This is a genomic window from Marinobacter sp. (assembly GCF_041690615.1).
Taxonomy (GTDB): domain Bacteria; phylum Pseudomonadota; class Gammaproteobacteria; order Pseudomonadales; family Oleiphilaceae; genus Marinobacter.
In genome coordinates this window covers 2475-59324 of record NZ_JAWLGY010000012.1, presented here as the reverse complement: position 1 = coordinate 59324, position 56850 = coordinate 2475, and the positions used below count along the sequence as shown (strand labels likewise).

At 60.4% G+C, this 56850-nt stretch carries 48 protein-coding genes; 23 read left to right on the top strand and 25 right to left on the bottom strand.

The window, feature by feature from the left end; all coding sequences use genetic code 11:
- From ACESMZ_RS10175 to ACESMZ_RS10155, 5 genes are all read right to left on the bottom strand, one after another.
- Nucleotides 1-1799: methyl-accepting chemotaxis protein (locus tag ACESMZ_RS10175; RefSeq protein WP_372972566.1), on the bottom strand; the 1799-nt coding region annotated here is incomplete at its 3' end.
- A gap of 277 nt (nt 1800-2076) precedes the next feature.
- On the bottom strand, nt 2077-3387 hold the full coding sequence (locus tag ACESMZ_RS10170; protein ID WP_372957670.1) for a TRAP transporter large permease subunit: 1311 nt from the start codon (nt 3385-3387) through the stop codon (nt 2077-2079).
- Nucleotides 3384-3938 carry a TRAP transporter small permease subunit gene (locus ACESMZ_RS10165; RefSeq protein WP_372957671.1) on the bottom strand — a complete coding sequence of 185 codons (555 nt, stop codon included), beginning with the start codon at nt 3936-3938 and terminating at the stop codon, nt 3384-3386. Before ACESMZ_RS10165 ends, ACESMZ_RS10170 begins: the two co-directional genes overlap by 4 nt.
- A 102-nt stretch (nt 3939-4040) precedes the next feature.
- Complete coding sequence (dctP, locus tag ACESMZ_RS10160) at nt 4041-5081, bottom strand: TRAP transporter substrate-binding protein DctP (RefSeq protein ID WP_372957672.1); 1041 nt, start codon at nt 5079-5081, stop codon at nt 4041-4043.
- A gap of 260 nt (nt 5082-5341) precedes the next feature.
- Entirely contained in the window at nt 5342-6796 is a 1455-nt protein-coding gene (locus ACESMZ_RS10155) for an amidase family protein (RefSeq protein ID WP_372957673.1), read from the bottom strand.
- A 103-nt stretch (nt 6797-6899) separates the two neighbouring features.
- Between ACESMZ_RS10155 and ACESMZ_RS10150 the strand changes: the two genes are divergently transcribed.
- A complete protein-coding gene (locus ACESMZ_RS10150) occupies nt 6900-7640 on the top strand; it encodes an enoyl-CoA hydratase-related protein (protein WP_372957674.1) in 741 nt (246 codons plus the stop codon).
- Between the two features lie 56 nt (nt 7641-7696).
- Here ACESMZ_RS10150 and ACESMZ_RS10145 read toward each other — a convergent pair whose 3' ends face one another.
- The 5 genes from ACESMZ_RS10145 to ACESMZ_RS10125 form a co-directional block, all read right to left on the bottom strand.
- Complete coding sequence (locus ACESMZ_RS10145) at nt 7697-8464, bottom strand: class II aldolase/adducin family protein (protein WP_372972565.1); 768 nt, start codon at nt 8462-8464, stop codon at nt 7697-7699.
- A gap of 208 nt (nt 8465-8672) precedes the next feature.
- Nucleotides 8673-9815: an acyl-CoA dehydrogenase family protein gene (locus ACESMZ_RS10140; RefSeq protein ID WP_372972564.1), complete on the bottom strand. Its 1143-nt coding sequence runs from the start codon at nt 9813-9815 to the stop codon at nt 8673-8675.
- Between the two features lie 10 nt (nt 9816-9825).
- Nucleotides 9826-11022, bottom strand: a complete 1197-nt coding sequence (locus ACESMZ_RS10135) for an acyl-CoA dehydrogenase family protein (protein WP_372972563.1) — start codon at nt 11020-11022, stop codon at nt 9826-9828.
- Between the two features lie 415 nt (nt 11023-11437).
- Entirely contained in the window at nt 11438-12607 is a 1170-nt protein-coding gene (locus tag ACESMZ_RS10130; protein ID WP_372972562.1) for an acyl-CoA dehydrogenase, read from the bottom strand.
- Nucleotides 12608-12715: 108 nt separating this feature from the next.
- Nucleotides 12716-13921, bottom strand: coding sequence for a 3-oxoadipyl-CoA thiolase (locus ACESMZ_RS10125; protein WP_372958829.1), 1206 nt, complete (start codon nt 13919-13921; stop codon nt 12716-12718).
- Between the two features lie 255 nt (nt 13922-14176).
- Between ACESMZ_RS10125 and ACESMZ_RS10120 the strand changes: the two genes are divergently transcribed.
- Nucleotides 14177-15508: a hypothetical protein gene (locus ACESMZ_RS10120; protein ID WP_372958828.1), complete on the top strand. Its 1332-nt coding sequence runs from the start codon at nt 14177-14179 to the stop codon at nt 15506-15508.
- Between the two features lie 6 nt (nt 15509-15514).
- On the opposite strand, the gene ACESMZ_RS10115 is transcribed toward ACESMZ_RS10120, so the two are convergent.
- Nucleotides 15515-16837 carry a lipopolysaccharide biosynthesis protein gene (locus ACESMZ_RS10115; RefSeq protein WP_372972561.1) on the bottom strand — a complete coding sequence of 441 codons (1323 nt, stop codon included), beginning with the start codon at nt 16835-16837 and terminating at the stop codon, nt 15515-15517.
- A 348-nt stretch (nt 16838-17185) separates the two neighbouring features.
- Between ACESMZ_RS10115 and ACESMZ_RS10110 the strand changes: the two genes are divergently transcribed.
- Together ACESMZ_RS10110 and ACESMZ_RS10105 are read left to right on the top strand one after the other, a co-directional pair.
- A complete protein-coding gene (locus ACESMZ_RS10110; RefSeq protein WP_372972560.1) occupies nt 17186-17689 on the top strand; it encodes a DUF6795 domain-containing protein in 504 nt (167 codons plus the stop codon).
- Nucleotides 17690-17719: 30 nt separating this feature from the next.
- On the top strand, nt 17720-18886 hold the full coding sequence (locus ACESMZ_RS10105) for a lipase family protein (protein ID WP_372972559.1): 1167 nt from the start codon (nt 17720-17722) through the stop codon (nt 18884-18886).
- A 42-nt stretch (nt 18887-18928) separates the two neighbouring features.
- Here ACESMZ_RS10105 and ACESMZ_RS10100 read toward each other — a convergent pair whose 3' ends face one another.
- Nucleotides 18929-19840: a LysR family transcriptional regulator gene (locus ACESMZ_RS10100; protein ID WP_372972558.1), complete on the bottom strand. Its 912-nt coding sequence runs from the start codon at nt 19838-19840 to the stop codon at nt 18929-18931.
- Between the two features lie 156 nt (nt 19841-19996).
- Between ACESMZ_RS10100 and ACESMZ_RS10095 the strand changes: the two genes are divergently transcribed.
- From ACESMZ_RS10095 to ACESMZ_RS10050, 10 genes are all read left to right on the top strand, one after another.
- Nucleotides 19997-21502: a CoA-acylating methylmalonate-semialdehyde dehydrogenase gene (locus tag ACESMZ_RS10095; RefSeq protein ID WP_372972557.1), complete on the top strand. Its 1506-nt coding sequence runs from the start codon at nt 19997-19999 to the stop codon at nt 21500-21502.
- 15 nt (nt 21503-21517) lie between these two features.
- Nucleotides 21518-22291 (top strand): enoyl-CoA hydratase, encoded by a 774-nt coding sequence (locus tag ACESMZ_RS10090; protein WP_372972556.1) that lies wholly within the window; start codon nt 21518-21520, stop codon nt 22289-22291.
- Between the two features lie 41 nt (nt 22292-22332).
- Nucleotides 22333-23226 carry a 3-hydroxyisobutyrate dehydrogenase gene (mmsB, locus tag ACESMZ_RS10085; protein WP_372972555.1) on the top strand — a complete coding sequence of 298 codons (894 nt, stop codon included), beginning with the start codon at nt 22333-22335 and terminating at the stop codon, nt 23224-23226.
- A complete protein-coding gene (locus ACESMZ_RS10080; RefSeq protein WP_372972554.1) occupies nt 23223-24275 on the top strand; it encodes an enoyl-CoA hydratase/isomerase family protein in 1053 nt (350 codons plus the stop codon). Before mmsB ends, ACESMZ_RS10080 begins: the two co-directional genes overlap by 4 nt.
- 60 nt (nt 24276-24335) lie before the next feature.
- Nucleotides 24336-25484, top strand: a complete 1149-nt coding sequence (locus ACESMZ_RS10075; protein ID WP_372972553.1) for an acyl-CoA dehydrogenase — start codon at nt 24336-24338, stop codon at nt 25482-25484.
- A 176-nt stretch (nt 25485-25660) separates the two neighbouring features.
- The gene (locus ACESMZ_RS10070; RefSeq protein WP_372972552.1) at nt 25661-26476 is read left to right on the top strand and encodes an enoyl-CoA hydratase/isomerase family protein; all 816 of its coding nucleotides are present in this window, start codon (nt 25661-25663) and stop codon (nt 26474-26476) included.
- The gene (locus ACESMZ_RS10065; RefSeq protein WP_372972551.1) at nt 26473-27360 is read left to right on the top strand and encodes an SDR family oxidoreductase; all 888 of its coding nucleotides are present in this window, start codon (nt 26473-26475) and stop codon (nt 27358-27360) included. Before ACESMZ_RS10070 ends, ACESMZ_RS10065 begins: the two co-directional genes overlap by 4 nt.
- A gap of 29 nt (nt 27361-27389) precedes the next feature.
- A complete protein-coding gene (locus ACESMZ_RS10060) occupies nt 27390-28214 on the top strand; it encodes a crotonase/enoyl-CoA hydratase family protein (protein WP_372972550.1) in 825 nt (274 codons plus the stop codon).
- Between the two features lie 182 nt (nt 28215-28396).
- Nucleotides 28397-29656, top strand: coding sequence for a polymorphic toxin type 30 domain-containing protein (locus tag ACESMZ_RS10055; RefSeq protein WP_372972549.1), 1260 nt, complete (start codon nt 28397-28399; stop codon nt 29654-29656).
- A gap of 1 nt (nt 29657) precedes the next feature.
- Nucleotides 29658-30059 carry a hypothetical protein gene (locus tag ACESMZ_RS10050; protein WP_372958499.1) on the top strand — a complete coding sequence of 134 codons (402 nt, stop codon included), beginning with the start codon at nt 29658-29660 and terminating at the stop codon, nt 30057-30059.
- Between the two features lie 207 nt (nt 30060-30266).
- Here ACESMZ_RS10050 and ACESMZ_RS10045 read toward each other — a convergent pair whose 3' ends face one another.
- From ACESMZ_RS10045 to ACESMZ_RS10025, 5 genes are all read right to left on the bottom strand, one after another.
- Entirely contained in the window at nt 30267-31445 is a 1179-nt protein-coding gene (locus ACESMZ_RS10045; RefSeq protein WP_372972590.1) for an acetyl-CoA C-acyltransferase, read from the bottom strand.
- A complete protein-coding gene (locus tag ACESMZ_RS10040; RefSeq protein ID WP_372958498.1) occupies nt 31436-31969 on the bottom strand; it encodes a TRAP transporter small permease in 534 nt (177 codons plus the stop codon). Before ACESMZ_RS10040 ends, ACESMZ_RS10045 begins: the two co-directional genes overlap by 10 nt.
- Before the next feature lie 9 nt (nt 31970-31978).
- Entirely contained in the window at nt 31979-33292 is a 1314-nt protein-coding gene (locus ACESMZ_RS10035; RefSeq protein WP_372958497.1) for a TRAP transporter large permease subunit, read from the bottom strand.
- Between the two features lie 73 nt (nt 33293-33365).
- Entirely contained in the window at nt 33366-34463 is a 1098-nt protein-coding gene (locus ACESMZ_RS10030) for a hypothetical protein (RefSeq protein ID WP_372972548.1), read from the bottom strand.
- Nucleotides 34464-34590: 127 nt separating this feature from the next.
- Nucleotides 34591-35709, bottom strand: a complete 1119-nt coding sequence (locus ACESMZ_RS10025; protein WP_372972547.1) for a phosphotransferase family protein — start codon at nt 35707-35709, stop codon at nt 34591-34593.
- 313 nt (nt 35710-36022) lie between these two features.
- Between ACESMZ_RS10025 and ACESMZ_RS10020 the strand changes: the two genes are divergently transcribed.
- From ACESMZ_RS10020 to ACESMZ_RS09995, 6 genes are all read left to right on the top strand, one after another.
- Nucleotides 36023-36835 carry an ABC transporter ATP-binding protein gene (locus ACESMZ_RS10020; RefSeq protein WP_372972589.1) on the top strand — a complete coding sequence of 271 codons (813 nt, stop codon included), beginning with the start codon at nt 36023-36025 and terminating at the stop codon, nt 36833-36835.
- Nucleotides 36835-37713 (top strand): branched-chain amino acid ABC transporter permease, encoded by an 879-nt coding sequence (locus ACESMZ_RS10015; RefSeq protein WP_372958493.1) that lies wholly within the window; start codon nt 36835-36837, stop codon nt 37711-37713. Before ACESMZ_RS10020 ends, ACESMZ_RS10015 begins: the two co-directional genes overlap by 1 nt.
- A gap of 1 nt (nt 37714) precedes the next feature.
- Entirely contained in the window at nt 37715-38758 is a 1044-nt protein-coding gene (locus ACESMZ_RS10010; RefSeq protein WP_372972546.1) for a branched-chain amino acid ABC transporter permease, read from the top strand.
- Between the two features lie 61 nt (nt 38759-38819).
- Entirely contained in the window at nt 38820-40028 is a 1209-nt protein-coding gene (locus ACESMZ_RS10005) for an ABC transporter substrate-binding protein (RefSeq protein ID WP_372972545.1), read from the top strand.
- A 7-nt stretch (nt 40029-40035) separates the two neighbouring features.
- A complete protein-coding gene (locus ACESMZ_RS10000; RefSeq protein ID WP_372972544.1) occupies nt 40036-40845 on the top strand; it encodes an ABC transporter ATP-binding protein in 810 nt (269 codons plus the stop codon).
- Nucleotides 40842-42650, top strand: a complete 1809-nt coding sequence (locus ACESMZ_RS09995; RefSeq protein WP_372972543.1) for an AMP-dependent synthetase/ligase — start codon at nt 40842-40844, stop codon at nt 42648-42650. The genes ACESMZ_RS10000 and ACESMZ_RS09995 overlap by 4 nt, the downstream gene beginning before the upstream one ends.
- A gap of 229 nt (nt 42651-42879) precedes the next feature.
- On the opposite strand, the gene ACESMZ_RS09990 is transcribed toward ACESMZ_RS09995, so the two are convergent.
- From ACESMZ_RS09990 to ACESMZ_RS09975, 4 genes are all read right to left on the bottom strand, one after another.
- A complete protein-coding gene (locus tag ACESMZ_RS09990; protein ID WP_372972542.1) occupies nt 42880-44475 on the bottom strand; it encodes a class I adenylate-forming enzyme family protein in 1596 nt (531 codons plus the stop codon).
- Nucleotides 44476-44519: 44 nt separating this feature from the next.
- Nucleotides 44520-44945 (bottom strand): MaoC family dehydratase, encoded by a 426-nt coding sequence (locus ACESMZ_RS09985; RefSeq protein WP_372958487.1) that lies wholly within the window; start codon nt 44943-44945, stop codon nt 44520-44522.
- Between the two features lie 5 nt (nt 44946-44950).
- Entirely contained in the window at nt 44951-45406 is a 456-nt protein-coding gene (locus ACESMZ_RS09980; RefSeq protein WP_372958486.1) for a MaoC family dehydratase N-terminal domain-containing protein, read from the bottom strand.
- 90 nt (nt 45407-45496) lie between these two features.
- The gene (locus tag ACESMZ_RS09975; protein WP_372958485.1) at nt 45497-47134 is read right to left on the bottom strand and encodes a long-chain-fatty-acid--CoA ligase; all 1638 of its coding nucleotides are present in this window, start codon (nt 47132-47134) and stop codon (nt 45497-45499) included.
- Nucleotides 47135-47380: 246 nt separating this feature from the next.
- On the opposite strand from ACESMZ_RS09975, the gene ACESMZ_RS09970 reads away from it, so the two are divergent.
- The gene (locus ACESMZ_RS09970; protein ID WP_372972541.1) at nt 47381-48541 is read left to right on the top strand and encodes a C4-dicarboxylate TRAP transporter substrate-binding protein; all 1161 of its coding nucleotides are present in this window, start codon (nt 47381-47383) and stop codon (nt 48539-48541) included.
- 78 nt (nt 48542-48619) lie between these two features.
- Complete coding sequence (locus ACESMZ_RS09965) at nt 48620-50239, top strand: class I adenylate-forming enzyme family protein (RefSeq protein WP_372972540.1); 1620 nt, start codon at nt 48620-48622, stop codon at nt 50237-50239.
- Nucleotides 50240-50298: 59 nt separating this feature from the next.
- Here the strand turns inward: ACESMZ_RS09965 and ACESMZ_RS09960 are convergent, their stop codons facing one another.
- From ACESMZ_RS09960 to ACESMZ_RS09945, 4 genes are all read right to left on the bottom strand, one after another.
- Nucleotides 50299-51456, bottom strand: a complete 1158-nt coding sequence (locus ACESMZ_RS09960; RefSeq protein ID WP_372972539.1) for a C4-dicarboxylate TRAP transporter substrate-binding protein — start codon at nt 51454-51456, stop codon at nt 50299-50301.
- Between the two features lie 39 nt (nt 51457-51495).
- Nucleotides 51496-53052, bottom strand: coding sequence for a long-chain-fatty-acid--CoA ligase (locus ACESMZ_RS09955; RefSeq protein WP_372972538.1), 1557 nt, complete (start codon nt 53050-53052; stop codon nt 51496-51498).
- 38 nt (nt 53053-53090) lie between these two features.
- Nucleotides 53091-54242 (bottom strand): C4-dicarboxylate TRAP transporter substrate-binding protein, encoded by a 1152-nt coding sequence (locus ACESMZ_RS09950; protein WP_372972537.1) that lies wholly within the window; start codon nt 54240-54242, stop codon nt 53091-53093.
- A 291-nt stretch (nt 54243-54533) separates the two neighbouring features.
- Nucleotides 54534-55472, bottom strand: coding sequence for an NAD(P)H-dependent flavin oxidoreductase (locus ACESMZ_RS09945; protein WP_372972588.1), 939 nt, complete (start codon nt 55470-55472; stop codon nt 54534-54536).
- Between the two features lie 169 nt (nt 55473-55641).
- Between ACESMZ_RS09945 and ACESMZ_RS09940 the strand changes: the two genes are divergently transcribed.
- The gene (locus tag ACESMZ_RS09940) at nt 55642-56682 is read left to right on the top strand and encodes a phosphotransferase family protein (protein ID WP_372972536.1); all 1041 of its coding nucleotides are present in this window, start codon (nt 55642-55644) and stop codon (nt 56680-56682) included.
- The last annotated feature ends 168 nt before the right edge of the window (nt 56683-56850 follow it).

Sequence of the window (56850 nt, the reverse complement as noted above, 5' to 3'; positions counted from 1 at the left end):
CTGGAACTGGAAATCTGCTCGGCCGCCGTGGCGGACTGATCACTCACATCGCGAATCTGGGTAACGTTCTGGTTGATGTCTTCCGCCACCGAGGTCTGTTGCTCTGCCGCCGTGGCGATCTGGCTGTTGTACTGGCTGATATTGCCCACCGCTGCCGCAATCTCCCGAATGGTCTCACCCGTGGTACGGGCGCTGTCCAGGGTCTGGCCGGCCAGTGTGGTGCCCCGCTCCATGGTGGTTACCGAATCCTCGGTGCTGTTCACCAGGTTGGAAATCAGCGTTTCAATCTCGGAAGCTGAACTCTGGGTACGCTGGGCCAGGGAACGGACCTCGTCGGCGACGACTGCGAAACCACGCCCCTGCTCACCGGCCCGGGCCGCCTCAATGGCGGCGTTCAGCGCCAGCAGGTTGGTCTGTTCGGCGACAGACTTGATCACATCCAGCACCGTGCCGATGTTCTCGCTGTCTTTCTGAAGCCCCCGCAAGCGTTCCGCCACCTGCTCCACCTGGGTATTCAGCTCGCTGACGTAGGACAGGGTTTCCTCAACGGCGGACTCACCGGCCGTGGCCTTCTCATTGGCCGTATTGGCCGCACTGAAGGCTTCCTCGGCACTGCGGGCCACGTCGTTCACGGTGGCCACCATTTCATTCATTGCCGTGGCCACCTGGTCGGTCTGATCCCGTTGCTGGACAACGCCCTGGCTGGTCTCGGCGGTGACCGTGGAAAGCTCTTCGGCGGACGATGCAATATTGGTTGCGCCTGCGTTGATGTGACGCACCAGCTCCCGCAGGCTTGTGACCATGGCTCCCAGGGCTGTGAGCAGCTGCCCCAGCTCGTCACCCCGATTGCTGGTGACGACTTCCTGCAGGTCACCGTCTGCCACGCGGGTTGCCAGGGCGACCGCCTGGTGGATCGGGCGGGTGATGCTGCGGGTCAGTAGCCACGAGATGGCGGCGCCAAGTACAACGATAACCAGAACTACGGCGATAATGACCATGGAGGCGAAGGCCCGCTCATCCTCCATTTTTCGCTGCTGTGCTTCCTGCAACCCGACGGCGGCTGAGAGTGTGTCCCGGGCGGTACCGACCATCCGCTCCTGGAGCTCATTGGTTTCGTTTTCTGCCTCAACCACCTTGTTGAACACCTCAACGTAGCGAACCAAAAGGTCCTTCAGGGCGGCCTTGACATTTTTATCGAGAAACGAGGAGTCAACAGTACGTATGGCCCGTTCACCGGAAGACCGGAAACGGTCTACCGCCTCTGGATCGCCTTCCACCAGGAAGTTACCCTCGTTACGACGCATCTGCTGGATAGCCGCGTTTGTGGCATAAAGGCTGTCCTCCGAGGCAAAGCCGCCGGTCACGCCCCGAACTGCCAGTTCCAGTTCTTCCAGTCGCTGGTTGCGAAGCGCCCTGACGTCCACGAGTTCTTTCAGTTGCTCGTCGTACTCGCGGATACCTTGCTGAATTTCAGCAACGCGGGCACGGTCTTCCGGCTCTGCCAGCTGATTCTCCAGTTTGCCGGCGCGTTCGGATGCCTGCCTGGTCTGGCGAATGGCTTCGTCCACATAGTCCTGTTCGCTGCGAATCAGGAAGTTCTTTTCGTTCTGTCTCGCCTGCAGCAGGTCAGCCTCAATGGCGGCCGTGTCGGCGACAATGCCTGCCCGGTTGCCGAACTGATCCAGGGCGATATAGCCGGTGGCGCCCACCAGAATGGTCAGCAGGATCAGTAGGGCAAATCCCGAGGCCATTTTCATGCCCAGGGAGAGATTGAGAGTGGAGAGTTTCTGCAGACGCATGTGCGGCTCCGGCAAGAGTTCTTATTGGTGAATCGGATGATGTAGGGGTTATCGGCCGCCCGGGCAATTTTTTTAGGGTCAGGGCAGTCGGGAAGCCCGCGAATCCGGGCAAGCAGCGGCTTCAGTCAGGTCAGGGCCAGCCCGGAAGCCAGTTAAGGTCAGGCAGGGCTGCAGCTCAAGACAGTTTCGGTAGGGTTTTGGTAACGATTTGCTAACCATCGGGAACAAAAAAACGCCGGTCCCTTGCGGGTACCGGCGTTTTCGGACGTTGCTGCCGTCAGAAGAACAGGTCGGGCAGATAGGTGGCGATTTCCGGGAAGATCATGATCAGTATCAGGCCGATGATTTCCACGACGACAAAAGGAATCACCGAGCTGTAAATATCCTTCATGGTGATGCCCTTTGGCACTATTCCCTTCAGGTAGAAGAGGTTGAAACCAAAGGGTGGCGTCATGTAGCCGATCTCCATGTTGATCACAAACAGGATACCGAACCAGATCGGGTCAAATCCGAGCGCCTGCACGATGGGGATGAATACCGGCAGGGTGATCAGCATGATACCCACCGGGTCCAGCACCATGGCCAGGAAGAAGGTGATGATCATCATGGTGATGATGACCGCCCATGGCCCGCCCGGAATATCCAGCATGAAGCCCTGGATCATGCTCTGGGCACCCATGCTCTGATAGGCGGAGCTGAATGCGTGAGCCGCGAACAGAATCCACATGATCATGCCGGTGAGCTTGAATGTGCGGATCGAAGCGTCCTTGATCAGCTCGAAATTCAGTGCACGGTACACAGCAGCACAGATCAGCGATCCCAGAACACCCATGGCGGCCGCTTCGGTGGGCGTGGTGATGCCGCCAATGATGGAGCCGAGCACCATGAATACCACCAGGATCGGGAGCAGAACGGCCCGCAGTGCGCGGAGCTTCTCGGGCCATGTGCCCCGCTCCTCCTTGGGAACATCCGGTGCCAGGTGCGGCTGCAGGTAGCACCGGCCGATGATGTAAATAGCGGTCAGCACCATCAGCAGGACGCCCGGCAGGATACCGGCGGCAAACATCTTGCCGACAGAGACACCCGTAATCAGGGCGTACAGGATCATCAGGATGGAGGGGGGGATCAGGATGCCCCAGCCACCACCTGTATTGATAACTCCCAAGGCCATTTTCTTGTCATAGCCATGGGCCAGCATGGAAGGCAGTGCGATGGTGCCCATGGCGACAACCGCGGCACCACTGATGCCCACCATGGCGGCAAATATGGCGCAGATCAGCAGCGTGCCGATGGCCAGGCCGCCCTTCAGTCCGCCTACCCATAGTGACATCATCCGGTAGAGGTCCCGGGCGACGCCGGTTCGCTCAAGGATCATGGCCATGAATACGAACAGCGGAATGGCCACCAGGGTAAAGCTGCCCATGGTGCTCCAGATCTGGGAAGCGACCATGTAGAAAGAGTCGAAGCCCCAGGTGAAGTACAGGAATACGACGGAAACACCGCCCAGCACAAAGGCCAGGGGCAGGCCCAGCATCAGGAAGAACAGCAGGGCGCCGAAGAACAGCAGGGTCAGGATTTCGGTACTCATGCATCAGCCTCCGTGTGGTGGGGCTCGTCTTCCGCAGGGGGCTGGTAATAGCTCAGGTTGAAAGCGATGGCAATGTCCTGCAGGAGCTTCACGATACCCTGAAGCAGCACCAGGAATGCCGCGATGGGCATGAACAGCTTGACCGGCCAGATGGGGGGATTCCAGCTGGAATTGGAGGTCTGCCACATGCCGATGGACTCCTGGGCCATGTCGTAGGCGAAGTAGAGCAGGGCCAGGATAAAGATAAAGAAGATGATGGATGTGAACAGGTCAATGAAAGCCCGCCCACGTACGCTGAACTTGTTGTAGAACAGGTCCACGTTCACATGGCCGTTGTGTGCCAGCAGATAGCCACCGGCCATGATGGAATAGATACCGAAAAGGTATTGCGTCATTTCGCTGGTCCAGGCCAGAGGGGATCCCAGCACATACCGGAACCCGACCTCCATCAGGAGGAACAGGAACATAAAGATTACCAGGAAGGAAAAACAGCGACCGATCACATCGTTCAGTCGGGTGATTCCGGTCATGAATGCACTGATGGCACGCATGGTGTTGCCTCCGGCGCAAGACGAACTTGCGGTTTCAGGTTATGTTCACTAAAAAAACGGGCCTTCCCTGGGGAAGGCCCGGTTTCTTGCCTGCGGGCCTTGTTACAGACGACCCAGTTGACGCAGGTAGTCCTTCACCATTTCTACTGCCTTGGCAGAGTTGTCGCTACGCTCGGCTTCCTCGTCCCAGATAACCTGGGCGGCTTCGGTCATGTGGTCGATAACATCCTGGGGCAGGTTGTTGATTTCCACACCCTCTTCGGCAACGGCTTTTTGCAGGGTGACCTTTTCCTTGTGCTCGTACTCGTTGGTGCGCACCCAGAACTGTTCCTTCAGGGCTTCCTTGACGATTTCCTGCATTTCAGCAGGCAGCTTGTCCAGGGCTTTCTGGCTGACGATGATCACGTCTGTACCAGCCACGTTCAGGGAAGGCTTCACGTGGTACTTGGCTACCTCATAGAGGCTCATGCTGTAGGCGCCCTGGGCGGCGCCCCAGTGGGCCCCGTCAACGATGCCGGAGTCCAGTGCAGAGTACAGCTCAGCGCCTGAGATGTAGGAGGTGGCAGCACCGGCTTCATCGAGGAACTTTTCCAGTGCGCCGGAAGAGCGGATCTTCAGGGATTGCAGATCTTCAACGCTCTCGATGGGGTTCTTGACGACCATCTCGGTCTGATAGACCTTGTCGGTTGCCCAGTAGACGCCGTGCTCAGCGGCTTCTTCCCGGAGCATTTCCTCAAAGCCCATGTTCATATGGAAATAGGCGGCTTCGGCCGGGGTCTGGAAAGCCAGGGGCAGACCGGATGCTACGCCGGCCAGGCTGATCTTGTCCTGGGCGTAGGCCGGAGAAATGGTACCCATCTCCAGAATGCCGCGGCTGACGGCGTTAAAAGTTTCAGTCGGCTTGAACAGAGAACCGGACTCGTAGAGCTCCAGCTCCAGTTTGCCGTCGGTACGTTCAGCGAGCACGTCCTTCAGACGGCCAAGGCTGTCCTTGAACGAGCTGGAGGCACCGGGCCAGTGAGACTGGACCTTCCAGGTGATGGTGTCCTGTGCGGCAGCGGGAGCGGCGGCCAGGGCGGCGGAGACACCGAGGGTGAGCGCTGAGGCAAATACGGTAAGTTTCTTGCGTGCGTTAGTAAGCATCACTACTAGACCTCTTTGTTGTTTTCCTGTGGGGAGCGGCTATCGCTATTTCATCAGGCGAAACTTGTGACTGCAGAACGGATCCGCGTTTCCCAAATTTATCGCATTCGAGCGAGCGTTTGCAACACCAGTCGTCTGGCGATTGGTAGTAATCCGGCCAGTCGCCGCAAGGTCCGGTGGCGGAACAACGACCACCGGGCCCAGCTGAAAAGATAGCTTATGCAAGGGATTTTGTCTTGCAGGACAGAAGAATCCGCCGTTCAGCCCTTATCCAGCTTCGGCCAGGGCAGGCCCTGGGGGAACAGCCGGGCCTGGACCTGTCGTGCCACGTCGATCAGGGTTTTCTCGCTCCAGGCGGGACCGATAATCTGGACCGCCCGGGGCAGGCCGTCGTCACCGAAGCCTACGGGGAAGCTGATGGCGGGCAGTCCCACCACCATGGCTACGCCGGCCCAGACGGTCACATCCAGGTACGGCTCCTCCTTGCCATTTATGGTCAGGGTACGGGCCATGGCTGAGGTTTCCTGATCATGAGGAAACGGCAGGGTGTTGGTCACCGGGCAAATTAGCAAGTCCTGCTCTTCGAAGAAACGGGCCCAGGTGCGCTGGAGCTTTGCCCGTTCCTCGTCCTTCTGCAGCCATTCGCCGTGACTTTGCAACGCACCGCGGGCAAAGCGGTGGGGATAATCGTCACCTTCTTCGCTCGCCAGTTTTGCCAGGCGGTCCCGAACCTTCTGCGGCAGACCCTGACTCATGACGCCACCGAGCAAGTGGTAATAGAGGCGGTGGTTCTTCTCCAGGGTCAGGCCGTCCGGCTGGGCGTCTGCCAGGTGGGCGCCAAGGGATTTCAGTCCGTCACAGAAACTCACCAGCCCGCTCAGTACTTCGTTGTCTACCGGCGCCCAGTCGTCATTGAGCCAGGTGGCGAAGCGGTATTCCTCCAGGGATTTCCCGCTGGCCGGGGGCAGGTTCACCTGCCAGGGGGCCATGTCATCATCGGGGCCGGCCAGCAGGTCCAGTTCTGCCTCCAGGTCATCCAGGTGCCGGGCGAGCGGGCCGCCCACACCCATATCCCGCTTGGCTACACTGCCGGGCGCGCCCGGTACATGGCCCCGCATGGGGACAAGCCCGGAAGTGGTCTTCAGGCCATAGATGCCGCAGAAGGCGGCCGGGGTGCGAATGGAGCCGCCGATATCACTGCCCAGTTCCAGCGGTGTCAGGCCTGCGGCCAGGGCTGCCGCAGCGCCACCGGATGACCCGCCCGGGGTGAGGCTGGTGTTCCACGGATTGTTGGTGGTGCCGTAGATCTCATTAAAAGACTGCAGGTCACCGGCAAATTCCGGCACATTGGTCTTGCCGAAGACAATGGCGCCGGCATCCAGCAGCCGCTGCACCGCGACGGCGGTGCGGGGAGAGATGTGGTCCTGGTAGCCCCTGTGACCTGCCGTGGTGGGCCAGCCCTCGATTTCGAAGGTTTCCTTGATGGTCATGGGTACGCCATGGAGCGGGCCCAGGTCACGGCCCTCTGCGGCGGCGGTGTCTGCAGCCTGCGCCTGCTCCCTCGCCTGCGCTTCCTTTAATACGACGACGGCGTTCAGGGCCGGGTTATAGCGACGGGTACGCTCCAGGAAGTGGTCCAGCACCTGTTCACTGGTGTATTCGCGGGCCTTGATGCCCCGGGCCAGCTCAAAGGCTGGTAGCTTGTGGAAGTCCATGGTTTCTCCATTGTGGTTGTTTTCGTGTGGGAGTCACGAACATAGAATATCCGGTCGTTTTGTGAAACAGTATTTCGAAATTTTGATACCGCCTGGAGGCTCCATGATCAAGACTGAAAAAAAGAATGGCTTTGTTCACCTGTTGATTTCCCGTCCCGAGAAGAAAAATGCCCTGACCCGGGATATGTATACGGCGCTGGCTGAAGGGGTGGAACAGGCGGCGGCGGATGAATCCGTCAATGCCATTGTGATCAGTGGTGACGGCGGTGTGTTTACCGCCGGCAATGACCTGGATGACTTTCGGGCCCGCGCTACAGATACCAATCCCAAGCCGTCCGCCGGTCTGGCTTTCATTGAAACCCTGATGAACTGTGACACGCCGGTACTGATTGCAGCGGAGGGTCTGGCCATCGGCATCGGAACCACCATGCTGCTGCATGTAGACGGGGTCTATGCTGGTGAGTCTACCCGCTTCAAGACCGCGTTTGTGGACCTGGGTCTGGTACCGGAAGCGGCCTCCACCGTGACCATGCCGCTCCATCTGGGCGCCCGCAAGGCGGCGGACCTGTTGTTGATGGGAGATGTGCTGAGCGCTGCCGAAGCGGCGGAAATCGGCCTTATCAGCCGCACAGTGGCTGACGGTAAAGCCCTGGATGAAGCCTTTGCAGCGGCGGAAAAGCTCGCCGGCAAGCCCCGTGAAGCCCTCAGGGCCAGCAAGCGGTTGATGAAGGCCCCGTGGAAGGCCATGACCAAGGATGCCCTGGAGCGGGAGCGTGAGGTGTTCTCGGAGCGGCTGCGCTCTGAGGACTGCCACGCTGCCCTGGCGCGTATGGGCAAGAAGTAGCTATAAAAGAAGTGACAAGGGGCAGCGTAAGGCTGCCCCTTTCATTTCACTGCCGGTCAGACCGCGTAGCCCGGGTTCTTGCTGTCCAGCAGGCGGATCAGCGCCGGCCAGGTCAGGGCCGCAGCCTTGCCCAGTGACTGGGACTGCTCCCGGGTGGTCTCGATGGCTTCCTGTGAGGGCAGGCAATAGGGTGCCGGTGTGCGCACCTGGATCTCGCAGGCCTTCATCAGGAAGTAAAGATAGGTAAAGCACTCCGGTACTGAGCCACCGGCGGTCAGGATGCCGTGGTTGCGCAGCATCAGCATGTTCTTGTCGCCGATATCCCGGATCAGTCGCTCCCGCTCGTCCAGGTTCAGCGCAACGCCTTCATAGTCGTGGTAAGCCAGGTGATCCAGGCAGAGCATGGCGGTCTGGCTCAGGGGCAGCAGGCCTTCCTTGTGGGCGGATACGGCAACACTGTCGGCGGCATGCACGTGCATGACCGCGTGGGCATCTTCGCGGCCCATGTGTACGGCGCTGTGGATGGTGAAGCCCGCCGGGTTGACCCGGTCGATACCGCCTGCTTCCACCACCTGGCCTTCCTTGTCCACTTTAACCAGCGAGGATGCGGTGATCTCGTGGAACAGCAGGCCGTAGGGATTGATCAGGAAGTGATGGTCCGGACCCGGTACCCGCGCAGACAGATGGGTAAACACCAGGTCTTCCCAGCCATACAGGGCGACCAGTCGATAGGCGGCAGCCAGCTCGGTACGGACCTTCCACTCGGCCTTCTTCAGTTCGTCGGTATCCATGGTATTGGTGCCGGTGATGTTGGATGCATTCATACTGCGTGATCCTCTTGTTGTTGGATATCGGGACGCTCTCGGGCTCCCTGTTATTCGGGGGTGGATGACAGTGTAGCCTGTAAAAGTGATGCCAGGAAATCTCGTCAGGCGGGCTCCCAAAAAAAGGGGCGGCCTTTGTGGGGCCGCCCCGAACGCTCTCCAACTGGAGGAGAGACCCGACAGGTTCTTTTCTACCGGTTTTACCGGCTTAGCTGGCCTGCAGCAGAGACGCGTAACGTTCCAGATGGAAGTCGTCGTCGCCCAGCTGGTGGCCGATCATGACCAGGCGCTTGGCGTAGTGGGCGAAGCTGTATTCCCAGGTCATGCCGATACCGCCGTGGGACTGGATGCCCTTCTCGGAGATAAACTGGCCGGCACGGTTGATCACATTCTTGGCCGCGGCCAGGGTGCGACGACGCTCGTCGCTCTGCTCGGCATCGGCATAGCTGGCAGCCAGGATGGCCATGGAACGGGCCTGCTCAAGCTCGGACATCATGTCGACCATGCGGTGCTGCAGCACCTGGAACTTGCCGATGGGTACACCGAACTGCTTGCGCTGCTTCAGGTACTCCAGGGTCAGTTCGTTGGCTTCTTCCATGCAGCCCACGGCTTCGGCGCACAGGGCAGCGATGGCGCGGCCGGTCTGGTATTCGATAACGTCAGCGGCCTTGCCTTCCTCGCCCAGCAGGGCGTCGACGCCTACCTTGACGTTGTTCAGGAAGACATCGCAGCCCTTGGCACCATCGACGGTGGGGTAGGTGCGACGCTCAACGCCCTCGGCGTTCGGATCGATGGCGAACAGGCTGATGCCATCGGCATCGTTCACATCACCGGACGTGCGGGCAGACACAATGATCAGGTCGGCACAGTGACCGCCGATCACAACCGCCTTGCGGCCGCTGATGGTGTAGCCGTCGCCGGACTTCTCCGCCTTGGTGGCAACTTCGTTCTGGTTGTAGAACGCCTGCGGCTCCTGCAGGCCAACCGCCACTTTCAGTTCACCGGCGGCTACGCCAGCCAGGTACTTTTCTTTCTGCTCGTCGTTGCCGGCCTGGCCAAGAATGCCGCCGCCCAGCACTACGGACTGCAGGTAGGGTTCGAGGCACAGGCCACGGCCCAGTTCTGTCATGACGGACTGGATTTCAACACCGCCGCCGCCAAAGCCGCCCAGTTCCTCGGGGAAGGGGACAGCAGTCAGGCCCAGCTCGCCGAGCTGTTTCCAGAAATCCTCGCTGAAGCCCAGCTCGGTCTCGCTGAACTCCAGGCGCTTTTCAAAGCTGTACTCACCGCGGACCAGACGCGCCACGGTGTCCTGCAACATCTGCTGCTCTTCGCTCAGAGTGAAGTCCATGGTCGCCTCCTTATAGTCCCAGAATCATTTTGGATACGATGTTCTTCTGGATCTCGTTGGATCCGCCGAAAATCGACAGTTTGCGGTTGTTGAAGTACTGAGCGGACAGCGGGGCGGCGTTCTCGTCAGACAGGAACTCGCCGTCGTAGTCGTAGCTCATTTCTTCCTCAACAAACGGAATCGCGTAGGGACCAATGGCGCGACGGGCCAGGTCATTGATGGCCTGGCGAATCTCGGTGCCCTTGACCTTCAGCATGGAGCTTTCGGCACCCGGTACACCACCGCCTTCCACGGCCGCGATGATACGCAGGTTGCTGATCGAAGCGGCCATCAGGTCGATTTCAACCTGGGCAATGCGCTGGCTGAAGGTGGGGTCCTCCAGCAGTGGTTTGCCGTTCTTCAGGCGGCGGCTGGCCAGCTGCTTGAGGTGGGACAGGGCCGCCTTGGAGAGGCCGATGCCGGCCAGGCCGGTACGCTCGTAGGTGAGCAGGTACTTGGCGTAGGTCCAGCCCTTGTCTTCCTCGCCGACGAGGTTCTCGACGGGCACCTTGACGTCCTGGAAGAACACTTCGTTGACTTCGTGCTCGCCGTCCAGGGTGATGATCGGACGTACGGTGATGCCCGGGGTGTTCATGTCGATCAGCAGGAAGGAGATGCCTTCCTGGGCCTTCACCTCGGTGTTGGTGCGCACCAGGCAGAAGATCATGTTGGCGTGCTGGCCCAGGGTGGTCCAGGTCTTCTGGCCGTTGACGATGTAGTGGTCACCGTCACGTACCGCCCGCGTCTTCAGGGAGGCCAGGTCAGAACCGGCGCCCGGCTCGGAATAGCCCTGACACCACCAGTCTTCACCGGACAGGATGCGGGGCAGGTACTGCTGCTTCTGCTCGTCGTTACCGAACTTGATGATAACCGGGGCTACCATGTTCACGCCGAACGGAATGGAGCGGGGTACGCCGTAGGCGCAGGACTCTTCGTCCCAGATGTGCTTCTGAACCGGGGTCCACTTCACACCGCCGTATTCTTCCGGCCAGTGGGTAGCGTACCAGCCCTGTGCACTGAGGATCTTTTGCCAGCGCTGGTGGTCTTCCTTGGTCAGGCGACGGAAGCCCTTGACCTTGGCAGCGATATCAGCCGGCAGTTTTTCGTCCAGAAAAGCGCGTACTTCGTCGCGGAAGGCGAGCTCTTCAGCCGTGTAGTTCATGTTCATGAATCAACCTCTCGGTTCGTTCTAGCGAAAACATATACCGCATAGCAGAATATACATATGATGGAGGAACGCCTTTTTCGTGTCAATTCCCCGGGCCCCGAGCAGGGCCGGCAGGTGCGTTACTCCAGTGTGCCTGTGAGGCCTGGTGAGGGTGAGTCCGGCTTGTCGGGCCGGCAGGCCAGGGTCGTTTTTGTAGGATTGGGTCCGCCTGGTGAAACAGGTTGATCAAAATCGATCAGAAAGAGGTGCGGCAAGATTGATGCCGGCAGGCGGAGGCCATTGGAACAGGCGGTATCATTCTAGTGGATCGGGGCACATTTTGCTCGTCCGGTGCCCCAACCACCTTATGCCACACCGCCAAAACAAAAAAACAGGACCCGAAGGCCCTGTTTTCTCAACGGTACTGCGTCTGGTGTTACTTGAACGCCTGCAGTCCGGTCTGGCCACGGCCCAGGATCAGGGCGTGAACGTCGTGGGTGCCTTCGTAGGTGTTGACGGCTTCCAGGTTCATGACGTGGCGGATGACGTGGTATTCGTCGGAGATGCCGTTACCGCCGTGCATGTCACGGGATACCCGGGCGATGTCCAGGGCCTTGCCGCAGTTGTTTCGCTTGAGCAGGGACACCGCATCCGGCGTTGCTTCACCAGCGTCCATCATGCGCCCCAGCTGCAGTACAGCCTGCAGGCCCAGGGTAATCTCGGTCTGCATGTCTACCAGCTTCTTCTGGATCAGCTGGTTGGCAGCCAGGGGCTTGCCGAACTGCTGGCGCTCCAGGGTGTAGGTGCGGGCGGCGTGCCAGCAGAACTCGGCGGCGCCCAGGGAGCCCCAGCTGATGCCGTAGCGGGCCTTGGTCAGGCAGCTCAGAGGGCCTTTCAGGCCTTCCACGTCCAGCTTGTTCTCTTCTGGTACGAAGACCTCGTCCATGAAGATGGAGCCGGTTTCGGAAGCCCGCAGAGAGAACTTGCCTTCGATCTTCGGAGTGTCCAGGCCCTTGGCGCCTTCACGCTCGATGATAAAGCCGGTGACCTTGCCATCCAGCTTGCCCCAGACCACGCACACGTCCGCAATCGGCGCGTTGGTGATCCAGGTCTTGGAGCCGCTCAGCAGGTAGCCGCCGTCGACCTTCTTGGCGCGGGTTTCCATGCCGCCCGGATCGGAGCCGTGGTTGGGCTCGGTCAGGCCGAAGCAGCCAACCCACTCGCCGGAGGCCAGCTTGGGCAGGATGCGCTTCTTGGTCTCTTCACGGGCGTAGGAGAAGATCGGGTACATAACCAGGGAAGACTGCACACTCAGCGCTGAGCGATAGGCGGAGTCCACACGCTCCACTTCGCGGGCGATGAGGCCGTAGCAGACGTGGTTCAGGCCCGGGCCGCCGTATTCTTCCGGCAGGGTGGCGCCGAGCATGCCCAGCTCGCCCATCTCGTTGAAGATGCTGCGGTCGAATTTCTCGTGACGGTTGGCCTCGGTGATGCCGGGCATCAGGCGCTGGTCACAGAAGCTGCGAATGCTGTCGCGAACCTGGCGTTCGGTTTCGTCAAGCTGCTTGTCAAACTGAAGCAGGTCGTCCCAGGGAGCGGAAGCCATAGTGTGTCTCCTGAAGTGCTGGCGGGCGGTGTCGGCACTCGGCGCCGCCCTGTTGGGGGTTTGGTGCGGGCGGCAGGGCCGGAGCCCGGCCGCCCTTATGGTTAGGGATCAGTCCTGATACCGCTCGATAACGGCGGCAATCCCCTGGCCGACGCCAATGCACATGCTGATCAGGGCGTAGCGGCCTTCCATGCGTTCCAGCTGACGGGTGGCCGTCAGCGCGATCCGGGCACCGGAAGCACCCAGCGGGTGGCCTACGGCAATGGCGCCACCGTTGGGGTTCAGGCGCGGGTCGGTCTGGTCGATGCCCAGTTTGGTGGTGCAGCCGAGCACCTGGGCAGCGAATGCCTCGTTGATTTCGATCACGTCCATATCCTTGATGGACAGGCCGGCGCGGGCCAGGGCTTTCTCGCTGGCCGGTACCGGACCGTAACCCATCACCCGGGGCTCAACGCCGGCAATGGCAGCGGAGACGATACGGGCGCGGGGCTTGATGCCGGCCTTCTCGCCGGCTTCCAGGGAGCCGATGATCAGCGCCGCGGCGCCGTCGTTGACGCCGGAGGCGTTGCCGGCGGTTACCACACCACCTTCAAACAGCGGGCGCAGGTTGGACAGGGCGGCCAGGTCAGACTGCGGACGCGGGTGCTCGTCCTGGTCCACGGTAACCGGGGGCTTCTTACGGCCCTGGGGTACTTCGATGCCGAGGATTTCCTCGTCATAGAAGCCCAGCTTGCGGGCGGCTTCATAGCGGGCCTGGCTCTGGGCAGCGAACTCGTCGACCTTGTCGCGGGTCAGCCCCAGGTCTTTGGCAATGTTGTCAGCGGTCTGCGGCATGGTGTCGTTGCCGAACTCCGCTTCCACGCGCGGGTTGGGGAAGCGGGCGCCAATGGTGCTGTCGAACATACGGAAGTCGCGGGAGTAGGGCGCTTCGCTCTTGGCCATAACGAAGGGCGCGCGGCTCATGCTCTCGGAGCCGCCGGCGATAAACAGCTCGCCTTCGCCACAGCGTACGGCACGGGCGGCATCAATGATGGCGGCAAGGCCGGAGCCGCACAGGCGGTTGACGGTCAGGCCACCGGCCTCCACCGGCAGGCCGGCCATGAGGCCTGCGTGGCGGGCAATATTACGGGCGTCTTCGCCAGCCTGGTTGGTGCAACCGGCAATCACGTCTTCGTAAGCGCTGCGCTCGAAACCGTTGCGCTCGATAACGGCCTTGATAACACTGGCCAGCAGGTCGTCCGGGCGTACCTTGGCCAGGGCGCCGGCGTGGCGTCCGAAGGGGGTTCTCAAGCCGTCGTAGATATAGGCGCTCATGTTCTCTCCTGTGCTGATAATCCGCCGGGGAAGTCACCCTTCCGGGCGGTGAATAAAAAATCCAGTTTGTGCCGCCCTATGATAACGGAAAATGCCGGGCGCTTGTCTTGGCAAAAATGATGATGTAGTTTCATCAAGCGAAACTGAATTTTATCCAAACTTCAGGGTGGCTAAAGATTAATCCGGCCGATGGGCAATTGCAAGCTGTCGGGGCCGCACACATCGCCACCCGGTATCCGGGGAAGTCCGCCTTCTATGAGCCGTTACCTGCTGTCGCTGGCCGTTGTCATTGAACTGCTGGCGCTGATGACGTCCGCACGTGCCCTGAGTATAGCTGCCGGCTGCCTGTTTATCGGCTATTTCACCCTGTTTATGGGGCGCATTACCCTGTACTCCCGCTCGCTCCTGCTGATAACCCTGGCGATTGTCGGTGCGTTGGCGGCCACCGGCGAACTGACCAGTGCCGGTTTGCTGGATGCGGCGGCTTCCGCCGGGTTCTACGGGGCCTTTCTGGGCAGCCTGGGGATGATGCAGTGCCTGGTGCGGCGTTTCGAGGTGCTCCGGCGTATTCACGATGTCCTGCTGGGCGGTCCGCCTTTCCTGCTGTATCCCAAATACGCGGTGACCACCCTGAGCATTGCCTCGGTGCTCAATTTCGGGGTGATGAATCTGCTGTGCGGAACGCTCACCTCGACCCTCGATGAGCGCAATATCCAGGGTCAGTCCCGCCTGAACTGGATTCGCAGCGTACTGATCAGCGCCCTGCGGGGCTTCTCCCTGGTACCGTTGGTGGCTCCGACCAGCGTGGCAGTCGCCATTATCACCCGGGAGGTACCGGACATTTCCTGGTCCGGCCTGCTGCCCTATGGCATAGCCGCAGCGGCATTGCTGATCGGCGTCGGCTGGGTACTGGAACAGGGCCGGTTCCGCAAGATCAGTGAAGAGCGGGTAAAGCTGGAGGGATGGCCCCAGGGTACCCGGACACTGGTCGTGGTCGTGTCGCTGATCCTCGGCTGCATGGCCTTGCTGGTGTACACCGCCGGCTTCAATGTTTCCCGGGCGGCAATGATTGCGGTGCCGTCAGTGACCATCCTTTATATGCTCTGGAAGGAACGTGACCCGCTGTCGGTATTCCGGGAGGCCACCCAGAACGTGGCGGGCATGAGTAACGAGATGGCGATATTCGCCTCCTCCGCCTGCCTGGGCGTAGCCCTGATGACCCTGGTGCCCGATGACCTCATCTCCGGCGTTGCGGCCCGGGAGGCCGGTGTCTACCTGGTGGCGGTGGCGGGCATGTTGCTGTTGCCGCTGCTGTCGGCCGTCGGCGTGATCCCCATAACCTCATTGAGCATTGTCGGCGGTTTGCTGCCCCAGCTGGAGGCCGCCGGTATGGCCATCATGCCCATCGCGGTGGCGCTGATCATTGGCTTCTCCCTGGCCATGATGTTGTCCCCCATGGGACCGGCGGTCAGCCTGCTGGCCCGTTTCGGCCGGGTTTCCCAGCTGAAGGTGGCCTTTGGCTGGAACGGGCTGTTCGTGGCTGCTGCCTTGCCCCTTCTGTTGTTGTTCCTGGCGCTGCTGGTCTGAGGAGAGTCAGGCGTTGGCTGGGAGATTTTCCTGCTTGCGGATCTCACTGTTCAGTGCCCGGAATACGAATACCACCGTCAGCACCCGGTGCACGGATAACAGAATGCTGTAGGCCCAGAGCGTCGCCTCAATGGGCCAGCCCAGCAGCCAGCCCGGCGCGAAGGCCAGCAGGATGAACAGTGCCCGCTGGATGTTGATAAACAGGAATACCCGCTCCCGTCCCATCACCGAGAACACCCGCACCACCGGCGAGGTGGCAAACTGGCTCAGCAGGAACAACGAGAGAATCGCTGCGTACCGCCCGGCGGCCCCCCATTGCTCGCCGAACACCAGGGTGAACAGTGGCTCGCCGAACAACGCCAGTACGGCCACTGGTGGAATGGAAAGTACAGTTAGCGTTCGAATCACCGACCAGGTGATGCTGCGGATCTTCTGCGGGTGTTTCTTGCCGATGGCGGACATTTCCGCGTAGTAGGCCTTGCTCATGTTATCGCCAATCAGCGCCATGGGCAGTGAGATCGCCATAATGGCCAGGCCCAGCTGACCGGTGGTGCCAGCGTCGTAGATCAGTGCGGTGAGCAACACCGGCGCCTGTATCGAAAAGGCCAGCAGCACCTGGGACGGCATTCGCCAGGTGGGGAATCGGCGGTACAGGGAGGCCGTTTTTTTCAGGCGGGACCAGCTGACGTAACGCCAGTTCTCCCTGAGGTCGTTGCGAAAACGCCCGAACAATGAGCCAGTGCCGGCGCTCTGCGTGACTACCTGACCCACCAGAAGCCCCACCGAGGTAAACCCGGCCAGCCCCAGCCCTAGCTTGGCCAGTGCGCCACCAATACTCTGGGTGATCTGCGAACGGGCTATGGGCTTGTAGGCGCGCCGGCGCGATGCCCACAGCGTGGCCGTCTCGTAGCCGGCCGTGCCCAGCAGTCCCAGTCCCAGCAGCCACCACCAGGGCACCAGCGCTTCCATGGAAAAGGGTGCGAGCAGCGTCTCGCCAAACAGGCCGAGTGCCAGTGTCACCAGACTGGTGGTGGCCACCATCAGCAGGCCGGACAACACCAGCAGGTTCATCGCCAGGCCATCCCGTCGCGGCAGGGGAATGGCCATCACATAGCGAAAGGTAAGAAACGGTACCAGCAGGAAAATCAGTGAAGTGAAGACCGAGAGTACGCCATAGTCGTCCGGCGTGTAGATGCGGGTCAGCAGCGGTACCACCAGCAAGGCGATGGCCTTGGCCGCGCCACTGCCCAGTGCCATGGTCACCATGCCCCGGAAAACCTGTCCTGCGGAGCCGTCGAACATCCGCTGTACCGGATTGAGTAGTTTCATTCCCTGAAGATCACCGTGGATAAACCCGTGGATGGTTGTGGTCGGCCCGACTGCTCCCTGGACTGCACCGGCTCAGCGAACCGGGCCTGAGATGTGGCCTGCTTGCGTCGCTGACCTGTACGAGTCTAAGGAAATCCACCAGCCCCTGCCATGACAGACAGGACAGAATTTGTGACCTGGTGCCATTGACCGATACTGCGCCGGGGGCGATTATTTTGTCAGGACGGAATTCGGCAAATCAGGGAAGAAGCAGTATGGCCGGCGGCGCGCGACAGCGCCTGTACCCTTCGTGATTTTACTTCCCTGTTAATGCCCTCCTTCCTTAAACCCACCCAACCGGGAGTGGCTATGACGTCCGTTGGTCGTTTTCTGGTGTTGTCTGTTGTCGGCATGTTTCTGGTGAACAGCGAGGTTAGTGCGGGGATGTTTGGATTTGGGAAGAAATACGACGTGCAGCTCTTTCCTGCCGTGGAAGGCCGGATTGCCCGGGACGGAGTGTCTATGGAAGGCGTCACCGTAATTCGCGAGGCGACTTATGACGATGCAGAAGTTCAGGAAACTACTACAGATCAGGATGGTTATTTCTCCTTTCCCGAGTGGGTCACCAGGTCCCGGACGCCTGGCAGGCCTTTTGTAGAGGACCGCCTGAGGCAAGTAATTATTGCCAGGTATGAGGGTCAAACCTTTGTGCTCTGGTACTACGTCACCGGCAGAATCGATGGAGAGAAAGTCGTCGCTGAGAAGCTCAGTACTTTGCACTGCGATCTCAGCGTTGGTGAGATCGATCACCACTTCCAGAAGGCCGAAAATCCGGATTTTACCCACAATATTTCCAGTATCTGTCGATGGTAATGCGTTATTTAAAAAACATAAGGAAATGTTATGAAGCAACTCACGCCTGCTTTGGCAGCAGAATTCGCAGATATCGTCTATCAGGTTCGGGAGCCAGGCCCGACAGGTGTTGTCCAGGTTAAACCCTCAGAGGCACTGAAGCAGGTTTTCGATATAAAGCTTAGCAGCGGCCCCGTTGTAGCCGAGACTGGTGGCTTCTGGGGCTTTTTTCAGAAAGCTTCGGGCTTTGCAATGGTTGGTGATGGAAAAAACGCTTACGCCGGGCATCATGTAGTTGCAGTGCGGGGTACAAAGTCCACTCACGACTGGCTGACCAACGCCAATGTTGGGTTATCCTCCAGTACCGGTGGGGCCCTGGTTCATACAGGGTTCAATGAAGCCTTTGAAAGCATGAAGCCCGGGCTGGAAGCACTACTGACGCCCCGTTTAAGTCGAGGTAGTGTGGCTGGTATTCACTGCATTGGTCACAGCCTGGGGGGCGCGTTGGCTTCGCTTGTATCCGACTGGATTCACAAGCGTTATCGCCGCGATGCGAACCTTTATACCTTTGGCGCTCCCCGGGTGGGAATGAGAGGCTTCGCCACCAAGTCCAGCTTTGAGGTTAATAAATTGTACCGCTGCACCCATGGCGCCGATCCCGTGCCGGCGGTACCGCTCTGGCCCTTCATGCATGCACCGGTCAATGGGATCGAATATCGGCTTGACCGGAGTGATGGCCTTAGCCCTTCGGCTCATGGCATGGGTGAAGATGATGTCCCTGGCTATCGCAATACAGCCAACAAGGGTGACTGGGAGCAACTTCATCAGAACTCGATGGACTATCTCAACAACCCCGTAAGGCTGGATTACAATCGTCGCCACGAGGCACACTTCTCAACATACTGGGCCGAAAGGCTTTCCTCAGCACTGGTCACCCTACTGAAGGATGCCGAATATTATTCGGCAGTACTCGCTCAGGCGGCTATCAGTACGTCATTAACCTTCTATGACCTCTTGGCTCATACCCTGGAACAAATTGCCAAGGCTTCGAAAAACTTCGCCGAGCAAACCCGAGGACTGCTAGGACATATGCTCGCTTTCGCCAGAGCGGCCGTGACTACCGTCGTTGACTTGAGCTTCCGGTTCATTCGCTGGGTATTTGATCGGACAGCAGGGGCTTTATACGACGCTGTCAGGCAGGCAGTCGAGCGCACCTGAAGGCACGTCTGATTGAGGGCGCCCTGGTGCCCTAACTGGCGGTTATAAGGACGTATGTGGGGCGGAGGTAGCCATTAACCGCCCCCGGTTCTCCTCAGCCCGTTCCCGCAGGAAATCCCACGTCACCCGCATCCTCGCAATATGCCGCAGCTCCTCCGGCATCAGCATCCAGAAGGTGCGGATAAACCGGATCTGGTCCGGCAGTACCACTGCCAGCCGGTCGTCTATGTCAGCCGAGAAGGCGGGTAATATGCCGATGCCGGCGCCGGTGGCGATGGCCTCCTGTTGGGCGAGCACGCTGGTGCTGCGGATGTTGACCTCGCCGGAGCCGGCGATTTCGTCGAGGAAGAGTAGCTCGCGGCTGAATACCATGTCGTCCACATAACTGACGAATTTGTGTCTGCCGAGCTGGCTGCGGCTGGTGATGGGACCGTACGCTTCCAGGTAGTCCCTGCTGGCGTAGAGTCTCAGCACATAATCGGTCAGTTTGGTGACGATAAAGGGGCCGCGTTCCGGTCGCTCCAGGGTGATAACGATGTCTGCCTCATGGCGGGACAGGCGCAGGGCCCGGGGCATGGCCAGCAGGTCCAGGTGCAGGTGGGGGTAGCGGCGGGTGAGGTGGCCCAGTTCCCGCCCCAGCATGATGGTGCCGTAGCCCTCGGTGGCGCCGATGCGTACCTGGCCGGAGAGCTGCTCGTCGGCCTCGGGCAGGCTCTGTTCGATACGCACACTGGCGCTCTCCATCTGCTCCACCTGTGGCAATAGCCGCCGCCCCGCCTCGGTCAGGCTGTAGCCGGTCTGCTCGCGGATAAACAGGGTCATGCCGAGGCTTTTCTCCAGGGCGTGTATCCGCCGTGAGACGGTGGTGTGATCCACACCCATGCGCCTTGCGGCGGCCGTCAGCTTGCCGGCCCGGCTCAGTTCCAGGAAAAACTTCAGGTTATCCCAGTCCATCAGGAGCTCCGATCTGGTGATTTAATAGACGGTGTGTGCATATTTGCAGAACAGGGTTGCACCGAGCGCCATTGTAGCCCTTAAAAATGCACTGCTACTATCCGGTGATCGGTATTCACAGAATGCCAACACAAGAACAACACTGGAGAGATCCCCATGAGCACACAGGTACCCACCGTCAAGCTGCTGATTGACGGCGAATTTGTCGAATCGAAGACCAGCGAGTGGCGCGAGATCACCAATCCTGCCACCCAGGAAGTGCTGGCGAAGGTGCCCTTTGCCACCACGGAGGAGCTGGAAGCGGCGGTTAGCGCTGCCCGCGAAGCCTTCAAAACCTGGCGCAAGACACCCATCGGTGCACGTTCCAGAATCTTCCTCAAGTACCAGCAACTGATCCGTGAAAACATGAAGGAGCTGGCGGCCATTCTCACCGCCGAGCAGGGCAAGACCCTGCCGGATGCGGAAGGCGACGTGTTCCGTGGTCTGGAAGTGGTGGAGCATGCATCCAGTGTCGGCACCCTGCAGATGGGCGAGTACGCCAACAACGTGGCCGGTGATGTGGACACCTACACCCTGCGCCAGCCCATTGGTGTCTGTGCCGGTATTACCCCCTTCAACTTCCCGGCCATGATTCCCCTGTGGATGTTCCCCATGGCCATTGCCACCGGTAACACCTTTGTACTCAAGCCCTCCGAGCGTGACCCCATGGTGACCATGCGGCTGGTAGAGCTGGCCGTGGAGGCGGGTATTCCCAAGGGCGTGCTGAATGTGGTCCATGGCGGACCGGATATGGTGAACGGTATCTGCGACCATCCGGACATCAAGGCCGTATCTTTCGTAGGCTCTACCCCTGTAGGCACTCATGTCTACAATCGGGCGTCCGAAGCGGGCAAGCGGGTGCAGTGCATGATGGGCGCCAAGAACCACGCCGTCGTAATGCCCGACGCCAACAAGGAACAAACACTCAACGCGCTGGTAGGTTCCTGCTTTGGTGCTGCGGGCCAGCGCTGCATGGCGGTATCGGCGCTGGTACTGGTGGGCGAGGCCCGCAACTGGTTGCCGGAGCTGGCCCGTCGTGCCGAGAAGCTGAACGTGAATGCGGGTACCGAAGAGGGTACTGATGTAGGGCCTCTGATTACGCCCCAGGCGATGGAGCGGGTAAAGGGCCTGGTGCAGCAGGGTGTCAGCGAAGGCGCCAAGCTGGTGCTGGACGGCCGTGATGTGAGCGTGCGGGGCTACGAGAAGGGCAACTTTATCGGGCCCACCCTGTTCTCCGGTGTGACACCGGATATGACTATCTACAAGGAGGAAATCTTCGGCCCGGTACTCTGCGTGCTGGAAGCGGAAACCCTGGACGAGGCCATTGATCTGGTCAATGCCAACCCCAACGGCAACGGCACCGCCATCTTCACCCGCTCCGGTGCCGCCGCCCACCGCTTCCAGGAGCATATCGACGTGGGTCAGGTCGGCATCAACGTGCCCATTCCGGTGCCCGTGCCCTACTTCTCCTTCACCGGGTCCCGGGGTTCCAAGCTGGGCGACCTGGGCCCTTATGGCAAGCAGGTGGTGCAGTTCTACACCCAGACCAAGACCGTGACCTCCCGCTGGTTCGATGAGGATGAGCAGGTCGGTTCTGTGAACACCACCATCAACCTGCGGTAACTGAGGAGATCTGACATGGCTTATGAAACGATTCTCACCGAGGTAAAAGGCCGGGTTGGTGTCATCACCCTGAACCGCCCCAAGGCCCTGAATGCCCTGAACAGCCAGCTGATTGAAGAGTTGAACCTGGCGCTGGACGATTACGAGCGCAACCCGGACATCGGTTGCATCGTACTGGCCGGTTCCGAGAAGGCCTTCGCCGCCGGTGCCGACATCAAGGAAATGTCGGTGCTGGAATACCCCCAGATCTACCTGGACGACTTCTTCGCCCAGGCTGACCGCATCGGCCAGCGGCGCAAGCCGCTGATTGCCGCCGTGGCAGGCTACGCCCTGGGTGGCGGTTGTGAGCTGGCACTGATGTGCGACTTTATCTATGCCGGTGAAAACGCCCGCTTTGGCCAGCCGGAGATTAACCTGGGTGTGCTGCCGGGCATCGGTGGTACCCAGCGCCTGACCCGGGCCCTGGGCAAGGCCAAGGCCATGGAGATGTGTCTCACCGGTCGTCAGATGGATGCGAAGGAGGCGGAAACCGCTGGCCTGGTGGCCCAGGTGTTCCCGGTGGAGCAGTTGCTGGAGGAAACCCTGAAGGCGGCCAACACCATTGCCGAGAAATCCCTGCCCAGCACCATGATGACCAAGGAAGCGGTCAACCGGGTGTTCGAAACCAGCCTGGCGGAAGGCGTGCGCTTCGAGCGGCGGATCTTCCACGCCATCTTCGCGACCCACGACCAGAAGGAAGGCATGAATGCCTTCGTGGAGAAACGCAAGCCGGACTTCAAACATCAGTAAGCCAGCAACACGTCACACAATAAGAAAGTGGAGGCTTCACCATGAAAATCGGATTCATCGGCCTGGGCAATATGGGTGCGCCCATGGCCAGCAACCTGCTGAAGGCAGGTCACGAACTGACAGTATTTGACCTGGTACAGGACGCTGTCGACAAGGCGGTTTCCGAAGGCGCTACCGCTGCGGCCGACATCGCCACCGTGGCCCGCTGCGGCGCTGAATTGATCATCACCATGCTGCCGGCGGCCCGCCATGTGAAAGGGGTTTACCTGGAAGACGACGGCCTGCTCGCCCATGTCCCCAAAGGCGTGCACCTGATCGACAGTTCCACTATCGATCCCATGACTGCGCGGGATGTGGCCGCCAAGGCGTCAGCCCAGGGCAACCCCATGCTGGACGCGCCGGTCTCCGGTGGTACCGGTGGCGCCCAGGCGGGGACGCTGACATTCATGGTGGGCGGTGAGGACCAGGAGTTTGCCTTCGCCCGCCCGGTGCTGGAAAACATGGGCAAGAACATTGTCCACTGTGGCGCCGCTGGTAACGGGCAGGTGGCCAAGATGGCCAATAACATGCTGCTGGGTATCTCCATGATCGGCGCCGCCGAGGCCATGAGCCTGGGCGTCTCCATGGGTATGGACCCGGAAGTGCTGGCGGGGGTGATCAATACCTCAAGCGGCCGCTGCTGGAGCACTGATACCTACAACCCCTATCCGGGGGTGATCGAAACCGCGCCTTCCAACCGCGGCTATACCGGGGGCTTCGGGATGGATCTGATGATCAAGGATCTGGGGCTCGCCACCGAGGCAGCCAAGGCCAGCGGTCAGCCGGTGGTGATGGGCGGTCTGGCCCAGCAGCTGTACCAGTCCATGAGTTTTGAAGGGCACGGCCACCTGGACTTCTCGGCCATCATCAAGCGTTATATGAAGGATGAGGAATGAGTGACAACCAGCCAGAAGTGATTGTCGAAGTTCGGGGTCGTTACGGCTACCTGACCTTGAACCGGCCCAAGGGGCTGAATGCCCTGACCCTGGACATGGTGCAGACGATTCACCGGCAGCTGGATGCCTGGGCCGGTGATGATGCCATCACGGCAGTGGTGTTCCTCGGCGCCGGCGACAAGGCATTCTGCGCCGGCGGCGATATCCGGGCGCTGTATGACAGCTACCAGTCCGGCGACACCCTGCACCGGGTTTTCTTTGAGGAGGAATACTCCCTGGACCAGGCCATCCACCAGTATCCCAAGCCGGTATTGTCGGTGATGAACGGCATCGTTATGGGTGGCGGTATGGGCGTGGCCCAGGGCGCCAGCCTGCGGATCGTCAGTGACCGGGCGAAGCTGGCCATGCCCGAGACCGGCATCGGCTACTTCCCGGATGTGGGTGCGACGTATTTCCTGGGCCGGCTGCCAGGCCGGCTCGGGGAATACCTGGCGGTCACCGGCACGCAGTTGAATGCTGCTGATGCCATCTACGCTGGCCTCGCCGACCTGTACATACCGGAAGACCGGCTGGAAAACCTCGACACCGCGCTGGCAGCCACCGTTGCAAGCAGCGATAAAGCCGTAAAAACCGGACTGGGTGACCTGTCGGGAGACCCGGGTGAGTCCCGGCTTGCCAAGCTGCAACCGGCCATCGACGAGCACTTTGCCAAGGCCGATCTCATAGCCGTGCGTGACTCCCTTCGTCAGGAGCAGCGCCCGGAGTTTGCGGACTGGGCCAGGGACATGCTGAAGGCGATCGAAGGGCGTTCGCCTATCGGTATGGCCGTGGCGCTGGTGCTGGTGCGTCGCGGGCGGGACCTGTCCCTGCCCCAGGCCTTTGAACTGGAACTGGCACTGGATTACCTCTGGTTCGACAAGGGCGATATTGTTGAAGGCATCCGTGCGCTGATCGTCGACAAGGACAAGTCGCCGCAATGGCGTGTGCCCAGCATCGACGACCTGAAACCGGAGCACGTTTCCGTCTTTTTCGACGAGGCGGGCTGCTAGCCGGTCTGGCAGTGTCTGATGGACTCCCTGAACTGACGAGAACAACAAGAGATCACCACCATGCAGGACATCGAATTCAACGAAGACCAGCGGATGATCCGCGACATGGCCCGCCAGTTTGCCCAGAGTGAACTGGCGCCCCGGGCGGCGGAATGGGACAAGTCCGGCTACATTGATGACGCCGTGATCCGGCAGATGGGCGAACTGGGCCTGCTGGGTATGGTGGTGCCGGAAGAGTGGGGGGGCAGCTTCGTGGATTATGTCGCCTACTCCCTGGCCGTAGAGGAAGTGGCAGCGGGCTGCTGTGCCACCAGCACCCTGATGAGTGTCCACAACTCTGTAGGCTGTGCCCCGGTACTCAACTATGGTACCGAGGAGCAGAAGACGCAGTGGCTGCCATCCCTGGCCAGCGGCCAGACCATTGGCTGCTTCTGCCTGACCGAGCCCCAGGCCGGCTCCGAAGCCCATGCCCTGAAGACCCGGGCAGAGCTCAAGGACGGTGAATGGGTGCTTAACGGCTCCAAGCAGTTCATCACCAACGGCAAGCGGGCGGGACTGGCGGTGGTCTTCGCGGTGACCGACCCGGATCAGGGCAAGCGGGGCCTTTCTGCCTTCCTGGTGCCCACCGACAACCCCGGTTTTAAAGTGGACCGGATGGAACACAAGCTGGGCATCCGTGGCTCGGACACCTGCGCCATTACCCTGGACGACTGCCGTATTCCCGAGGCGAATCTGCTGGGGCAGCGGGGCAAGGGCCTGTCCATTGCGTTGTCCAACCTGGAAGGGGGGCGCATCGGCATCGCCGCACAGGCAGTGGGCGTGGCCCGCGCTGCCTTTGAAGCCGCCCTTAAATACGCCCGTGAGCGGCAGCAGTTCGGCGTGCCACTGACCGAGCACCAGAGCATCGCCAACATGCTGGCGGATATGCATACCCGCCTTAATGCAGCCCGGTTGCTGGTGGTCCACGCTGCCCGCCTGAAAACCGCCGGCCAGCCCTGCCTGTCAGAGGCCTCCCAGGCCAAGCTGTTTGCCAGCGAACTGGCAGAGGAGGTGTGCTCCCACGCCATCCAGATTCATGGTGGCTATGGCTACCTGGAGGACTACACCGTCGAGCGGCTGTACCGGGATGCCCGCATTACCCAGATCTACGAAGGCACCAGTGAGGTGCAACGCCTGCTGATTGCCCGGGAGCTCAAGAACCTGCTCTGACGGTTCATCATCCTGCCTCATGGATGAGGCGGTTTTCCTGGTTTCTCCTTCCTGCCTTAACGGTTCGTCCGTTCCGACGATGTATAAGCTTGCTCACCAAATGATCATGACCTGAATGCCCTTTTACCCGGCGTCCTGCCGAACTGTTGCAGTGCCCGTTGGCGAGGAAAGCACACATGTCTGATCAGTCTCCATCCCTGAAAATCGAAGAATCCGGCGGCATTGCTCGTGTCACCCTGGCGCGACCGGACGCCCTGAATGCGCTGGACCGTCCGTTGATCCAGGCCTTGCGAAGCTACTTCAGCGAGCTTTACTACCGCCGGGATATGCGTGTGGTCGTACTTGACGCTGAGGGCCGGGCCTTCTGTGCCGGGCTGGATCTCAAGGAACAGGCACAGACGCCCATTAATCCGAGGGTGGGTGGTGCACTGGATGAGCAGCGGGCTGTGCGGGACATCATGGTAGCCATGCGCCGCTGCCCGCAGCCGATCATCAGTATTGTCCAGGGCGCGGCCAGTGGCGGCGGCTTTGCCATCGCCCTGGCCAGCGATATCCGGCTGCTGACGCCGGACGCCCGGATGAACGCCGCGTTTATCAAACTGGGCATCAGTGGCTGTGACGTCGGGGTAAGTTATTTCCTGCCGCGGATGGTGGGCAGTTCCGTGGCAGCGGAGTACCTGCTCACCGGGCGCTTCATGGAGGCCGAACGGGCCCGGGAGCTGGGTCTGACCAGTATGGTGGCGCCGCTGGAGGAGCTGAAGGCGCACGCTGATGGTCTGGTGGCCGACATGCTGCGGGCAACGCCTGTGGCCCTGAGACTGACCAAGGAAGCCCTGGGCCTGGCCATCGATGCCCAGAGCCTGGAGGCGGTGGTGGCGCTGGAAGACCGCAACCAGATCCTGTGCATCCAGGACGATGATTTCCGTGAGGGTGTCAGCGCCTTCCTCGAGAAACGTGAACCCCGCTATGCTCCCGAAGGAGAACAATCATGAAAGCTGAAGAACTGATGTACCGCGAAGGCCTTCTCAAGGGCGAGCGTATCCTGGTGACCGGTGGCGGCACCGGCCTGGGCAAGGAAATGGCGGAGGCTTGCCTTATCCTGGGGGCGCACGTCTATATTTGCGGCCGCCGTGGCAGCGTTCTGGAAGAAACGGCCACTGAGCTGATGGAGCGCCACGGTGGCAAGGTGAGCCCCATTCCCTGCGACATACGCAGCCCCGAGGCCATCGATGACATGGTCCAGCAGATCTGGGATGACGGCGGTGCATTGACCGGCCTGGTCAACAATGCGGCTGGCAACTTCGTCAGCCGTACCGAGGACCTTTCCCACCGGGCTTTCGACGCCGTCGCCAATATCGTCTTCCGGGGCAGTTTCCTGGTCACCCAGAGCTGCGGCAAGCGCTGGCTGGCGGAAGGCAAGCCCGCATCGGTGGTGTCCATTGTGACCACCTGGGTCTGGAACGGTTCACCGTTTGTGGTGCCGTCGGCCATGTCCAAGGCTGGCATTAATGCCATGACACAGTCACTTGCGGTAGAGTGGGGCAACCGCGGCATTCGCCTGAACGCTATCGCGCCGGGCCTGTTCCCCACCGAAGGCATGAGCAAGCGGCTGGGACCGTTGGGCAAGATGGACCTGGGCGACAGCCCCATGGGCCGGCCCGGTCGTTATCCCGAACTGGCCAACCTGGCGGTGTTCCTGCTGGGGCCAGGTGCCGAATACGTCAACGGCCAGACCATTGCGATCGACGGTGGTCAGTACCAGGCCGACGGCGCCAACTTCTCCGCCCTGTCTGCGTGGGGCGATGACGAATGGCGCCGTGCCCGGGAAGCCATTACCGAAATCAACAATCAGGACAAGGCCAAGCGCTCCACCTGAGCCGGCCTGCTGTTATTGAGGAAGTCACTATGTCCGAAACCGTACAGGTCATCCGAACCGAATACGAAGGTGTGGTGGAAGTTCGCCTGAACCGCCCCGACAAGATGAACGCGTTGGATACCGGCATGTTCACCAACCTGGCCAACGTCGGCGAGGAACTGAAGAAAGATCCTACCTTGCGGGCTGTGGTGATCAGTGGCGAAGGTCGCTGTTTCTGCGCCGGCCTGGATATGGGGAATTTCTCGAAAATGGCGGAAGGTGGCGGCGCCGGTGTGGCCGGCAATGGCCTCGAACCCCGTACCCACGGTGACTCCAACCTGGCCCAGTACGTGGCCATGGTGTGGCGGGAGGTGCCAGTACCGGTCATTGCGGCGGTGCACGGTGTCTGCTTCGGCGGCGGGTTGCAGATTGCTCTGGGGGCAGACGTACGTTTTGCCACCCCGGACTCCCAGTGGGCCGTGATGGAAATCAAATGGGGCCTGGTGCCGGATATGGGGGGCATGGTGCTGCTCAATGAGCTGGTACGCCCTGATGTGTTCCGGGAGCTGTGCTATACCGGCCGTGTACTGAGCGGCCAGGAGGCCGGGGAGCTGGGCATGGTGACCCATATTGGTGGCAACCCCCGGGAGGAAGCCCTGGCCATGGCCCAGACCATCGCCGGCAAGAGCCCGGACGCCATCCGTGCCATGAAACGCATGCTCAACAATGCCATCACCCCGAAAGAGCACGCCGCCCGTATCCTGCTGGAGGAGTCCCGGGAACAGGACCGGATCATCGGCAGCCCTAACCAGGTCGAGGCGGTCTACGCCAATCTGGAGAAGCGGGCGCCGAAGTTCGCTGATCCTGAGGTTTGAGTGCCCACCCGCTTCGGCTCCTCTGGAGTGTGGGGCTGAAGCGGCAATAGCTTTTCCGAACTGTGGACCCCGTCTGGCTGTGATCTTGACGATACACGGGTAAAAGGGTTTCATAAGGGCGCTGGCCAGTGAGGATTCGGGCCAGAGCATAAAGGGAAGCAAATCACACAGGGACGACAGGGATGTTATACCAGGACCCCATCCGGATAGTGGGCCCGCTGGGCCGTATCTATTCGTTCACCCGGCGTTACCACGGCGATGATGTCTTCGAGGGCCCTCGCCTGGCCTTCCACCATGATCGCGCCTACGCCCGGGAACATCTGCTACGCCTGACCCGGTCAGTTACCGGCGACCCCTTCAATTACCGTCTGCTCGACGTCTGGCAACTGGTCTTCCAGAAACCCTGGACCCGCCCGCGCAATCTCAGTGAACTGGTTTTCGACCTGACGGACAAGATCCATCGGGGTGAACTGTTTGTTTATCTCGAGCCTGACCTGGAGTGGAATATACCGGATCTTTTGAAAGACGGCCCGCCAGAAGGGGAGACGGAGTTTTTGGATATCGGTGTCCTGAACGGACCAGGCCCCCAGATGGATCGACCCAGGGTCTCGGGCCCCAGCCCGGCCAACAGGCCCGGCACTTGGGGAGAGGACTACGCAAGTGGGCTGACGGATACCGTGTCGGCAATCTCATCGGACATTGCCGCCGAGCAGAGCGAGCTGTACGACAATACGTCTGGCTGGGGTAATGTTATGTACCCCGTGTTCAAACCAGTGGAAAACTTCGGAAGCTTCATAGGTAACACCGTAGGCCTGATGTCTGCGTTGTCGCCCAGGGGCATGAACCCGAAAGTCGCCGAGTATTGGCAGGGGATCGGTGAAAGTTTCCGAGCCCTGGGTAACAAGGTGGTAGATGCGGTGGGCGGTGACGGCCGTGCTGCTGGCGAAATTACGCCGGCTGTGGCGAGTATTTTGGTCACCAAAAAGGTTCCCAAGCTTCGTTTCAAATCCTTGGATGAGTTAAATGCTTTAAAAGGTACAGGGCCATCGGTAGGCGACTTCTCGAACGTACGAGGAATGTCGGTTTCAGAAATCGTGGCTAACATACCGGCGGATGCAAGCGTCCGAAAACTTAGGCCGGTTGAAGATAAAAGCCAGCTTGGCTTGGAGTATAAGTGGACTGATAGCGACGGGATCGCAAACCGCCTGAGAATTCACGATCCGGACCCATCGTACCCAGGGTCGAATGCGTCAAATGGTTGGGTTGCGAGGTGGCAGAGAAAAGGTGGATATTATAATCCTGAGACGGGTGAGTTTGCGCATCGGAATGCCCATAACCCGAATAGCCCCCACTACCACCCGGATGCTGCAAATGATACGCATATCCCCATAGCTGAACCGGACGCAACTTTGGCCGAACTAATGAGATTCGAGGACGATTGAGATGGAAGGTGATCAATTGCAAAAAATATTTGACCAAAACAACTCTGAGCGTGACTTATTGCTTGATGAGCTTTGCGATGAAGTTGGGTCGGGTCATCTTTCAAGAGATAAGCTGGACTTTCTGGTTCGAAAGGTAGTGGCGGTGCTGCCTGAAGAGAAAGACCCTACCGTCCGTGAAAGCTTTATGAACCTGCTGAGCGAAGCCTACCTCCAGACCGGGGAGCGCGCAGTAATCGACGAGTATGTCCTTGATAATATTAACGCAATGGTTCCCGCGGAGTTGGTTCATGCATTTGCCATGCTCTCAGACTCAACGGTTGGAGACCGGGAAAGAATTCTTCGGGATTTTACGCAATCTCAGAATGTGGCTGTCCGGGAAGCTGCGGCAAGTTATCTGAGTTAACTACACGATGTCTTCCGGTCAATTTCGGAAAACCGGCGGAAACCTCCCAACTTTAGGATGGCCCGGGGGTCGGGAGGTCTTTCAGAGTAGCAACAGGGATGTTGCGGTAGCGTTGGGGTGGCAGGACGCCCCTCCAACGCGGCGGCGAAAGACCTCCCGATCGCCGGGACGTCTTGCACCGCTGCAAAGCTCAGGAACAATGAAGGTTTAGATACGCTCCACCGCAATCGCCGTAGCCTCACCCCCACCAATACACAGTGACGCCACACCCCGCTTCAGATCATAGGTCTCCAGGGCGCCCAGCAAGGTCACGATAATACGCGCTCCGGATGCTCCGAGTGGGTGACCCAGCGCGCAGGCGCCGCCGTGGACGTTGACCTTGTCATGGGGGATGTCCAGTTCCCTCATGGCGGCCAGCGGGACCACCGCGAAGGCTTCGTTGATTTCAAACAGATCCACATCCGACACATTCCAGCCAGTCTTTTCCATCAGCTGCCCGATGGCGCCCACCGGTGCGGTGGTGAACCACTCCGGCGCCCGGGCATGGCTGCTGTGGCCGCGAATGGCCGCCAGGGGTTTCAGGCCCCGTTTCTCCGCTTCCGACTGCCGCATCAGCACCAGGGCCGCGCCACCGTCGGAAATGGAGGACGCGTTGGCCGGGGTTACGGTGCCGTCCTTTCGGAAGGCGGGTTTCAGCGTGGGGATTTTCTCAGGCCGGGCCTTACCTGGTTGCTCGTCGGTGTCCACGGTGCCCCGGCCAGTATCCACGGCGACGATTTCGTTGCGGAAATGGCCTTTCTCGATGGCCTTCAGGGCCCGGTCCAGGGAGGCCAGGGCGTACTCGTCCTGCTGCTCCCGGGTGAAGCTGTAGTGGTCTGCGCAGGACTCGGCGAAGGTGCCCATCAGCCGGCCTTTCTCGTAGGCGTCTTCCAGGCCGTCGAAAAACATGTGGTCCAACATCTCGGCGTGGCCCAGGCGCGCACCGTTGCGCATCTTCGGTACCAGGTAGGGGGCATTGGTCATGCTTTCCATGCCCCCGGCCGCGATGATATCGGCGCTGCCCACGGTAATCAGGTCATGGGCCAGCATGGCCGCCTTCATGCCGGAGCCGCACACCTTGCTGATGGTGGTGCAGGGCGTCGACAGGTCCAGCCCGGCGCCCAGGGCTGCCTGGCGTGCAGGCGCCTGGCCCAGGCCGGCGGGCAGCACGTTGCCCATCATCACTTCACTCACGTCCTTGCTGCCCAGGGACGAGCGTTCAATGGCGGCCCTGAGTGCTGCTGCGCCCAGATCGGTGCCTGACAGGTTTTTCAGATCGCCCTGAAAGCCCCCCATGGGGGTGCGGGCCATACTGGTAATTACAATCGGATCATTGCTCACGGTGATTCACCCTTGTCTTCAGTCTTCTGATTCAGTGTATCGCGGCCTGTGGCGGTAACCCAGAGCAGGCGGAACATCTCCAGCAGCATGAGGCCGAATGCCAGCGGTACCATGAGGATTACCGGCCATATGGGCCAGTGTGTTGAGCTGATCTGGAATTGCCGCCCGCTTGCCGCCGACTTCCAGGCGAACTCGGTGACGTACCACATCACCACCAGGAACACGATGATCTCCACCAGCAGCACGAGAGACGCGATAATGCGGTGGACAAGGGGCGGCAGCTTCGCCTGCAACATATCGAATTTCGGAAACATGCCGTCCCGGTGGGCCAGGGGAATGGCCCAGAAAACCAGCAGCGGGAAGGCCACACGTTCGATCAGGTTATACCCGCCAGGTATCAGGTCCATGTTGAAGACATAGCGACCCAGAACGCTCAGCACGGTCATGATCATGATCGCAAACAGGCAGAAGCCGGCCCCGACCGAGGCCAGGCCGCCTTCCAGTTTGCCAAGTCTTTGCCAGAATCCCATAAAACCTCCTTAGCGCATCTGGGCCGGTAGCCAGGTCACAACGGCCGGGAAGACCAGTAGCAGGGCCGTTACGATAACCCCCGCTGTTACAGCGAAGATGGTGGCGCCGCGAAAGACCTGTGAGGCCGGGTGATTGGCCGCACTGGCCGCCGCGAAACTGGCGAGGCCCACCGGCGGTGTCAGCAGGCCCAGGGCAATCATGGTTGAGGCACTCACCCCGAACCACAACAGGTCGATATTGGCGACCTTCAGCAGCGGCAGGATGATAGGCACCAGCAGCACGATAACGGCAGCGGACTCCAGGAACATGCCGGCAATGAAAAAGACGGCCAGCAGAATCACGGCAACCAGGCCAGGGTTGGCCAGCACCGGTTCCATCACTGAAATCAGTTCATTCGGCAACCGGGAGAAGGTGAGGAAACGGGCGAAGATCTTGGCGCCGAGCACCAGCATCATCAGCGCAGCGGTGATCTTCACGGATTCAGACAGGGCCAGGAAGATATCCTGGCGGCTGACGCGGCGCATGGCGATCATGCCCACCATGGCCGTGAAGGCACCGATGGCGCCGGCTTCGGCGACGGTGATGATGCCGCCGTAGATGCCCCCGAACACCACCACCATCAGGGTCACCACGAACAGGAAGGCATTACGGCTCTTGCGGCGGCTGTCCGCCGGCTCCGGCTCGTCGGGCACTGTGCCGTCTGCCTGGGCGTCGTGGCGGGTTTCGCCGAACACCCTCAGACATACTACGTAGATAAGGATGCACAGTACGGCGGGTCCGATGGCACCAATGAAAAGGTGACCAATGGGTACCGACGTGAGTGAGCCATAGATAATCATGATCAGGCTCGGTGGAACGATGGCCGACAATGATCCCGCGACTGCAGCGATGCTCAGGGAAAACCGCCGGGTATAGCCCAGCTTTTCCAGTTCCGGAGAAGCCACGGAAGCCAGCGAAGCGGAGCTGGCGGCACCTGAACCGGAAACCGCGCCAAGCAGTGATCCGGTCACAATGGTGGCCACCCCCAGGGGGAAACGGCGATAACCGGACATGCGATGGCCGACCTGGAACAGGTCATTGATAATGCCGCCCCGCAACAGCATCTGTGCCATTAACAGATACAGCGGGACAATGGACAGGGAATAGATGGAGGCGGTGTAGAAGGTGTCGGGGCCTATAATGCCCCCCAGTGGCCCGGTGCCAATGTACAGGGCAATACCGACAATGCCGGCACCAAACAGCACGGTGGCGACGTTCTGGCCCAGGGTCAGGAAGATGGCAAACCAGGCAATGACGATCCAGATAGCAGTCGTTGCAGACACAGCGAGTCACCCGCAGGGTTGGGAAATACGGCAGTGCGGCGATGGCCGGGCCATCACCGCACAATTGGCGAGGTCAGTTAAGCTGGAGGTATTCGGCGGCCCCTTCGGGAACCTTCCCTCCGCGCTCCCTGATCAGCTCTGCCCACTGCCTGGCTGCAGCTTTTGCGGGATGGCCGTCATCTTCAAGTTGTTCGATCCAGCGGATCCAGGTCTGGCTGGCCGCGTTGGACATATGGGCCTGCATCTCTTCTGAAAGCTCTGCGATCTCCACGAAGGTGGTGCCGTCTGCGCTGGTCGTCTCGCGAACCGTGATTTCCCGTTCGTCAATGTAGCGGGCGTTCTCCATGGCGACTTCCCTTGCGATGCGGTCCCAGGTCTCGCGTTGTTCCTCGGTAAGCCCTTGCCAGGTCTCTTCGGTCATCGACAGATAACTTTCCCAGTGACCCATGGAAATGCCGGTGATGGCGTATTCAAGCAGGTCCTCAAAGGAGTAGGACGGCCAGTCGGCTACTGACAGGATGGTGCCTTCCACCGTATTCCGCGACAGCGCCTCATAGGAATCGGCGCTGGTCATGGTGACGGGGGTTGCGCCCAGTTCTTCCAGCAGGATGGTATGCAGGGGGGAGCCGGCGCGGATGGGCAGCCCCTTGATGTCAGAAGGTTCTTTCAGCTCGATACCGGTCGTGGCCAGTGAGTAGGCCGAGGTGGCACCTACCGGCCAGCCACGGATGCCTTTTTCACCCAGTTCGTACTCATAGAAGGACTTGCCGTCTTTAAGCTCCTGGTCCGAGTCCATCAGCTCCAGCAGCGCATCGGTGACCAGTTCCGAGGTGGTTTCCAGCGTTGGCAGCTGGGTGACATCGGACAGCGGGAAACGGCCTTCATGGTAAGGCGCCAGCAGCGGGGCGGCTACGTGAATAATACCATCCTCCAGGCCGCCCAGTTCCTGGCCCGGGGTGACCAGTGAGCCGGAATAATAGGGTTCGAAATCGATGCCGATACCTGCTGCTTCAATAGCCTCCATGAACGGGTCCATGTGCTCGCCGGCCCAGAAATGCTGCTGGCCGATACCGGACGAAATGCGCATGGTTTCAGCACCGGCCGTACCAGCCAGTGCGAGTGAGCCGGCAAGCAGGCCGGCGGAGGTTGTTCTGACAAGTGTGCTGCTCATTACGATCCTCCTGTGACCCCGGGCAGGGGCCACCTGCTGTTGCGTGTTGTATTTGTTGTGTGCGGCTTCCGTGCTTCCCCGGCAGTTCGGATCGGGGGCAAGTTACTCCGGTAAAACGGATGTTGTTTCAGTTGGAATGTCGATCGCCAGACAGCAGTTCCGCACCCCGGCGGCCGAGGGCAACCGCCAGGGCACCGACGGTGGCGGCATTGTCTGACGCCGCGTTGCCGGACTCGGCCCGCTTGGCAATGCCCTGGAAGATCACGGCCCAGCGGAACAGCGCGAAGGCGTGGTGGAAGGTGGTCAGTCCGTTACTGAATCCGGCCGCTTCCAGGTAAGTCTCTTCAAACTGCTGGCGCTCGGGAATGCCGAGGGCCTTCAGGTCGGCGCCCATCAGGCCGCCGTACTCTTCCGGTGTGATGTGCCACATGGCGGTGGCATGGGCCAGGTCCGCCAGCGGGTGGCCCAGGGTGGACAGCTCCCAGTCCAGAACGCCGACGATACGGGGCTCGCTGGGGTGCAGCATCAGATTGCCGATGCGGTAGTCGCCATGCACCAGGGTGGAGGTTTCATCACCGTCGTCGTTTTCTGCCAGCCATTTTGCGAGCTGGTCGATCTCGGGAATTTCCCGGGTCTTGGACAGCTCCCACTGCTTCGTCCACCGGTGAATCTGGCGGGTGAAGAAGGGGCCGGTGCGGCCGTAATCCTCCAGGCCCTTTTCAGCCAGGTTCACCCGATGCAGGTTGGCCAGCACCTGGGCCTTGTGCGTATAGATCGCTGTGCGTGCCTCGGGATCATGGTCGGGCAGGGTGCTTTCATGAAAGACCTGACCATCCAGGCGTTCCATGAGGTAAAAGGGGGCGCCCAGCACAGATTTGTCCTGTTCCAGTCGTACCATCTCGGGTACGGGTACGCCGGAGCCGGCCAGGGCGTCCATGATGCGGTATTCCCTGTCCACCCGGTGGGCGCCGGGCAGCAGTTCGCCGTTAGGCGCCTTGCGCAGAACCAGCCTGCGTTCGCCAACAGTGACAAAATAGGTGGGGTTGGACTGGCCGCCGGAGATGGGTGTGATCTCGACCTGTCCGGCATCCAGGTTAGCCATGTCCGGGAACTGGTTGCTCAGATAGTCAACCAGGGCCCCTGGCTCGAAATCGGTTTTGCGGTCAGACGGACTGGTTTGTGTGTTACTGCTGTCACTCATTGGCGAGGCCCTTGTGGTGCGGGTGTCGGCGTTGTCTACGGTCAAGGCGTCAATAACCTTGGGGGAACGCTGGCGACGGCGGATGATTGTTTTTCGGGATTGGGTCGACAATAGGCCACCCTGTCTGCCCCCCAATCGTCGCAATAGACGATTTTGCCTTCTTGGTTATGCGTTTCGGTTCCGGGATTGACATCGAAGCGGGCCTTTCCGAAATATCGTCGGAATGGACGATTTCTTCTGTATGGCGCCCCCGCAATCTACCTGAAAGATAAAAACAACAATGAAAGACCCGCTCCTGGTACTGATCCGCCCGGCTGAACAACCGGTATGTGGACGCGGGTCCGTACAGGGAGGCGTTGTGAACATACTGGAAATCAGCCAGCTGTCGCTGTCCTTCGGGGGCGTGCACGCTCTTCAGGATGTCAGCTTCCACGTGCCGAAGGATACCGTCACGACTGTGATTGGTCCCAACGGTGCTGGCAAGACCTCACTGTTCAACTGTATCTCCGGTTTCTACAAACCCCAGCAGGGTGAAATCCGTTACCAGGGTGAGCCCCTCAAGGGTATCAGGCCCCCAAAGCGTGCGGCCCTAGGCCTGGCCCGAACCTTCCAGAATATTGCCCTGTTCCGGGGCATGACCGTGCTCGACAACATCAAGCTCGGCGCCCATGTCCATATGAAAACCGGCCTGCTGGGGTCACTGGCCTATTATGGCCGGGCCCGTCGTGAGGAAATGGAAATCCGCGAGGAAGTGGAGCGCCGCATCATCGATTTCCTCGAGATTGACCATATTCGTCGCCACCCGGTGGCGAGCCTGCCCTATGGCCTGCAGAAACGTGTGGAGCTGGCCCGGGCCCTGGCCATGCGGCCAAAGGTGCTGATGCTGGATGAGCCGGTGGCGGGTATGAACCGGGAAGAAAAAGAGGATATGGCCCGGTTTATCCTGGATATCCGGGAAGAGTGGGACATCACCGTGCTGATGGTTGAACACGATATGGGCATGGTCATGGACATCTCTGATCACATCGCCGTGCTCAACTTTGGCCAGGTTATCGCCGAGGGTAAGCCGGAGGATGTCCAGCAGAATCCGGAAGTGATCAAGGCCTATCTGGGTAACAGCGATATCGACAGTCTCAGGAAGCGGCTCAACCCGGACCGGGAGGCCGCCTGATGGACTGGTTGTTCTTTGGCGAAATCAGCCTGGCCGGGCTGGCCATGGGCGGGCTCTATGCCCTGATCGCCCTTGGCTTCGTGATCATCTACAAGGCGACGCGGGTCATCAACTTCGCCATCGGCGAAATCATGATGTTTGCCGCCTATCTCTTCCTGGCCTTCGCCGGGGGCATGGAACTGTCGCCCTGGGTGGCGGTACCCCTGGCCGTCCTCGGCGGTGCGCTGCTCGGCGGCGTCATTGAGAAATCCATGATCCGACCCATGCTGGGGGAATCGCCCATTTCCGTGGTCATGGTGACAATTGGTATTGCCAGCATCCTGGTGGGTCTGGTGGAACTGATCTGGACCGCTGATCCCCAGCTGCTGCCGAATTTCCTGCCCCGCACGCCGGTATTTATCGGGGAGATGTACCTGGCGCCGAAGATTGCCTATGGCTTCATGATCGGCATGGCCATGCTGGTCCTTTACTTGCTGTATTTCCGCTTCTCCCGGGGCGGGGTTGCCCTTCGGGCGACAGCCTCAGACCAGGCGGCGGCCTATTCCATGGGCATCAATGTGCGCCGGGTGTTCAACCTGGCCTGGGTGTTCGGTTCGCTGGCGGCGTCCCTGGCGGGGATCCTGGTGGCGGCGACCGGCGGCCTGAGTCCGCAGTTCGGCATTATCGGCCTGAGTGTACTGGTGGTGGTCATCGTCGGCGGTCTCGACAGCATCCTCGGTGCCCTGATCGCCGGGGTGTTTATTGGCTGGCTGGAAACCGTGGCCGGCGCCTACCTGGGCGGGGAATATCGCATGCCCGCCACCTTTGCAGTACTGGCGGTGATCCTGGTTTTCAAACCCTACGGCCTGTTCGGCACCCATGAAATAGAGCGAGTGTAAGATGAGGATCGGCGACGCCAAACAGACGTACCTGGCCGATGAGGCCATCTGGACCAGCAGCACCCAGAAAACCTGGTTTGCCCTGCTGCTGGCGGCATTGCTGGCCTTCCCCTTCATGGCCAGTTCCTACCTGTTGTACCTGGGTTGCCTGGTGGGTATCGCGGTGATCAGCACCACCGGCCTGAATATCCTCACCGGTTATACCGGTCTGATCTCCCTGGGGCAGGCAGGTTTCATGGGTGTGGGTGCCTATACCGTGGCCTGGCTGTCCGGCAACACCGGACTGCCGTTCCCGGTAACCTTGCTGGCGGCCGGACTGCTGGCGGCAGCGGTGGGAATCCTGGTTGGCCTGCCCTCGCTGCGGGTGAAGGGTCTCTACCTGGCTATTGCCACCCTTGCGGCGAGTGTTTTTCTGCACTTCATCTTTGCCGAATGGGAGACGGTCACCGGTGGCATGGAAGGTCTGAGTCTCAGCCCGGCCCATCTGTTCGGGCTGGAATTCCGCAGTGACTTCGCCATGTATTTCATTATCGTGCCACTGGCCATTCTGGCGCTTGTCGGGGCAAAAAATCTTTTCCGAACCCGTGTGGGACGGGCGTTTATCGCCATTCGCGACCGGGACATATCGGCGGCGATTCTGGGTATTCCGCTGTTGAAGTACAAATTGATGTCCTTCGCTCTGAGCTCCTTCTACGCCGGGGTGGCCGGTGGGCTTTTCGCCTACTTCTACCGGGTGGTCACGCCTGAGAGCTTTCCCCTGTCCATGTCCATATTCTATCTGGCGGCCGTGATCGTCGGCGGTATGGGCAACCTGCTGGGGGGCATTCTGGGCGCGGCCTTCATGACCCTGGTGCCGGAGGCACTGAAGTTGCTCACGGCTGCCATGACGCCGTTCTGGCCGAAGGCCCCGGTGTTTATGTCGCCCATGCTGGAGATTATCTTCGGGGCCCTGATTGTAGGCTTTCTGATTTTCGAACCTCACGGACTGGCGGAGATCTGGCGTCGTATACGCCGGTTCTTCCACCTGTGGCCGTTCCGTAACTGATTAACGCGACGGCTGAATACTGACCCGACAACAGCAACAACAAGAAGCAAGGAGAAGGCCCATGTTCCACAAACTGACTCAGAAGAGTCGCCGGATGGCCGGTATCGGCACTCTGGTGGCCGCCCTGGGAATGGCTGCCCCGGCCCTGGCCCAGGACAAGGAGCCCATCGTATTTGGCGGCTCCATTCCGTTGTCCGGTGTGTTTGCCTTTGCGGGTATTCACATCCATGACGGACTGACCGACTACACCGATTACATCAACGACCAGGGCGGCATAAACGGCCATCCGGTGGAATACGTGATGGAAGATACCGCCTATGAGGTGGACCGCTCGGTAGCGGCGTTCAAGAAGATCTCGGGCAGTGATGAACCCGCCGTCTACTACGGCGACAGCACCGGCTTCATGAAGTCCATTGCTTCTGAAGTGAATGAGATGAACTCGGTACTGCTCAGCGGCGCCTCGTTTGCCACCGCACTTACGGACAACGAAAAGTACCCCTACCAGTTCATTCCGGGCCCCAACTACACCCAGATGTTCGGCATTATCCTGGAATACATTGCCAGTGAGGGTGAAGAGGGCGACATGCCCACCGTGGCCTTTGTCTACAGTGACACCGAATTCGGCAAGGACCCCATCGAAAACGGCAAGGCCCGTGCGGCCGAACTGGGCATTGACGTGGTCGAGGAGATTGTCACCAAGCCGGGCAGTGTGGATGTCTCCAGCGAGGTGCTGAAACTGCGCCGAGCCCGCCCGGACTATGTGGTTTTTCACGGTTACATCCTGTCGCCCATCAATGAATTCATGGTGCAGATGCGGGACATGGGGCTGGATACCAAGTTCATGGGGACCTTCTGGTCGTCTGACAAGCTGATTATCGACAAGATGGGTGAGGACGCCGACGGCTACATGGGTGTCATGCCGTACAACTACTACGACAGTGAGGAAAGCGGACCCATGCTGGACGCGCTGCGTGCCCAGGCCGAGAAGAGTGATTCGGAGGCCGGTTACCGTCCCACCGGTTACATGCAGGGCTGGTTCAACGCCATGGTATGGACCGAGGTGGTCAAGCGTACCCTGGACGCGGGCAAGGAACTGACCGGCGACAACATGGCGGAAGCCCTGGCCTCCATTGAGGACTGGGACACCGGCGGCATCATCGGTATTCCGGTGACCGTGAAGAACATGTCTTTCCCTGTTGGCCGTATCTGGCGTGTGAATGCCAGTGAAGGTCGTTACGAGCCGGTATCCGACTGGATTCACCTCGACTGAGGCCGTTATGGACGCCGTTCTGGAAGTCGACAACATTGAGGTGGTCTACAACAAGACGGTGCAGGTCCTCCGGGGCCTGTCCCTGAGGGTTCCCCGCGGTGCCATCGTGGCACTGCTGGGATCCAACGGGGCCGGCAAGTCCACCACCCTGAAGAGTGTTTCCGGGCTGCTGTCCCTCGAGGATGGAGAAGTCACCGCCGGGGACATTCGCTTCAATGGGCAAAGTCTGAAGAACCGCCCCCCGGAAAAAATGGTGCGGGACGGGCTGTTCCATGTCATGGAAGGCCGGCGGGTATTCGAGGACCTGACCGTGGAGGAAAACCTGGTGGCGGCCACCTATGCCCTGACCGGTCGTGGACAGGGTACTGGTGGGGGCCAGGAAATGGTCTATGACTATTTTCCCCGTCTCAAGGAACGCCGGCGTCAACTGGCTGGGTACCTGTCCGGCGGCGAGCAGCAGATGTTGGCCCTGGGCCGGGCGCTGATCGCCCAACCGGAACTGATCATGCTCGACGAGCCATCCCTGGGCCTGGCCCCCCTGCTGGTGGAAGAGATCTTCGAGATCGTCGCCCGCATCAACCGGGAACAGGGCACCGCCATTCTGCTGGTGGAGCAAAACGCCGCAGTGTCACTGGCCATAGCCTCCTATGGTTACATCATGGAGAACGGCAAGATCGTCATTGACGGGCCCGCCGACAAACTCACCGACAACGAGGATGTCCGGGAGTTCTACCTGGGCGTTGGCGGCAAGGAAGGCGAAGCCCGCAGTTACCGGGATATCAAGCACTACAAGCGTCGCAAACGGTGGCTTTCATGACAGCACCTGCAATTCCTGAACTGACCCTGCCGCAGATGCTGCGGGAGCATGCCCGCCAGCGGCCCCATGACCTGGCCCTGCGCCAGAAAGACTTCGGTATCTGGCAGGCCATCGACTGGCAGACCTACTATCGCCGGGCCTGGCAATTTGGCCTGGGGCTTAGGGCACTGGGACTTGAACCCGGCGGTCATGTGGCCATCATCTCCGAAAACCGGGAGGAATGGGTGATCGCCCAGATGGGCATCGGCCTGGTGCGGGGGATCTGTGTTGGGGTCTACCCCACCAGCCCCTGGAACGAAGTGGCCTATGTGCTGGAGCACAGCGATTCCACCATGGTGATCTGCGAGGACCAGGAACAGACCGACAAGATTCTGGAAGCCTGGCCCCAGCTTCCACACCTGAAGCACAACATTGTTATCGACATGAAGGGCCTGCGCCACTATCCGGACCCGCCCACGCCCTTCGGGGACGTGGAGGCCATGGGCGCCGCCTACGAACGTGATCATCCGGGCATCGTGGATCAGCTGCTGGACGGCCAGCACATGGATGAAACCGCGCTGATGATCTACACCTCGGGCTCTACCGGCCGGCCCAAGGGTGCCATGATCTCCTGGCGTAACCTGCATGCCGCCGCGCCGGGGCTGATTGAGCTGCTGGATATCGGCGAACACGACACGAGTCTTTCCTACCTGCCCCTTTGCCACGTGGCGGAACAGGCTTTTACCAATATCGGACCATTGTACGTTGGCAGCACGGTGAGTTTCGGTGAGAGCCTGCGTACCGTGCAGGAGGACCTCAGGGAGATTGCGCCCACCTTTTTCCTGGGCGTTCCCCGGATCTGGGAAAAGCTGCACTCGTCCATCTACATCAAGATCCAGGAAACCGGTCGTTTGCGCCGATCCCTGTTCAACCGGGCCATGGCCGCCTGCGCCCCCCTGGCCACCAAACCGAAGGCGCAGTGGAGTTTGTCCGACAAGGGCCGCTATGGTCTCTGGTACTGGCTGGTGTTCCGGGCACTGCAGAACTTTGTGGGCCTGCGGCGATGTCACATTGCCATGACCGGTGCCGCGCCCATATCCTCAGGCATCCTGGAGTTCTTCCGCACCATTGGTGTGCCACTGGTGGAAGTCTATGGCCAGACGGAAAGCACCGGGGTAGCGACCGCCCAGCCCGTCGACGATATCCAGCTGGGTACCGTCGGCAAGGCGGTGAAGGGCGTCGAGGTAAGGCTCGGAGACTTCAACGAGATCCTCCTGCGCGGCGACAGCATGTTCCAGGGCTATTACAAGAATGACGAGGCTACCGCCAAGACCCTTAAGGATGGCTGGTTACATACCGGCGATGTGGGGGAGTGGCAGGGGGAACACCTGCGCATCGTGGATCGCCTGAAGGACATCATGATCACCGCCGGGGGCAAGAACCTGTCACCCACGGAGATCGAAAACACCATCAAGGCGAGCCCCTATATCAAGGAATGCATCGTCATCGGCGAGGCCCGCAAGTATGTGTCTGCGCTGATCCAGATCGACTTCGACACCGTCGCCAAGTGGGCCGAGCAGGAGCGGGTGGCCTACACCACGTTCCGCAGCCTGTCGGAACATGAACAGGTCAATGCGCTGATCCAGCAGGAAGTCAACAGGGGTAACGACCAGCTGCCCCAGGTGGCGCAGATCAAGCGCTTTTCATTGCTGACCAAGGAACTGGACCACGACGATGATGAAGTGACGGCCACCATGAAGGTGCGGCGTAGCAAGATCTATGAGAAATACACGGAGGTTATAGAGTCGTTGTACGAAGGAGCTTGACTGGCCATTGACCTTCGCGCCCCGGGTAAGGAGGCTTTCTACACGTGAGCTTCGTGGTCTTTCCGTTCGGTAAACCGGTGAAGTTCAAGGGGCTGTGGCCGGGGGGCTTTCGGAACAGCGCCAGGGAAGGCGCGGTGCAAGGGGGGCCAGGACGGCCCCTGAATTGCAGTGGAGAAAGCCCCCCGGCCGCAGACCGGACTCCAAAGTAGAACGCAACTTAACGCGCGTCTCAGGCAATCCGTTCCTTCAACCCGGCCTTCACCAGCTTGCCATTGGCATTCCGTGGCAAAGGCTCGTCCTGGATGGTCACATAGTCCGGTGTCTTGTAGTCCGCCAGGTTTTCCCGGCAGAACTGGCGGATGTCGTCGTCGCTCAGTTCCTGGCCGTCCACCTGGGTGACGAACACATGGATTTTCTCCCCCAGCACCTCATCCGGATGGGGAATCACCGCGCACTCCACCACCGCCGGATGGCCGGTAATCAGGTTCTCCAGCTCCACGCTGTAGATGTTGTAGCCACCCCGGTTGATCATGTCCTTCTTGCGGTCGAAGATGCGCACAAAGCCTTCCTCATCCATGGAGCCGATGTCCCCGGACTTCCAGTGGCCGGCGGTGAACTCCCGGGCGTTGGCTTCCGGGTTGTTCCAGTAGCCCGGTGACACCATGGGGCCGCTGATCCACAACTCGCCGGATTCCCCGGGGGCCACTTCACGGCCGAGGTCGTCCATGATCCGGATATCGCCGCAGGGCACCGGCTGCCCCACACTGTCCGCGTGCTCGCCGGCGTCGCCCAGGGGCAGGCAGGTGGAGGGAGACGTGGTTTCAGTGGCGCCATAGGCGTTGATCAGTTCCAGGTCTGGCAGCTGGTCCCGTAATTGCGCAATGGTGCTTTCCGGCATGGGCGCGCCACCAAAGCCGCCGATGCGGAAGGCGCTCAGGTCATGGTCACGGAAGTTGGTGCGCAGCAGGCACAGGTTATACATGGCCGGCACCATGATGGTGTGGGTGACCTTTTCCCTGGCCAGCAGCTTCACGGCTTCTACCGCATCAAAGGCGGGAATCACCACGATGGCGCCTGCTACATGGGTCATGGTCAGCATGTTGGCCACCAGCCCGGTCACATGGCTGCCTGGCGCCACCAGCAAAGTGCGCTCGCCATCCCCGAGGGCCATGGTGTGCTGGAAGTGCATCACCGAGTGAATGATGTTGAAGTGGGTGAGTATGACCCCCTTCGGTTTACCGGTGGTGCCAGAGGTGTAGAGGATAACCGCGGGATCTTCTTCTCTGACCGTGGGCAGGGGCGGCTCTGTGCCGGTGTCCTTCAGCAGGTTCTCGAAGGGCTCGCTGTGTTCATCACCGCCGCCAATGGCAAAACGGTGCCTCAGGCCTGGCAGTTCGTCGGGCGTGGGCAGCTTGCTGCCCTGTTCGCCGGCAAAGACGACCGCCCTGGCATCGGAATGCTCCAGCATGTAACGCAGGCCAGGCCCCTGCTCCCGGGTGTTCAGGGGCATGACGATGGCGCCTGCCCGCAGAACGCCCAATACCGTCAGCACCAGCTCGGTGCTGTTGCCAATCAGCAGGCCGACCCGGTCACCGGGCTCGACTCCCCGGTGCCGGAGCTGGGCGGCCATGGCCCCGGCACGGTCGGCCACCTCCCGGTAACTCAGCCTTTGCCCTTCACAGACGATACAGTCTGCGCCCGGAGCCCGCTCCACCGAAGCCAGAAACGACTCCAGCACACTGGCCGGGCGTTCCCGGTAGCAGCGTACAACACGGTCACCGAAATGATGTTCATGGCGTATGGCAAAGTCAGGGGTGGTGCTCATCGGGATGAATCTCCGGTTCTTGTCGTTCAGGTGGTGGGAGGAGGCTACTGTTCGAGGCGTACTACGGCATCACCAACCACCTTGGTCTCGCCGTGCTGGTTGACCACGCTGAGCTCGAGCCGGGCTCTCTGTTCGCCGGCTTCCTCGAAGCGTTCTGTAATCCTTCCGCTACAGCTGAGTTCGTCGTGGACCTGTGATATGGCCACAAAACGCATGCCGAAACTGACCAGGGCGTCCTGGGGCAGCCAGTTGGTGAGCATACGGCCCAGATAGGCGGATGCCAGCATGCCATGGGCAAACACATCGTCCATGCCATGATAGCGGGCGAAGTCCAGGTCCACATGAATGGGATTATGGTCGCCGGAAGCGCCGGCATACAACGCGAGGGTCAGTCGCGAAATGGGGGGTGTGGAGAGGGGCGGAATCTCGTCCCCCACCTTGATGGAAGTGGTGTCGACATCAGGGCGCATAGGTCTTACCTGTGGCGGATAATAATAATGGAACGAAGGTCGGCGAGCCTTTCCGGCTCTCCATTGGTGGTATCCCGGAAAACGGCGGTTTCCCGTACCACGAACTCCATGGCACCGGCTTTTTTCTGGTAGATGTCGGTAATCCGGGAGTCAAAGGTCAGCCGGTCGCCTGCGCAGGCCACCTGGTGGTAATCGAAGTGTTGCTCGCCGTGCAGCACCTTTCCCAGCTCGATGCCCAGCGTATCCATATAGTCGTAGGGGTTGTCCCGTTCCATATCCAGGCAGAACAGGAACGTGGGGGGCACCGGCAGTGATCTCCAGCCTGCCGCCTTTGCAGCGTCTTCATCCAGGTAGACCGGATTGGTCTCGCCAATGGCCTTGGCAAAAAAACGCAGACGGCCGGCTTCAATCAGTTGGGTATGGACCGGCAACCGGAAACCGATAAAGCCCGGATCGATCATGGCAACCACCTTGCGGCTATAGGAAAAGGACAGTGCATCGCAGGCACCAGGTTGCCTCCTGCCAGCCCCGGGGGCTGGCAGGAGGCTGGCTCAGCCGGTGGTGACCGGCTTGAAGTCGCCGTACTCTTCCCGGAGCTTGGTCTTCAAAAGCTTGCCGGTGGCTGTGTGTGGCAGTTCATCCACAAAGAGGATGTCGTCCGGAAGCCACCACTTGGCTACGTGCTCCTCGAGGAAGGCCATCAGCTCGTCTTTGCCGATGGTGGCGTTGTCCTTGAGCACCGCGATCAGTAGAGGCCGTTCCTGCCATTTGGGGTGGGCAATACCAATCACTGCGGCTTCGGCCACCTCCGGGTGGGAGACGGCAGCGTTTTCCAGTTCGATGGAGGAAATCCACTCGCCCCCGGACTTGATCACGTCCTTGGACCGGTCTACCAGGGTCAGGAAACCATCCGCGTCGATGGTGCCGATATCCCCAGTGGGGAAGAAACCTTCGCTGTCCAGCTTGCTGCCCCCCTCCTGGCGGTAGTAACCACTCGCTATCCAGGGGCCCCTCACATAGAAGTGGCCGGATGTCTTGCCGTCCCAGGGCAGGCGCTCACCGTCGTCATTGACGATCTTGATGTCCACGCCCCAGATTCCGCGCCCGGCCTTGGTCCTGAGTTTCGCCATTTCCTCATCACTGAGGCTGTCGTGCTTGGGCAGGGGTTTGTTGATGACGCCAAGCGGACTGGTCTCGGTCATGCCCCAGCCCTGAACCATGTCGATACCCGACTTGCGGAAACGTTCGATCATGGCAATGGGTGGTGCCGAACCACCCACACCCACCCCGGTCAGGCTCAGCTTGTCGAGGCTGGCGCCAGATGTGGAGTCCAGGTACTGGAACAGCATCAGCCACACGGTGGGCACCGCCATCGAGAAGGTGATGTTCTCGTCTTTCATGAGCTGATAGACGCTGGCGCCGTCCAGGTGCTGGCCGGGCAGAACAACCTTCGCGCCCACCATCGGGGCCGAATAGGGTACACCCCAGGCATTGGCGTGGAACATCGGCACAATTAACAACATGCTGGTGCGGCTGCTGATTTCAAAGGCGTCGGGGGCCACCTGCATAAGTGAATGAAGTACGGTGGAGCGATGGCCGTAGAGAACCCCTTTCGGGTTGCCGGTGGTACCGGAGGTGTAGCACAGGGATGAGGCCGTGCGCTCGTCGAACTCCGGCCATTCGTAGTCGTCGCTGGCCGCTTCCATCAACTCTTCATAGCAGTAGAGGTTGGGCAGGTCGATGTCCGGCATGTGCTCCCGGTCGGTCATGGCCACGAAGGCCTCTACCGTCTCCAGCTGCGGCGCCAGCTGCTTCACCATGTCGGCAAAGGTGATGTCGAAGAACAGCACCTTGTCTTCGGCGTGGTTAATGATATAGGTCAGCTGCTCCGGAAACAGGCGCGGGTTAACCGTGTGCAGGATCGCACCGCTACCGGAAACACCGAAGTAAAGTTCATAGTGGCGGTAGGTGTTCCAGGCCAGTGTGCCAACCCGGTCCTGGAAATCCACACCCAGGGTTTTCAGGGCGTTGGCCATTTGCTTGGAGCGATTGCGCAGTTCCCGGTAGTTGGTGCGGTGCATCGGACCTTCCACGGTCTTGGTGACGATCTCGGTTTCCGGGTGGAAGGTGGCGGCGTGCTCGATCAGTGACGAAATGAGCAGGGGCTTGTCTTGCATCAGTGCTTGCATGGCACTCTCCTGAAGTTGTTGTGGTTGTAGCAGGATGTAAACCCCAGTGTCTCGCACCATGGCAACAGTGCCCTCGTCTGATTCGACGATTTGCGGCGGCCGGCCTTTTCTGATCTCGTCGGAACAGACGACGCCGTTGGCCGGGTGGATTATTACGCTGGATGGTGGCCGGAATTGCCCGGCCGTTTCCCGACAGCAAGTTCACAACAATAAACGCACCCGGAGCTGGTGCACAAAGGAGCTGTAATGCGTTATTTGACCATGCCCCGTTTTACCCGCCTCGCCCTGCCCCTGGCTATTGCCGGAACACTGATGGCCAGTGCGGCGGACGCCCGTTCAATCCGTTATGCCACCGGCTATGCCTCCCAGTCCATCGGCGCTGTAGCGGGTGATGCCTTTGCCGAGGCGCTTGATAAGTACTCGGGTGGCGAACTGACCGCAAAGGTCTACCCCCAGTCACTGCTGAGTTTTTCAGAGACGCCCTCTGGTGTCCGTGATGGTCTTGCCGACAGTGGCCTGGTGCTGACGCCGTATTTTCCGGCAGAGTTTCCGAGTACCAACCTGGCAGCGGAAATCTCCATGCTGCTGGAGCTGACCGGTGCACCGGCGGAAACCGCCGGCCTGGCCTACGCCGGTGCCATGTCTGAATATCTGTTCAACCACTGCCCGGAATGCACCGAGGAGTTTGACGAGCAGAACCAGGTGTTTATCGGTGGTGGCGGCACCTCGCCGTACTTCCTGTTGTGCAACACGCCGGTACGCAATATGGAAGAGCTTGAAGGTAAGCGCATGCGGATTGGCGGTGCCCAGTGGTCGCGGTGGGTGGAGAGTATGGGCGCTTCCCCGGTCTCCGTTCCCCAGCACGAAACCTATGAGGCCCTTAGCCAGGGTGTGGTGGACTGTTCTGTCCACTCAGCGCCGGAGCTGACCATCGTGAAGCTGATGGAAGTGGTGTCGGACCTGACGACCGGCGCGCCGGGAGGTGTGTTTGCCGGTGTGGCGAATACCGTCAACAAAGACACCTGGAGCAGCCTGGGCGAGGACGAACGGAGCGCGGTGCTGCATGCGTCTGCCGTGCTTTCGGCGGAGCTGAGCTGGGGCTATGCCGAGGCAGCCCTGGAGAACATGAAGACCGCGGAAGAACTGGACGGAATCGAGATACATGAAGCCAGCGATGATATGAAGGCTCAGACCCGTGAGTTTATCCAGCAGGACCTGGATGCCATGGCTACCACCTACGCCGATAAGTACGACATCAGCAATGCCAGCGAGATGATCGAGACCTTCAAACCGATCCTGGAAAAGTGGGTGTCGCTGGTGGACGGCATCGACAGTGGTGAAGCACTGGCTGACCTGTACTGGGAGGAAGTCTTCTCCAAGGTGGATGTCAGCGGCTACGGGCAGTAACCATCCAATAACAACAAGAATCATTGGCAGCCTGTCTGGCCTATGGCTGGCAGGCTGCATGAACAGGAGTGTTGAATCATGATCCTGCACAAGCCTGAACTGATCGAGGAATACACCAACAAGGGATACTGGGGTAACAAAACCCTGCTGGAACGCTTTGCCGTCAACTGCGCCGCTCACCCGGACCGCGAGGCAGTGGTGGATCCGCCCAACCGGGACGAGCTGGTGGGCACGCCCGCCCAGCGTCTGACCTGGGCCGAGTTTGGCCAGGCCGTGGATGCCACCGCAGCGGAACTGTCGCGTCGCGGATTCGGCAAGGACGACGTGCTGGTGGCTCAGCTGCCCAATGTATGGGAGCTCGCCATGCTGTACCTGGCCGCGGCAAAGGCCGGCGGCCTGCTTTCCGCTCTGCCCATGCAATGGCGCAGAAAAGATGTAGGTTATGTGATGGAAATGACCGGGGCCCGGTTCTATGCCTCGGCCGAGAGCTTCCACGGTTTTGACTACCAGGCCCTGGGCCAGGAGCTGGGTTTCGACCATTACATTGGCCTGAAAGAGCTGACCGATATTGCCCGCACCAAACCCGGCCAGGTACCGGAAGTGCCGGTCGATGCCAACGACATCTTCACCCTGTGCTGGACGTCCGGCACCGAGGCAGACCCCAAGGGCTGCCCCATGAGCCACAATAACTGGGAGTACCTGATCAGCCTGGTATTCACCACCTGTGGCCTGCAGAAGGGCGACCGCATCCTGTGCGTGGCACCCCTGGTCAACATGACGGCGGTGGGGGTGAACTACGTACCCTGGCTGGCAGCGGCGGGGACCCTGGTTCTGCACCATCCGATCACGCCGGAGATCCTGCTGCGTCAGCTTACCGAAGAGCGTATCCAGTACACCATCCTGGTACCGGCGATGCTGAACATGATCGCCAAGCTGCCCAATGTGGACCAGCTGGATCTGTCCAGCGTTCGGACGATCACCACCGGGTCAGCGCCGCCTTCGGCCTGGTCCATGCAGGAGTTCAAGCGCCGCTGGGATATCGATATCGTCAATATCTGGGGCCAGAACGAGGGCACCAGCCTGGTGGCCGGACCGGCGGATGTTCCGGACCTGGACATGCGGGTGGATCACCTGCCCTGGTGGGGCAGGAAGGGCATCGAGTGGCCCTCCGGCATCTACGGTGTCGAGGTGAAGATCCTGGGCGACCGGGATGAGGAAATCACCGAGCCCGGCGGCATCGGTGAGCTGTGCTATCGCAGCCCGGGGCTTTTTGCGGGCTACTTCCAGCGTCCGGACATCACCGGGCGTTCATTCACGGATGACGGCTTCTTCCGCACCGGTGACCTGTTTATCGTGCAGGATGACAAGCACGTGGGTTTCTACGACCGCAAGAAGGACATGGTGATCCGCGGCGGCTTCAATATCTCCAGCGTGGAAGTGGAGAACGCGGTACTGGGCTTTGACAAGGTGCAGGACGTTGCCGTCATACCCCAGCCGGACGACATCATGGGTGAGCGGGTCTGCATCTGTGTGGTACCTGCGGATGAGGACCATCCGCCGACCCTGGAGGAAATCAACGACTACCTGAAGGAGCAGGGTATGAGTGTCTACAAGCTTCCAGAAAAGATGAAGCTGATTGACGCCATTCCCCGTAACCCGGTGGGCAAGATCCTCAAGAAGGAGTTGCGGACCCTGTAGGGCAAAGGGGCCGGGGTTTGTGCTCCCTGGCCCCTTGATTGGTTACCTACTGCCCTTCGTTACATACCGTACTGGTTCACATCCACTTTCGAGAACACTTCATCCCAGTAGAGCTGCTGTAGCTCTTCTCCGGTTTCCACATCCTGTACCAGTTCGATCCAGCGTTCCAGGCTTTCCCTGAACTCCTCAATCATATCCGCAGACCGGTCCAGGTCATGCTTCTCCTGGTAACGGGTGGCGATGGTGGCCACATCATTTTCAATGAAGTCGCGGGTGGCTGCCTTGAGTTCATCACCGGCCTCATGGACGGTAATGTCTTCCTTCTGCTCGATCAGCTGCCGGTTTTCCTCATGCTCCTTCACGTAAAGGCGGGCCAGCTCGGCGATGATGGCGGCTGAACCGTAAAGTACGGCCTCCCGGTTCTCGGCAGACAGACCCTTCCAGGCGTCGGCATTCATGTGGGTGGCAATGCCCCCGAAAATGCCGCCGGGAACCCCCAGGGTAATGTCGCTGGTCACTTCAATGAAGTTGAAGTTGGTCAGGTCCGGCAGGTTGTGGGCGGTGCAGTCCAGCACGCCCTGGCCCAGGCCCTCGTAAACCTCGTTGACCGCCATTGAAACCGGAGAGGCATCCATGGCCTCGACCCACCGGGCCCACTGCGGGCCGCCAATGCGGATACGCTTGCCCTCGATGTCCTCCATGGTGACAACGGGCTTGTTGCAGATCAGGGTATAGGGGGTACTGCCGGAGATACCCAGGAACACCTGGTTGTTATTGGTGTATTCCTCGACACATTCCGGGCAGTTGTTGAAGACATACTCGGAGATGGCGCCGCCAAATGCGAAGGTGGCCTCCCGGGCGGTGGTGTTATCCAGTTCCAGCAGCATTGTCAGCTCCGTCAGCATGATGGTACTGGGGAACTCGGTCTGGAAATAGGGTGTCAGTACCGCGCCGAAGTCCGCCATGCCATCCCGCAGGCCCGGAGGGGTTTCCATAAAGCTTAACAGGGACTGCATGTAGGGCTTGACTGTCAGGTCACCACCGCTGCGATCCTTCAGGGCGTTGGAGAACACTTCGATACTCTTGGAGCCGATGGAATTGGGCGTGGCGCCGGAGGCAAAGCTCAACTCGCGGGCTTCCACATTGCCGGCTGCCAGCAGGCCAGTCAGTGCTGCGCCGGCAATAAAACCGGCCAGAGGGGTCTTGAGGTATATCATGGCGTACTCCTGTTCATTGTTGTTGTTGGATTTTCCGGTTCAGCTCACCTTGCGGTCCCGGTCGGACCAGTGTTCTTCCCTCAGTTTGTACTTGAGCAGCTTGCCCGCCGGGGACAGGGGCAGTTCGTCGCGGATCTCCAGGCTGCGGGGAATCTTGTAGTTGGCGATCAGGGTCTTGCAGTGGGCCATGACTTCGTCCAGGGTCAGCCCGGCGTCGTCGTTCACCACCACTGTGGCGTGGACCCGTTCGCCCCAGTCTTCGTCCGGCACGCCGATGACCGCACACTGCGCCACCTGGGGCATCTGCAACAGCGCTTCCTCCACTTCGGCGGAATAGACGTTTTCGCCACCGGTGACGATCATGTCTTTGATACGGTCCACCACATAGACAAAGCCGTCGTCATCCATGTACCCGGCATCGCCGGTATGCATCCAGCCGTTACGCAGGGCCTGGGCGGTCTGCTCCGGCTTGTTCCAGTAGCCCTGCATGACCACCGGGCCCCGGGCCACGATCTCGCCCCGGGTACCATTGGGTACGGTGTTGTCCTCGCCATCCACGATGCGGATCTCCACCATGGGCAGGGGGCGGCCGGCGGACATCATCTTGCCGCTTTCAAACCCTTCGTCGGTATGCCAGTCCTTGGTGAGAATGGTGACCGTCGGGGACAGCTCGGTCATGCCGTAGGCCTGCAGAAAGCCGGCTTTGGGCATGGCCTGGCGGGCCTTGTTGAGCAGGGTGCTGTCCATGGGGGAGGCGCCGTACATCATGTGCTGCAGGCCGCTGAGGTCATAGTTGCCGAACTCCGGATGGGCAAGGACCATCCGTAGCATGGTGGGCACCAGGAAGGTCTCGATCACGCCCTCGTTCTGGATCGCCTCCAGCACGGCTTTGGGTTCGAACATGGGAATGATCACATTGGTGCTGTGGCGGGCCACCGCCTGCAGGATCAGGCCGGTACCGGCGACGTGGAAGGTGGGGGCTGCATGCAGGGTCACGGAACGGATCGGCATGTTGGCCACCGCCTGGGAGCCCAGACCGTTGCTGAACAGGTTCATGTGACTGAGCATAACGCCCTTGGGTTTGCCGGTGGTGCCCCCGGTGTACATGACGGCCGCCAGGTCGTCCTTGCTGCGCAGGGTATCTTCCATCTCATCGTTGTCGCGGACCAGGTCCTCGAAATTATGGGTGCCGGCGGGAGTTTCCTTGTCACCCGCGTATATCACCGTCTCCAGGGCCTTCGAACCTTCCTTCAGCGGGTTGATCATGGCGCTGAAGGTGTCATCCACCACCAGGAAGGTGCTTTCACAGTCGTCCAGGGAATAGACGATCTCCGACGGGCTCCAGCGGATGTTTACCGGGTTGATCACGCCACCGGCCCAGAAGGTAGCGTAGATGGCTTCGGCATAGCGGTCCGAGTTGAGGCTCAGGATGGCTACCCGGTCGCCTTCCTTCAGTCCCAGCTGTTTCAGACCGGCGGCCAGCCGGGCGATGCGGGAGACAAATTCCCGGTAGGTGTGACGTCGGCCCTGGCAGACGGTGGCCGTCTTGTCCGGTGCCTCGATCAGGGCCTTATGCAGGGGTTGCGTCAGGTACATGTGTTCGGGTCTCCTTGTTTCTTGTTGTCAGTGCTGGATCAGAAGCCGTGCTTGTCCACGTCGACCTTTGAATACACTTCGTCCCAGTAGAGCTCGGTAAGGGCCTCGGGAGAGTCAATGTCGTCCACCATGCCAGCCCACTTTTCGATGATGGGCCGGAAATCCGCCAGCATCTCCTCGCCGTCCGTAATGCCGTAACGTTCCTGGTAGGCGCTGGCGATCCGCTCCAGATCGGCCCGGATGAACTTCCGGTTGGCGTCGATGAGGCCCTCTGAAGGCTCATGAACGGTGATGTCTTCCAGCTCGCGGGCTGTCTCCAGGTTGTCCAGGCTGGCCTGGGCGTAGGCCCAGGTGATGTCGGCGGAAGTCACCGCAGTGGCGTACATCACAGCCTCTCGCTGCTTAGTGTCCAGTGACTGCCAGAAGTCCCGGTTGATACTGTTGCTGGAGGTGCCGTAAACCCCGCCTGGTACGTCTGTGGTGATATGGGTGACCACTTCCATCATCTTGAAAATGGTCAGTTCCGGTGTGGACTGGATGGTACAGTCCAGAACGCCCTGGCTGATGCCCTCATACATTTCGTTCACTGACATGGACACCGGTGAGGCCTCCATGGCTTCGGCCCACCTTGACCAGTTAGCGCCACCATGGCGCAGGCGCTTACCCTTGAGATCCTCGACGGTGGTCACGGGTTCATTGCACAGCAACATGTACCGGGTGCTGGCGCCGGCACCAGCGTAGACCTGGTTCTGTTGAGTGAACTCTTCCAGGCACGAGTCGCAGTGATTGAACAGGTATTCCGCCATGGCGCCCCCGAACGCCATACCGGCCCGGTGCTGTTCCAGGTCGGTGAATTCGAGCAGCATCGAGGACTCACCCACCAGGTTGGCGCGGGGGTATTCGGTGGAGGCATAGGTCAGCAGCACGGCGCCGGCATCCGCCATGCCATCCCGCAGGCCGTCGGACATTTCCATGAAGTTGAGTAGCGTCTGGGGGTAAACCTTGGCGGTCAGGGAGCCGTCGGAATGTTCCTTTAATGCTTCCGCGTACCGGTCGGCGGCCTTGGAGCCGATGGAGTTTGGCGGGTAGCCGGTGGCGTACTTCAGTTCGGTGGCCTGGGCCTGGCCCAGAACGGCAGTTGTCAGCACCGCGGCTGAAACCATGGCTGGCAGGTGTAGGGCTTTACGCATCGGGTCATCTCCTGGTCATTGCGGCAATCCGGGCGCCGCTTTTTGTTGTGGGATGGAGCGTCGAGCGTGGGCTTGGGTGCTGTTTTTTTATTGTCGTTGTCTGGGTTGTGAACAGCTTCCAACAAGCTAGGTCACGACCGGAGAGTCAGCTATCGTCGGAACCGACGAATTGTGTACTTTTGCGTCAGCGAGATCGGGAGGTCGCTCTGGCGAGCGAATCGGAAGAGACAAGGGGGCGCTGTTGGAGACGCCGGGGGCCCCGCGCGCAGGTGACCCCCGGGCGAATCCGGCTCAGCCGGCAAATTCGTCGTTGCAGGCCTTTTCCATGGCTTCCCGGTATTCCGCTGTCAGGCGCTGGCATAGCTCTGCTGCCGATGGCTCATCTTCGATGGCACCGACGCCATGGCCCGCGGACCAGACGTTCTTCCAGGCCTTGGCCTCGTTTTCCATATCCAGGCCGGTATGGCCGTCGGTGGCGGCCAGGTCCAGGCCCGCGGCTTCCACGCTCGGGCGCAGGAAGTTGGCATTAACACCCGAGACCTTGGGCGTGTAGACAATATCAGCAGCATGGGTATCGCGCACCATCGCCTTGTACTCGGCCTGTACCATTGATTCTTCGGTTGCGAGGAAACGCGTGCCGAGATAGGCGAGGTCAGCGCCCATAAGGCGTGATGCAGCGATCTGGGCGCCGGTACTGATGCTGCCTGCCAGGATGATTGTGCCGTCAAACACCTGGCGGATTTCCTGCACCAGGGCAAACGGACTCACGGTGCCGGCATGGCCACCAGCGCCTGCAGACACCGCGATAATACCGTCCACACCGGCCTCAGCCGCCTTCTCCGCATGGCGGCGATTGATCACATCATGGAACACCAGGCCGCCATAGGAATGCACGGCTTTCACCACTTCCGGTACGGCTCCCAGTGAGGTAATCACCAGGGGGACCTTGTACCTGACCACCTGCTCCAGGTCGGCCTGCAACCGGGGATTGGAGCGATGGACAATCAGGTTGACCCCATAGGGCGCTGCATCCTTGCCCTCAAGGCGGCTTTCAATCTCCTCCAGCCATTCCACGAAGCCTTCGGTAGAGCGCTGGTTAAGGGCCGGAAAGGTGCCCACGACACCGTTGAGGCAGGTCTCCACCACCAGGTCCGGGCCGGATGTGAGGAACATGGGGGCAGCGATGGCCGGGACTTTGAGCCGGCCCTGGAAGGAAGCGGGAATGGGCATGGGAATTATCTCCGTCAATATGCGTTTACGACCCGTCAGGCCGATGCCTGGCAGATGATAGCGGTCTAATGCTCCCATGGTGATGCACCTGCCGATTCGTCCAATCTGACGATTCTTTGGCCAGTGGTGTCCATTAGTTTGGTCCGATCTCAACAAAAAGGTGACGACAATGGATTGGCAGGCTTATATCGATACCGACAAACTTCGTTCGTGGATGGCTTCGCAGGGGTTTGGCGACGGCGAAATCACCGGTGCGCACCTGCTTGGTGGCGGCACCCAGAACCTACTGCTGCGCTTCGACTACAGCGGGCAGAGCCTGGTATTACGGCGGCCGCCGCCTCATCTTCGCGCTAATTCCAACGAAACCATGCGCCGTGAAATGCGCATGCTCGAGGCGCTGGCGGATTCTGACGTGCCCCATCCCCGCCTGGTAGCCGGGTGCCCTGACGAATCAGTGATCGGGGCCGCTTTCTATCTGATGGAGCCGGTGGAGGGCTTTGCCCCGGTGAATGGGCTGCCTGAATTCCACGCCTCGGATGCCGCTGTACGCCACCGTATGGGGTTGTCACTGGTGGAAGGCATCACAGCCCTGGGGGCGGTGGATTACGAGGCTGTCGGCCTTGCCGGATTCGGCAAGCCGGAGAACTACCTTGAGCGCCAGGTGAATCGATGGCGCCAGCAGCTTCAGAGTTACGGGGACTTCCCCGGCTGGTCCGGTCCACGGGCAATTCCCGGTGTGGAGACTGTCGCTGGCTGGCTGGAACGTCACCGGCCTTCGTCGTTTGAGCCGGGTATCATCCACGGCGACTATCACCTTGGTAACGTCATGTACCGTCACGACAGTGGCGAACTGGCGGCCATTGTGGACTGGGAGCTGACCACCATCGGCGACCCGCTGCTGGACCTGGGCTGGCTACTGGCCACCTGGCCCGGGGCGACACCGGCCGAAGACACCATTGAAGGATTCCGGGTACAACCCTGGGACGGGTTCCCGGCCGCCGGGGAGCTGGTGGAACATTACCGGGCCCGGACTCACCGGGATACGTCCTGCATCGAGTGGTATGCGGTACTGGCCTGTTACAAGCTGGGCATCATCCTGGAGGGAACCCACGCTCGCGCCTGTGCAGGAAAGGCGCCTAAAGCCACGGGGGACCAGCTGCATGCCAGTACCGTGGCGCTGTTTGAGCGGGCGCTGGGTTGGGTGCGCTGACTCGGGCGATGGCGCCTGAAGCCTGCTGCTCCTCTATGGCCATTTCACCCCGCACTGTTGCAGGTACCGTTCACCCTGAGCCTGTCGAAGGGTGTTCTCGCCGGCTACTACCAGTCTCTCTCGCCCAACCTTCTACAGGCGCCCTTCGACAGGCTCAGGGCGAGCGGG

Bases quoted from the DNA above. Each gene is read 5' to 3' on its own strand.
- ACESMZ_RS10095 (WP_372972557.1), top strand. From the start codon at position 19,997: ATGAGCACACAGGTACCCACCGTCAAGCTGCTGATTGACGGCGAATTT.
- ACESMZ_RS10040 (WP_372958498.1), bottom strand. From the start codon at position 31,969: ATGGGATTCTGGCAAAGACTTGGCAAACTGGAAGGCGGCCTGGCCTCG.
- ACESMZ_RS10090 (WP_372972556.1), top strand. From the start codon at position 21,518: ATGGCTTATGAAACGATTCTCACCGAGGTAAAAGGCCGGGTTGGTGTC.
- ACESMZ_RS09965 (WP_372972540.1), top strand. From the start codon at position 48,620: ATGATCCTGCACAAGCCTGAACTGATCGAGGAATACACCAACAAGGGA.
- ACESMZ_RS10170 (WP_372957670.1), bottom strand. From the start codon at position 3,387: ATGAGTACCGAAATCCTGACCCTGCTGTTCTTCGGCGCCCTGCTGTTC.
- ACESMZ_RS10125 (WP_372958829.1), bottom strand. From the start codon at position 13,921: ATGAGCGCCTATATCTACGACGGCTTGAGAACCCCCTTCGGACGCCAC.
- ACESMZ_RS09940 (WP_372972536.1), top strand. From the start codon at position 55,642: ATGGATTGGCAGGCTTATATCGATACCGACAAACTTCGTTCGTGGATG.
- ACESMZ_RS10135 (WP_372972563.1), bottom strand. From the start codon at position 11,022: ATGAACATGAACTACACGGCTGAAGAGCTCGCCTTCCGCGACGAAGTA.
- ACESMZ_RS10075 (WP_372972553.1), top strand. From the start codon at position 24,336: ATGCAGGACATCGAATTCAACGAAGACCAGCGGATGATCCGCGACATG.
- ACESMZ_RS10150 (WP_372957674.1), top strand. From the start codon at position 6,900: ATGATCAAGACTGAAAAAAAGAATGGCTTTGTTCACCTGTTGATTTCC.
- mmsB (WP_372972555.1), top strand. From the start codon at position 22,333: ATGAAAATCGGATTCATCGGCCTGGGCAATATGGGTGCGCCCATGGCC.
- ACESMZ_RS10110 (WP_372972560.1), top strand. From the start codon at position 17,186: ATGACGTCCGTTGGTCGTTTTCTGGTGTTGTCTGTTGTCGGCATGTTT.
- ACESMZ_RS10050 (WP_372958499.1), top strand. From the start codon at position 29,658: ATGGAAGGTGATCAATTGCAAAAAATATTTGACCAAAACAACTCTGAG.
- ACESMZ_RS10010 (WP_372972546.1), top strand. From the start codon at position 37,715: ATGAGGATCGGCGACGCCAAACAGACGTACCTGGCCGATGAGGCCATC.
- ACESMZ_RS10030 (WP_372972548.1), bottom strand. From the start codon at position 34,463: ATGAGCAGCACACTTGTCAGAACAACCTCCGCCGGCCTGCTTGCCGGC.
- ACESMZ_RS09945 (WP_372972588.1), bottom strand. From the start codon at position 55,472: ATGCCCATTCCCGCTTCCTTCCAGGGCCGGCTCAAAGTCCCGGCCATC.
- dctP (WP_372957672.1), bottom strand. From the start codon at position 5,081: ATGCTTACTAACGCACGCAAGAAACTTACCGTATTTGCCTCAGCGCTC.
- ACESMZ_RS09990 (WP_372972542.1), bottom strand. From the start codon at position 44,475: ATGAGCACCACCCCTGACTTTGCCATACGCCATGAACATCATTTCGGT.
- ACESMZ_RS10065 (WP_372972551.1), top strand. From the start codon at position 26,473: ATGAAAGCTGAAGAACTGATGTACCGCGAAGGCCTTCTCAAGGGCGAG.
- ACESMZ_RS10055 (WP_372972549.1), top strand. From the start codon at position 28,397: ATGTTATACCAGGACCCCATCCGGATAGTGGGCCCGCTGGGCCGTATC.
- ACESMZ_RS10015 (WP_372958493.1), top strand. From the start codon at position 36,835: ATGGACTGGTTGTTCTTTGGCGAAATCAGCCTGGCCGGGCTGGCCATG.
- ACESMZ_RS10115 (WP_372972561.1), bottom strand. From the start codon at position 16,837: ATGAAACTACTCAATCCGGTACAGCGGATGTTCGACGGCTCCGCAGGA.
- ACESMZ_RS10080 (WP_372972554.1), top strand. From the start codon at position 23,223: ATGAGTGACAACCAGCCAGAAGTGATTGTCGAAGTTCGGGGTCGTTAC.
- ACESMZ_RS09975 (WP_372958485.1), bottom strand. From the start codon at position 47,134: ATGCAAGCACTGATGCAAGACAAGCCCCTGCTCATTTCGTCACTGATC.
- ACESMZ_RS09985 (WP_372958487.1), bottom strand. From the start codon at position 44,945: ATGCGCCCTGATGTCGACACCACTTCCATCAAGGTGGGGGACGAGATT.
- ACESMZ_RS10130 (WP_372972562.1), bottom strand. From the start codon at position 12,607: ATGGCTTCCGCTCCCTGGGACGACCTGCTTCAGTTTGACAAGCAGCTT.
- ACESMZ_RS10005 (WP_372972545.1), top strand. From the start codon at position 38,820: ATGTTCCACAAACTGACTCAGAAGAGTCGCCGGATGGCCGGTATCGGC.
- ACESMZ_RS10060 (WP_372972550.1), top strand. From the start codon at position 27,390: ATGTCCGAAACCGTACAGGTCATCCGAACCGAATACGAAGGTGTGGTG.
- ACESMZ_RS10100 (WP_372972558.1), bottom strand. From the start codon at position 19,840: ATGGACTGGGATAACCTGAAGTTTTTCCTGGAACTGAGCCGGGCCGGC.
- ACESMZ_RS09950 (WP_372972537.1), bottom strand. From the start codon at position 54,242: ATGCGTAAAGCCCTACACCTGCCAGCCATGGTTTCAGCCGCGGTGCTG.
- ACESMZ_RS10140 (WP_372972564.1), bottom strand. From the start codon at position 9,815: ATGGACTTCACTCTGAGCGAAGAGCAGCAGATGTTGCAGGACACCGTG.
- ACESMZ_RS10165 (WP_372957671.1), bottom strand. From the start codon at position 3,938: ATGCGTGCCATCAGTGCATTCATGACCGGAATCACCCGACTGAACGAT.
- ACESMZ_RS10105 (WP_372972559.1), top strand. From the start codon at position 17,720: ATGAAGCAACTCACGCCTGCTTTGGCAGCAGAATTCGCAGATATCGTC.
- ACESMZ_RS10120 (WP_372958828.1), top strand. From the start codon at position 14,177: ATGAGCCGTTACCTGCTGTCGCTGGCCGTTGTCATTGAACTGCTGGCG.
- ACESMZ_RS10000 (WP_372972544.1), top strand. From the start codon at position 40,036: ATGGACGCCGTTCTGGAAGTCGACAACATTGAGGTGGTCTACAACAAG.
- ACESMZ_RS10145 (WP_372972565.1), bottom strand. From the start codon at position 8,464: ATGAATGCATCCAACATCACCGGCACCAATACCATGGATACCGACGAA.
- ACESMZ_RS09980 (WP_372958486.1), bottom strand. From the start codon at position 45,406: ATGATCGATCCGGGCTTTATCGGTTTCCGGTTGCCGGTCCATACCCAA.
- ACESMZ_RS10155 (WP_372957673.1), bottom strand. From the start codon at position 6,796: ATGGACTTCCACAAGCTACCAGCCTTTGAGCTGGCCCGGGGCATCAAG.
- ACESMZ_RS09955 (WP_372972538.1), bottom strand. From the start codon at position 53,052: ATGTACCTGACGCAACCCCTGCATAAGGCCCTGATCGAGGCACCGGAC.
- ACESMZ_RS10070 (WP_372972552.1), top strand. From the start codon at position 25,661: ATGTCTGATCAGTCTCCATCCCTGAAAATCGAAGAATCCGGCGGCATT.
- ACESMZ_RS09970 (WP_372972541.1), top strand. From the start codon at position 47,381: ATGCGTTATTTGACCATGCCCCGTTTTACCCGCCTCGCCCTGCCCCTG.
- ACESMZ_RS09995 (WP_372972543.1), top strand. From the start codon at position 40,842: ATGACAGCACCTGCAATTCCTGAACTGACCCTGCCGCAGATGCTGCGG.
- ACESMZ_RS09960 (WP_372972539.1), bottom strand. From the start codon at position 51,456: ATGATATACCTCAAGACCCCTCTGGCCGGTTTTATTGCCGGCGCAGCA.